The following is a 57671-nucleotide window of genomic DNA, read 5'->3' as shown; positions in this document are numbered from 1 at the left end:
CACTACCCGTCCAACCGAAAGACCAATCTAGAGAATCGTCACCAATGTCTGTTAGCACTACATTGCTTACGCTAACCGTACCACCGAAAAATTCGATACCGTCATCAAGATTTTGGTGAACTTGAATGTGATTAACTGTTGTTTCAGAACCGATACCAGCAAATGAAATACCGTTTAGTTCATCACCAGACGCCAAGGCTTTACCAGCATGCTTAACAACAACATATTCTAGTGTACCAGAATCATCTTCTGCGTCGTTTCCGCCGTACAAGCCAGCATCACCTTCCGCAGACACACCACAAGACGCTAGTTCGTCGTCAGACGTTTGGTCATCGTCACCTGTGTTACAAAGGTTAGTGGGTGCATTACCTAGTAATACCACACCACCCCATTGACCAATTGATGTTTCTTCACCAGTAACGTCTTGAATAGATGTCATTACAATTGGCGCTGAAGATGAACCAGACGCTTCAATTTGTGAACCACGGCGTACTACTAAGAAGTCGTCACCGTCTTCACCGATAACGGTTGTACCTTCTTCAATGGTAAGTACTGTTGAATCTGCGTTGTCGTTACCAACTGCCGTACGCCCCTTAATGATCCAGTGCGCATCATTGGTTAACGTCATGTCTTGCGTTAACACTAAATCGTCATCTAAGCGATAAACAGGCTTATCAGTAATTGTAGAGAATTCGCTTGATGCATCAGTCGCCAAGCCTAATGAAAATGGCGTATCAACATCAGGGGTAGTTGGCGTAGTTGGGGTAGTCGGCGTGGTAGGAGTCGTTGGCGTTGCAACAACTTCGTCACCTTCATTAATATTTATATCGCCACCGCAACCTGCAAGAACAAGTGCAGTCGTGATTGCACTGATCTTAAAAACATTACGAATTTCCATTAAATTCTCCAGTTAGATCTTAGTTTGAATTTCAAAGTCCGGTAGAGATTAAATGAGAAGGGTGACATTTTTGTTACAAATGTGGATTCACACTGAAATTTTTGGAACTTTTATAAAATCAGTTAACACCTTAAATTTTGTCTTGTTTTTTATATTGTTAGTGAGAGATTGAAGGGGCGAACCGGGTGGTTATATTGACAAAGGGACTAATTTTTATCTCGAAACCACTTAGTTATGACGTTTTTATTACCAGCTGTTACAGGCTCAGCATAATGAAGCGTATTGAAGTTAGGCTCCCCTGTGTTCGTCAGATTATTCCATAGGAGTGCTGTGCCTCGATGGGGTTTTACCGATACACCCATTTTTGTAAAATGAGTATGGCCTCCTTCCATGCCATCATCTAAGTAAACCATGCAAGTCCATGTTCGTTGACCTCGCCGCTTTGCGTGTTCTAAATATTGCGGCGTACCTGGGGGAAAGAAATCAAAATGCGGTTTAAAGTATTGACCCTGCTCATAATGCTGAGCTTGTATAACTTCTTTTTCTCCTATGCCCAAGCCTAAAAAATTGACGATGCGGCTATCTATTGAGGTAACTAGTGCGCTGTCCATAAAGGCGAGTTCGCAAGTTGACGATGTTCTGATCCCTTTTGCAGAGGGCGCCCCTGTCAGTTTTGAGGGCGAAAGCTTGCTAGAAGAAAGGTCGATTACAGCATGGCACTCTTCTGCCGATAAAAAGTCATCTACACGATAAAGCTGAACTTCCTTTTCATCGCACAAACAGGTCACATTATTAATTGAAGGCTGATGTAAAAATGCGGGCGTTGCGAGCTTGCGATAAAACTCTACATCTCGGTCGAAAACATAGTTTGAAGGTAAATTACGGCCTAAAAGCCGACGAACTGTATCTGCATCAAACCCATTTAGCGTTAACTGCTCTGTAATCACGGGAAGTGCTGTGCCTGCGAGAAGGTTTTTAACTACCCAATTTTTCCAGCGTGATGAAACATGCTCCACGGTTATTCACCTGTTTGATACAAATTAATCGACCAACCTACGCTGCCTTAAGAGCATATCTTCACGAATTGGAAAGTACCCATCACGCGCGACTTGTTCTTGCCCTTGTTCAGATAGAATATAACGCAAAAACTCTCTTTCAAGGGTAGGCAGTGGCTCACCAGGTTTTTTGTTTATCACCAAATACAAGAAGCGCGAGAACGGATAAGACTCACTACGAACGTTATCTATGGTAAGTGGCACTAACGAATCTTTCGTTTCACCTAACGGCAGCGCCCGCACCCCTGCGGTTTTGTAACCATAGGCCGCATAACCCATAGCGCCTTTACCTGAGGCGACAGAAAGTACCACTGAAGCCGACCCAGGCTGCTCGTTTACCGTATTTCTAAAATCACCGTCACACATGGCTATGATTTTAAATAATCCATAGGTTCCTGATACCGAGTTTCGCCCGTACAAGCGAATTGGGGCGCGATAGCCATTAGCATCAATGCCTAACTCTGACCATTTATTGATTGGCCCATCCCCACCGCAAAATTGTGTTTGAGAAAAGATAGAATCGACTTGCTTCAGGGTAAGGCCTTGTAGCGGGTTTCTGCGTTCCACAAAAATAGCGATAGCATCCATCGCAACCTTAAGGACTAAAGGCGGGTAACCGTGCTTGCGGGTAAAATCGCGAATTTCACTAGGCTTTAATTCTCGGCTCATGGGGCCGATAGTGGCTGTACCTTCAATAAGCGCAGGGGGCGCAGTAGAAGACCCCGAGGCTTGAATTTGGAAACCCACCTGCGGATAGAGGGCTTTGAACTCTTGCGACCAAAAGGTCATTAAATTCGCGAGTGTGTCTGAACCTACCGAGGTGATCTTTCCTGCCACCCCAGGTTGGCGTTCATACTCTAGCTCATGGGTAGTTTCAGCCCCCAACGAGCCTGATACAAGAAGCAAAACGGCCACATTGCACGAGGCGATGAATTGCTTTATTCGCATTCAAATTTGCTCCGCAATTAACTCTTTATCAAGCACAAAGGAAAACTGACTGCCCTCACCTAAGGTACTGGCAATGTCTAAACGGGAATTGTGATGGCTAAGTACGTGCTTTACTATCGACAAGCCTAATCCTGAGCCACCAGTCTTGCGAGACCGTGCTTTATCGACACGGTAAAAACGCTCGGTAAGTCGATTAAGGTGATTAGACTCAATACCATCGCCATTATCATGAACGGCAAATTTAGCCCCTTCCTCGTCACCATGCCAATATACATGAATTTCTCCACCAGGTGGAGTGTAGTGCACGGCATTGAATACCAAGTTAGAACAAGCACTTCGCAATTCGGTTTCAACCCCAAATACTTTTAGTTCGGTATCAATATGAAATTCAATATGGTGCTGTTTTTCTTTATTAAGCGCCTGCGCTTCTCGCTCTATCTGAGACAGTACCGTAGGAATATTCACTACGTTTTCATAAATGCGTTCAGAGCTGGCCTCAATGCGAGACAACACTAATAAATCTTCAATCAAATTTTGCATACGATGAGTTTGCGCGGTCATTTCCTTCATGGCTTTTTGCATAAAAGGATCGGCCGACTCATCCACCGGCAAAATTTCTAAATACCCATTAATTACCGTAAGCGGCGTTCTTAATTCATGTGACACATTGGCGACAAAATCTTTACGCATGGCCTCTAACTGAGAAACACGGGTAATATCACGCGCAATTAATAAAAGGTGTTCGTCACCATAAGGCATAACCCGATATTCAAAGGTTTTATGCGGGTTAGTGGGTGATGGTACTTCAATAGGATATTTGAAATTTCCAGCATGGAAGTACTGAATAAACTCTGGGTGGCGTAGTAAATTATCGAGCCTTCTGCCCGCATCCTGTGGCCACTTCAAGCCCAAATCCAGCCGGGCTAAGCGGTTACACCAAATAATACATGCTTTTGAATCCACCACTACCGCGGCATCGGGTAAGGCTTCAGAGCCCTCACGAAATCGCTTCACGAGTTCACCTAGCTCTTTACGCTTATTTCTGTTTCTGCGCTGCAGGTAATAAATGCCTTCGTAAATATGTTCCCACACACCACGCACGGTGGGTGGTGACATTTTACGACTATGCCACAACCAGCGGTTAAGCTTGTATAAATGCCAATAGTTGAAGATAAGCAGCAAGGTGGCGCCAATGGCTACAGCAAATAACATGTCATTCATATACCAACCGATTAGCGCGAATACCAAAAGGTATAGCACTAGTCGAAGGGTACTTCTCAGCCATGAGAACGGGTAGTACATAGTGAATGCGCCCTGAAACAGTGAAACGCGGAGAGCGAAGAGACGCTATCGGCGTCTCTTATCCGCTGGGAATTTAGAGTTTGGTAGAGAAACGGTAACCGGCTCCACGCACGGTTTGAATCATAGCATCATGCCCATGACGAGAGATAGCTTTGCGTAAACGTCTGATATGCACATCAACGGTTCTATCTTCCACATATACATTCGTCCCCCAGACATTGTCGAGTAATAGCTCACGGCTATAAACGCGCTCTGGATGGGTCATGAAGAAGTGAAGAAGTTTAAACTCGGTTGGACCCATGTCTAACGGATCTTCATTGGCCATAACGCGATGAGACACAGGCTCAAGTTTCAAGCCGTTAAATTCAATAGGCTCTTCATTTGATGTAGGCGTTACTCGTCGCATCACCGCTTTTATTCGAGCAATAAGCTCTTTAGGTGAGAACGGTTTGGTGACGTAATCGTCAGCACCCGCATCAAGACCGCGAATTTTATCTTCTTCTTCGCCTCTTGCGGTAAGCATGATCACTGGGATATCACGAGTGAACTCATGTTGCTTTAAACTCTTGGCCAATTGAACGCCGCTTCCACCAGGTAGCATCCAATCGAGTAAGATTAAATCTGGGTAAGGTTCACATATTTTTTCTTGCGCTATATCGTAATCTTCGGCTTCAATAATATTAAAACCAGATTGCTCTAACACAAACTTAAGCATTTCACGGATGGGCGCTTCGTCCTCAACCACCAAAACTGTACGAGACATTATTATTTTCCTGCTCATCACAAAACGCCGCTATTATTAATGTGCACTGTGACACTTTTATTAAAACGATTACATTAATGTGTCAAGTTTTCTACAAAGATGGGTCGTATTTTCTTCATAGCGCTTGCTTGTTTATTCATACATTTACGCATATTCTTGGCAATGAAGGTAAAGTAAATTATAGACAGAGGAATGTTGTTCAATGGCGGCGGTAAAAACTGGGTTATCAAGAAAACTGCTGACACGAGTGCTCTCTGTATACTTCATTCTTACGCTTATTGTTACCGTTGGACAGATTTTTACCGAGTATCTAAGTACCAAAGATCATGTCGAAGACGAATTACAAACTTTAAAAAATACCTTCTCAACCAGCTTAACCCGTGCCCTGTGGGAATTGAACAGCGAACAAGCTAGCTCAATAGCAGAGGGGTTATTAGAACTTCCTATTGTTGAAGGTGTACAAGTTAGGGATGAAAATGGCAATCAAATTGCCGACTACGGTTTAAGCATTCAGCGTCCCCGCTCTCCTATCGAAGAAGAACTTATTGAAGACCACCCGGGTGGGATTTTCAGTTATAGCTTTCCATTAATATTTAAATTTTCAGGACGAGAATCGACCGTAGGCGATGTAACGCTCTACTCAAGTTTCGATACTATTTTTGGCCGTATCGAAATTGGCATCTTTTTTCTTATTGGAAATGCGTTAATAAAAACCACCTTTTTGGTGTTTCTTTTTATGACCGCGTTTCGCACCATGTTGTCCGAACCCTTGGCTGAAATAATTCATCAAATGGAAGGATTTGATCCGCTTCATCCCGATGAAAGCAAGCTTTCAGTCAAAATAAGTGACGATAATGAGTTATTGCAATTAAAAGAATCGTACAACAATGTTATCGACGATTTAATCGTATCTAATGGTAAGTTGACCAATGCTCAAAGCCAGCTATCGCATGCCAATAAAAAGCTAGACGATCAGAATCTTATTTTAGAGCAAGAAGTCGCTAAGAAAACCTCTTCGCTTTCTCAAATTATGCTTAGCCTTGAACAACAAAAAGACGAGCTTATCGCAAATCAAAGAGAGCTTCGTCAAGAGAATGAAAATAGGCAGTATATAGAAGATGAGCTTCGCAAAAAAAATTCGGAGTTAGCGAATTCAATGGGAAATTTACAACTCGCCAAAGACCAATTGGTCGAATCTGAGCGCATGGCCTCTCTTGGCGGTTTGGTAGCTGGGATTACCCATGACGTAAATACACCACTTGGCGTTGGCGTAACTGCCGCCAGCTTTTTGCAAGAGCGACTTAATAACTTAAAAACGAGTTTTGAAGAAAAAAGCCTGACTACAAAAAACATGGAAAACTTCATTAATGAAGCAGAACAAACGGCTAATCTCCTGTTAACTAACTTAAACAGAGCATCTGAGCTTATCGCCAGCTTCAAACAAGTGGCGGTGGATCAAACCAGCGAAACTGAACGAGAGATAAACCTTAACGATTACATTCGTGACATCATTAAATCACTTAAGCCAAGCTTCAAGCATAATAATCATGAAATAGTGGTTAGTTGCCCTGAAGATCTTTATATTCGCTGTGCACCAGGGGCCATTGCCCAAATTGTGACGAACATGATTGTGAACTCTTTAGTGCATGGTTTTGAAGACACTAACGATGGCAAAATAACGTTAGATGTGAGTACGGATAACAACACCATAGAAATGCGTTACCGTGACAACGGGAAAGGCTTGTCTAATGATGATTTAGATAAGTTGTTTGACGCCTTCTTTACGACTAAGCGAGGAGAAGGCGGCAGCGGGCTTGGCACACACATTATGTACAACCTTGTTACTCAGTCTTTATCTGGCCACATTGAAGCGCAAAGCAAACCTGGCGATGGCCTCCAATATACCATTCGCTTTCCCATGAAGGGCAAACCGGCTTAACAAAAAATCTCTATAGCTCCCGTACTATATCCGTTGCACCGCATTCGCTAGCTTGGTACGCTTGCCCACCATTTTTAAAAGAGATAGCCTCAAATGTGGTTTAAAAATATAAAAGCCTACCAAATTACACAGCCACTTTCCCTTGACGATGACGACCTAGAGCGCGTGCTAAGCGAGCAAGCCTTCCGTCCTTGTAAGAGTCAAGACTTGGCCACTATGGGCTTTGCCTCCCCTTTCTCCCAAGCCGGCAAACAAGGCACTATGTTTCAGCGTGTTGGGCAACGTTACTGGCTTACCGTTAAGAAGCAAGAAAAGCTACTTCCCGCCGCGGTAATTAATGCCGAACTGGACGACATGGTTGCCAAAATTGAAATGGAAACCGGTTCGCCTGTCGGTAAAAAGGCTAAAGCCGATCTTAAGCAGGAAATTCAAACTCGCTTGTTGCCTCAAGCGTTTACTAAAAACACTTACACCCATGGGTTTATTTCGTTAGAAGATAACCTTGTGGCTGTTGATGCCTCTGCCGATGGCAAAGCTGAAGCCTTTTTGGCCCTAGTTCGAAAAGCCATTGGCTCACTACCGGTTGTGCCTTTAGCCCGCCACAGTTTGCAGTCTGAACTGACTCACTGGCTGACTGACTCAGCGCCAGATGGCATAGCACTACTTGAAGAAGCCGAGTTCAAATCTACAGATGATGCTGGCAGTATTATTCGCTGTAAAAACCAGCCGCTTGATAGTGATGAAATCACGATTCATTTGGATGCAGGTAAGCTGGTACAAAAAGTGGCGTTTGAATATCAAGATACCCTAACGGCAGTTATTGCTGAAGATGGCTCGTTAAAGCGTATTAAGTTTACCGATAGATTAAAAGAAGAGACTGAAGACATTCCTAAAGACCAAATTGAAGCACGCCTAGATGCTGAATTTGCGTTAATGTCTGCAGAGCTTTGTACTTTGCTAAACTTCTTGCGTGAAACGCTCAACTTGAATGACGCTAACACCTAAACCGTGTTTAACTAGCGTGAAATTAATACGTGTTGAGCAGTGCCCCATGGGTATTGCTCAACATTTTGTTTATCTTTGCCACCCGTTAGTTACCCGCTTCACCTCTAATCACTTGCCTGCCAGCTGCCTTTACAGCACCGGGTAGTGGATAATATTAATAAACTGGGTTTCCCCACTTTCATCTTTATAGCCATGCGCTTGATCGGCATCTATTAAATACTGCTCGCCGGCTTTGATGGTTTTACACTCATTACCTTGCCACAAGGTTAACCTGCCTCCAATGCAATGAATATGTTCAGTAACCCCACTTTGATGGGCCGTAGAGCGTTGCTCATGAAAATGCGTTAAGGTAATTTCAAACACCTCAAAACCTTTGTTTACATCAAACGGAAAAAGGGTTTTCACTTGCATGTTTGGGTCGTGAATAAAGCCGTGATTAACATCGAATTCAGATTGTGCGTTTGCCGCAATAAAGGAGGAAAACGAAGCATTCAACCCAGTCGCAATTTTCCACAAGGTAGCGATAGTAGGGCTTGACTCTTGCCGCTCTATTTGGCCTAACATGGCTTTAGACACACCGGTTAACGTGGCGGCTTTATCAAGAGACAAGCCCATATCACCACGCAACTGCTTTAAACGCGCAGAAATACTTAACGAAAAGTCTCCCGCCTGTAGTGCATCGCTATTGGTCTTCATCATTTACTGCTTCTTGTCACATTCTTACAAATAGAGTCGATTTAGCATTTTAATGCAAAACGCCTTGTGCGCTATAACGCACAAGTGTAGAGTTAACTTATTGTGTACGTTATAACGCACACAGTATGAAGTAGTTTAGGTTTAGGTTCAAATGGTTGGGGCAAAGATGAAATCAGAATGGCAGATTAGCCACATTTCTTCAGGATTAACGGCAGTCACCGTTGGCTATAGCAGTGCTGTTGTTATTGTTATTGATGTTGCCCGTAAAGCGGGGGCAAGCCCTGATATGGTCATTAGTTGGCTTCTCGCCTTAGGCCTAGGCATGGGCATTTCCTGTATTTTCTATTCTTGGCTAATGAAAATGCCTGTCGTCACCGCCTGGTCGACCCCTGGTGCGGCCTTTTTATTAGGTAGCGTGGAGCAGTACACCCTTCCTGAGAGTATTGGCGCCTTTATTATCTGCGCAGTGCTTTCGCTGGTTACCGCGCAAAGTCGCAGTTTGCTCAATCAAATAAGCCGCATTCCGGCTAGTATCTCATCGGCGCTACTGGCAGGTATTCTATTGCCTATCTGTATATCGATATTCACTGATGTAGAACAACACCCCTATATTGTTGCCAGTTTTCTGGCTATCTATCTTGTTGGAAGCCGATTTTTCCCTCGCTACCTTATGTTGTGTTTACTGGCTGTTTCTATTGTCACTAGTAGCTTCTTAAACGGTGAAATCCCGTTAACTCTCTCACTACCCACTCCCGTGTGGGTCAGCCCTGAGTTTTCAGTTACCGCCGCCATTGGGCTTGCCGTTCCTTTGTACATTATTACTACCCTTTCTCAGAATTTACCCGGCATTGCGATACACCATTCCCATGGTTACCACCCCGACCATAAAACAGTGCTAAGTGGCATTGCCATATTGCAGGGGGTGCTAGCGCCATTTGGCGGGTTCACGTTCAATCTTGCGGCAATAACCGCGGCCTTGTGCATGGGGGAAGAAGCAGATAAAGATAAAAGTCAGCGTTATAAAGCGGCCATCGCCGCAGGTATTGGTTACCTATTTATGGGGCTACTTGCGTCTGTTGTGGTGGTTTTGTTCGTTTCAATGCCCCCGATTGTAGTGCATTTACTGGCAGGTCTTGCGCTGCTGTCTACCTTGCAAGCCGCCTTGGTCAAAACCGTAGAGAGCGACAAATACCGTCACGCTGCCTTGGTCACTTTTTTATGTACGGCATCAGGCTTTAGTCTTCTATCCATCACGTCAGCGGTGTGGGGCCTTTTACTTGGCTTATTGTTAATGTTGGTTGAAAGCAACAAACAAAAAAGCCGAACATAAGTTCGGCTTCAGATAATCCTGCTTTACTAACATTATGCTAGTAAGGTGTTAGGCAAATATTTGTTTCGCCGCACCGGCAAGATCGGCAAATTCATCTGAGTGAAGTATCGCCACATCATCAATAACATCACGCTGTATGGCTAAGTTCAAAACCGCGTCTTTTTGACTGTCCATTGCGCCAGAAACGGCAGCGCCAACACGAACGAAATCTATGTAGGTAACCTGTTCAGGTATATAGCTCAAATCTTTCCAGCATTTGGCTACACTCACAAACTCTTCACCAAAGCCCCATTCTCGCATGATGCTAGCGCCAATTCGGCCCGCTAGCTTGTCGATGGCCACTTCTAAAAAGGTTGGATTCGCAAACACTTCAGGATGTCTTTCTGCTTCGGTCAGGATAGGCAATACGCCAATGTTATGGGTTAACGCTGTTAGCGTCATAATATCCATACTCATTTCACGCTTTTTCGTGCGCGCGATATAAAGCTGCATTACCGCCATTGAATTAGCCACGATATTAACGGTATTCGCCCACTCTTTTTGTAGATAGGCACTCACTACATCATTTTTAGAAACGAACAGCTGTTCCATGGCAAGCGCGGTTGAAATATTTTTGATTTGGCGTAACCCAATACGAGTTACCGCTTGGCTGATAGAATTTACTTTTATACTCCGGCCCATGTAAGCGCTGTTCGCAATTTTAATCATTCTTGCGCTTAGCGAGGGGTCTTGTCCGATAACATCACCCATAGCACTTAGGTTGATATTAGGATCATCCGCTGACTTTCTCACTTTTAAAGCAATAGCCGGTAACGTAGGAAGTACGAGTGTGTCGTTTGTTATTTTTTCAACAAGAATTGTTGAGAGCGCATTTTGTGTAGACATATACCTACCCTTAGATATGTTTCAAATAGCCACTAAAAGGCAATGAATTTAAGATACCCGCGGTTACACTGTAATCCTTGTTTGCGAGTAAATGACCAAGTTGCAGTTGCTCAGAGACTTACTATTCCACTATACGCTACACATATGAAAAGCATAGCTTTATGATAGCAGGAAATCATATTCCCCTTATGTTATAACCTTTATTAAGCTTAAGTTATATTGAACCTTTTACTAACTCAACATTGAATATGCATTATTACGCGTTGTGAATAGTGTAGTACATATGCCTTTACATGAAACCTTGATACACATCAAAACGCTGCTCGCTAACGTGTTAGTTTATTGTATATTCTTATCCTGCCAATAAATCTAAAACAGAAACCTTTATGATGAAATTATCACCTAAACATTACTCTACTCTTGCCGTGGCAGTTGCCACAAGTTTATTTATGAGCGCCTGCTCCAAGGCACCAGAAGAAGGCATATCAAAAGCAAACCCTTCCGTAGAGGCTTCGCATACCACATCATCAGATAGCACGCTTCTTGTGAATGAGTCTAGGCTATCTATTTATCATCCCGTTGAATTGACCAGTGATTTATCCCATTTAAGCGACAATCAACAAAAGATGATAGGTTTGCTCATAGATGCGTCTAAAATAATGGACGACTTATTTTGGAAACAGGCCTTCTTCGGCGATAAAAATGCGTTTTTAAATAGTATTGAAAACGACGACGTTAAACACTTTGCTTCAATCAACTATGGGCCATGGGACAGATTGAACGGCGATAATGCGTTTCTTTCAGGCTATGAAGAGAAAGCCCTAGGTGCTGAATTTTATCCTCACAACATGACAAAGGCTGACTTCGCGACCGCCACGTTCGATGACAAACAAGGCTTATACTCGTTGGTGAAGCAAGATGAAGCTGGCAACCTTTACTCTGTGCCCTACTCTGAGGCGTACAAAAGTGAACTCACCGCTGCATCAAAGATTCTTAAAGAGGCTGCTGAACTTGCCGAAGATCCAAGCTTTAAAGCCTACTTAACCCTGCGCGCACAAGCATTACTTACCGACGATTACTTAGCCTCGGACATGGCGTGGATGGACATGAAGACAAACCCTGTAGAGTTGGTAATTGGCCCAATCGAAAGCTATGAAGACCAACTATTTGGTTATCGCGCCGCCTTTGAAGCCTACGTTTTGGTAAAAGATTTAGCGTGGAGTGAAAAACTCGCAAAATACGCTGCTTTTCTTCCAGAGCTACAAAAAGGTTTGCCTGTACCTGCCCAGTACAAAGCGGAAGTACCTGGCTCCGACGCCGACTTAAACGCCTATGACGTTGTGTATTACGCGGGGCATTCAAATGCTGGCAGTAAAACCATTGCGATCAACTTACCTAATGATGAGCGTGTACAGCTTGAAAAAGGCACCCGTCGTTTGCAACTTAAAAACGCGATGCGTGCCAAGTTCGACAATATTCTTATTCCTATTGCGGATATGTTAATTGCACCTGAGCAACGTGATCATATTACGTTTGATGCGTTTTTTGCTAACACCATGTTTCATGAAGTGGCGCATGGCTTAGGTATAAAAAACACCCTTGATGGTAGCGATACGGTAAGAGGCTCACTTAAAGAACACGCCTCGGCATTAGAAGAAGGTAAAGCTGACATTTTGGGTCTTTACATGATTCAAAGCTTGCTTGAAAAAGGCGAAATTTCAGAGGGTACACTTGAAGATTACTATGTCACTTTTATGGCCGGCATTTTCCGCTCAGTACGTTTTGGGGCCTCTAGTGCGCACGGTAAGGCGAATATGATTCGCTTTAATTTCTTTGCACAAGAAGGCGCTTTTGAGCAAACCGAAGAAGGTGTTTATCGCGTTAATGTTGAGAAGATGGGCGCAGCAGTCGCCGCATTATCTGAGCTTATTTTAACCCTGCAAGGTGATGGCGACTACGATGGTGTTGCAGAACTTGTAGCCAATATGGGCGTGATTAAACCACAGCTAGCAGCAGATTTAGCGCGCTTAGAAGCGGCAAACATCCCTGTCGATATTCACTTCGAACAAGGTAAAAAGGTACTTGGTTTGAACTAACCACTATCTATCGATAAGCGGTTCATTAAACACTAAGCCAGTTAGTTGCCTGTGTTAAGCAACTGACTGGCTATTTAACTCACCATTCTACGTTGAGTGGTGAGTTAAAACGTTTTTCATTCTAAGGGCTTTTACGCTAAACCCTATCTATTCCAAACGCTTTGCGGTATCAGTATATGGCGGCCAGCCCATGATTTTACCGGCTAGCACATGTAAGTGTATGTGGTACACCGTTTGCCCACCAAACTCATTACAGTTCATTACCGTGCGGTAACCCTGCTCATCTACGCCTAATTCACCCGCGACCTTTGCAGCCACATAAGATAGGTGCCCTACGACTTCCCTGTCTTCTTTAGTGATGTCGTTAATGGTAGGAATAGCCTTTTTCGGGATCACTAAAAAATGCACCGGCGCTTGCGGATTTATATCCCTAAACGCCAACGAGATATCATCTTCATAAAGGATATCTGCTGGTATTTCTTTATTGATAATCTTCGTAAAAATAGTGTCTAACATTGCGTACTCCCTGCATCAATTATTGTAACCATACTACATTGTTTATGCTTTAAAAGAGGCGCTTTCCCTAGACAGGAATTCGCCTTATTGTATTACACCAACACAGTCATTTGCGACCCAGTCTTCTTTGCTCTTGAGTTTATAGGAACAACTTATGCAAAAACGAACCAAAGCAAAATGACGCCTAACAGTAAGCGGTAAATCACAAATGGCAGCATACCAATTCGCGATATCCAGCTAAGGAAGAGGTAAATACATAAGTAAGCACTCACAAATGAGAACGCAGCGCCATAGAGCAACGCAGACCAATCAACGGCTTCGTTAGCTTGTAATAAATCAAGAGTGGCAAGTAAACCGGCGCCCAAAATAACGGGAATAGACAGTAAAAACGAAAAGCGCGCACAGCTCTCTCTATTTAAGCCCAGCATCAAACCTGCTGTCATGGTAATACCCGAGCGAGAAGTACCGGGAATCAGCGCCAGTACTTGCGCTAGACCAATTAACAATGCTTGTTTCCAGTTAAGCGATGTTAATTCTTGAGTGCGTTTCGCGGTGGCGTCGGCATACCATAGGGCAAGACCAAAAATAATAGTGGTTGCGGCGATAACAAGGGCTGTTCTGGCATTAAGTTCTATCCAGTCTTTCATTACAAAACCAATAATCACAGCAGGTATAGTTGCGATAATCACATACCAGGCTAACTTACTGTCAGTGTTTTGCTCTTTTGTGAATCCCTTGGTAACCCAAGCCACTGTCATTTGTGCGATTTCTTGGCGAAAGTAAATCATTACCGCCAGTAAACTTCCCACGTGAACAGCAACGTCAAACGCTAACCCCTGACTTACCCAGCCAAATAGTTCTGCGGGCAGCAAAAGATGCCCAGAACTGCTGATAGGTAAAAATTCGGTAACGCCCTGAATAATGGCCAATATGATTATTTCGAACAGTGTCATTCCGTTGCTTAGCTCCAAGTAAAATTGATGGGCGAGAGTGTTTGTTTTTCTTTATCAAATGCCTGCCAAAGTGCCTCGTAGGTTTTGCCTTCAACAGGGTGGATTTCATTAGGAACCAATTCAGCTAACGGCCATAATACAAAGGCGTTATACAGAATCTCTTCCCGAGGTAGCACAACGGGTTCATGGGTAATTTGGTCATCGTACGTGAGTAAATCTAAGTCCAGTGTACGGGAACAAAATTTCTTTTCCCCGTGTTTACGGCCGTTGTCACTTTCAATCTGACGAAAGGTATCTCGCACTTCAATAATACTCATAGAAGTAACGGCTTTCGCCACTAGGTTATAAAAGGCACTGCCATCGAAGCCGACTGACTCACTCTCATATACCGACGAGTAACTAACGTCATCGAAATGCAGTTTAAGCGCTTTAATACTTTCTCGTATGTAGTGTTCTTTGTCGATATTGGAACCCACACTGATTAAAATGGTATGACGCCCCACTAGGACTTTTCCTGATACATAGCCACTGCCACCGTTTGGGCATTAGGTAGAATATTCGGCTTCACAATTTTAAGGCTGATGGCATGGGCCGGAAACATGGCTAATACCTTGTTCATTACCGCGCCGCCAAATGCTTCTAACAGCATAAAACGACTGTTTTTTCCTACCTCGGTAATACAATCAGCCACGTCGGCATAGTTAATGGTATCGTCGACATTATCTGACTGCATTGCGGCATCTAGGTTAGCGTCGAGTTCAACATCGAGCAACAGCGTGGTTAAACGCTCCCGTTCCCAATCATACACACCGATAAGGGTATCGACAGCCAGCCCTGTTATATATATTTTTCCCATAAACCTTTTCATTCTTATGACCATACTGGTCTTACTACCACGTTAACTTCTTCTCAAAAGGTGGTATATCACTTTTGAATGGAGTAGCTTTACGCTTTACGTTATTCGCCATGGGGCGATGGTGGCACAACTATACCGTTGTACTGCAAGTGGGGGCAACACGCACAATAGCATTCGCCCCATATTATTAGTGTAGATATACGTTTAGTGTACAAAGCAGCAGGTTAAAGTAGCAATAATGATACCGTTGGCCCTTTTAATGATTTGCGTAGCCTATTTGTTTGGCTCTTTATCGAGCGCGGTAGTTATCTGCAAAGCATTTTCTCTTCCCGATCCCCGCACTGCTGGTTCTAAGAACCCCGGCGCCACCAATGTATATCGAATTGGCGGCAGGATTCCGGCATTGCTGGTGCTAGTAATGGATATTTTAAAAGGGACTATTCCGGTTTATTCCAGCTACTTTTTGGGCTTAGACCCCGTGCTTTTAGGCCTAGTCGCTATTGCCGCATGTATAGGTCATATTTTCCCTTTATATTTTGGCTTCAAAGGGGGCAAAGCAGTAGCAACGGCCTTTGGTGCCATGTTACCCATTGGATTAGATTTAGCTGGCTTGCTTATTTTGAGCTGGGTTATAGTGGTGTTTCTTACCGGCTATTCCTCACTTGGCGCCTTGGTAGCAGTAAGCCTTGCCCCGCTTTTTACTTGGTTAATAAAACCCCTTTATACCGTTCCAGTCATCATGCTCTCTTTGCTGATTATCTTGCGTCATCGCGACAATATCAAAAGGTTAGTCAGCCGCTCTGAGGGCAAAATTTGGGACAAAGGCAACACCAAAGAGTGAGCAACCTTTCTTTAGCGTACATGTTTTATTTTCGCTCGGGCGTATGGTAAAGCTGCCCTAGCGTTATTCCTCTTTTAAACCTTCCCGAAGTACCTTAATTTCACCATCGATAGGGGCAAGTAAGGCCAAGCCCATAATTTCAGCAAGCGCTGGGTATATTTCTAGATTACTGAAAGCTGGAAGCATTTTACCTTGTTTAAACGAAGGCCCGGACGCCACAAATAGCCCGCCCATGTCTGGCAACGTATTGAGATAACCATGGCTACCTTTGCTCACATGAGTATCTCCTTCACTTTTAAACCGTGCAGGCGGGGCAGTTTCCATAATAATATCGCCGGTTCGCGCATTGTACTGTGCATGCCTGACATCGCGTTCAACGGAGGTAAGCAAGATGAATCTCCCTTCCGCTAACAACCGGAGGCGATTTTTTTCATCTTCAATTTGCTCATAGGTAACCTCTGGCTTAGCATATAAACGCACTTGCGCACCACTGTTAAGCACAGTGAAATAATCAGGAATATTTAAAGACTCAACCATAATCTGGTGGCTATCTTTGACGTTGGTCATACCGTGATCAGATACCACAACCAAATTAACGTCTATCGAAAGCGCATTTAATCGGTCGTACAATTGACCGATTAGCTTATCTACCTTTGCAACAGCCTCTTTTGTTTTCTCGGACATAGGCCCTTCGTCGTGACCCACAGTGTCAGTCAATGAAAAGTAGCCTGAGACAAAAAGTGGCCTTGCAGCTTCCGGCAGACTTAACCATTGAACAATTTGGTCTATCCGTTGTTGGTAATCTGCATGCTTCGAGTAGTGATAAAGATAAGAAGGCAGCGCTCCTGCTATTCTAGCGTCAGATTCAGGCCAGAAATAGGTTGCAGCTTTATGCCCCTGAAACTCGGCCAAATGCCAAAGCGGCATCGCAGTAATCCAGCTGCTATCGTCTTGCGCCTTCCCCATAGAATATTGTGCGTAGCTACCCTCTTTGCTGGGTCGCAACTTGTCATAAAAACGATTATCGACAATGCCGTGATGTATGGGGAGTAGCCCAGTCACAATAGAAATATGGTTGGGGAAAGTATTGGCGGGATAGACAGGTGTTAACGATGTGCTTCGAACACCAGCCTTAGCAATTCGTGCGAGATTTTTTGCATTGTGCAGCTCGATGTAATCATGTCTAAACCCGTCTAAAGATATAAGAACTACATGATTTTTGCTACTTTCAGCCGACTGGCTCGAGGCCAGATTCTTATGGCTAACCGCATTCTGATTAACGACGGTGTTATTAATTGCATGCTTATTATCTGCATGGGCACTAAAGGCCGCTAGCGACAACCAACTAGCGGTAAGTACCGCGCCAATAAACGGTATTGTGAGCCGAGCGCTATCACGGGAAAACACCACTAGATTTCCTACATGCTAAGTAAATTTATTTGCTACTTAGCATGCATGATAAAACCCTGTGATGACAACATTATTATACTGGCGCTAACGTATCCAGCGGCCAGCGAGGCTTAGCTTGTGAAGAAAGCCCCAATACTTCACCGGCTTTCAAACGCTGCATACCTGCATAAGCTATCATGGCGCCGTTGTCGGTACAGTACGCTAAGTTAGGATAGAAAACCTCACCACGTAAGTCGTCCATCAAGGTTTTCATTTGTGTACGCAACATGGTGTTCGCACTTACGCCACCGGCAATCACTAAGCGCTTCATACCCGTTTGCTTGAGTGCACGCTTACACTTAATAATAAGCGTGTCGATAACCGCTTCTTGAAATGCGTATGCAATATTAGCTTTGGTTTGCTCGTTGTCATCCGCAGCACGGATGGTATTAGCGGCAAAAGTTTTCAAGCCGCTGAAGCTGAAATCTAAACCTGGGCGGTCTGTCATTGGCCTTGGGAATTTGTAATGCCCTGGCTCGCCTTTTTCTGCCAGCTTGGCTAATAAAGGCCCGCCTGGATAATCAAGCCCCAGTAGTTTGGCCGTTTTATCAAAGGCTTCACCGGCTGCGTCATCTATCGACTCACCGAGAACTTCGTAGCTGCCTATGCCTTCTACTTTTACCAACATAGAGTGGCCGCCAGAAACTAGTAATGCAATAAAAGGAAATTCAGGCGCGTTATCTTCTAACATGGGGGCGAGTAAATGCCCTTCCATATGATGTACACCTACTGCGGGTACCCCCCACGCGTAAGCTAGAGAACGCCCCACGGAAGAACCCACTAGTAACGCACCAATAAGGCCTGGGCCTTGGGTGAAGGCTACGCCGTCTAATTCATTAGGTTGGGTGTTAGCATCACTAAGCGCTTTTTCGATAAGCGGGATAATTTTTCTAACATGATCCCGTGACGCAAGTTCAGGCACTACACCACCGTAATCGGCGTGTAATTTCACTTGGCTGTATAATTCGTGTGACAATAATCCCGCAGTGTCGTCATAAACGGCGATACCCGTTTCATCACAAGAAGTTTCTATTCCTAATATACGCATACTATTCCTAATATTTGCATTGAGCCAAACCTTACTTTTACGTCTTTAACAACAATGTTTACGGTATAACAAACACCAATGGCTTGCTTAGTTATCGAACCTGTCGAGCCCAAGCTATAGCCGAATCGCAAGTATTGAGCATAATCAGCATCGTTTACCCTGCAAGAGGATACTTGAGTTACCTCAGCACTTATTGCAACAAAGTTTATTGCAATAGATCAGCACCTGACCTGTTTGATCATCTGCGATCTGTGATATGATCCACTCAACCAATGCGGGATCGCGCTGAATTCTTCTTCTCACGTAGACAGATAAAAGGTATTACCTTGTCTCAGAGGGCGCAGAGTTTACCTTTATTCCGCATATCTTGGAATGGTGCTTCGTTTATTTGCGCAATATTGCCTATTTTTTGGCAATTCAGTCTTTACTTTCTGTTCGGAAATGATTAGAATTTCGCACCATTTTTAACCCGGGTGGCCTTTTTAGCGCTCAATTTCCCGGAATTATACAGCAAAAGTTTTGAGGTGAGTGTTTAAATGCCTATCGTTAAAGTTAGAGAAAACGAGCCGTTTGATGTAGCGCTGCGTCGTTTTAAGCGTTCTTGTGAAAAAGCAGGTGTATTGTCTGAAGTTCGTCGTCGTGAGTTCTTCGAAAAGCCTACTTGGGAACGCAAGCGTAAGAAAGCCGCTGCGAAAAAGCGTCATCTAAAGAAATTAGCTCGTGAAAACGCACGTCGCGTAAAACTCTACTAAAACAGGGTTAAGTTACGAGTCTGAAAGGTGTTGCATTTGCAGCACCTTTCGCGTTTCTGGGGTACAGAAAATTTTTGATTAGCGCTTGTTAGCATTATTTGTTTACGCGAAACGCGCCGGTTATTAACATGCAGTGCGTCGGTGAATATCAAGACCCCCTGATAGACTCCCGATTTTTAATACCCCACTGACTTGCCCGTTATAGATAGTGTATGCCTTTTTATGAGTGTCCCTGCATAGAATGTTTTTTTACTTTTACTGTTTAACTTTTTTCTTTTTATAACTTTTTTCTTTATACCTTTATAATGACTTTCCTTCTTTGTTGAAACTTTACTTAATTTGGGAGCATCATGGCTTTAATAGACGATTTAAAATCTGCACAAAAAGATGCAATGCGCGCTAAAGAGAAATTACGTCTAGGCACCATTCGCATGGCAATAGCAGCCATTAAACAACGTGAAATCGACGAGCAAATCACCCTTACTGATAGCGACATTCTTGCAGTACTAACCAAGATGGTTAAGCAACGTCAAGATGCCGCCTCTCAATTTGATGCCGCTGACCGTGATGACTTGGCCAGTAAAGAGCGTGAAGAGATTGTTGTGTTAGAAGGTTTCCTTCCACAGCCTTTGACCGAAGACGAACTGGCTGCCTTAATTGATGAAGCTATGGTAAGTACCGGTGCTCAAGGCATGCAAGACATGGGTAAAGTAATGGGTAGCCTTAAACCACAAGTACAAGGCCGCACAGATATGGGCGCTCTAAGCGCTAAAATAAAAGCCCGTTTAAATGCCTAACTATCGATAAAAGTCGAGGGGTAGTAATAGCATTAGCTAGGTTTGTGTAATCGCAAACCTGGCATTTTCATTATTTACCTTCCCTGTTACAGTACTTTTTTGTGCTACCCTAATTACCGTTATAAGCATTAGTGTCTCCCCATGGCCGGAAAAATACCTCGCGATTTTATTGATGATCTTCTCTCACGTACCGATGTTGTAGACATTGTTGATAGTAGGGTGAAGTTAAAAAAAGCGGGCAAAAATTATCAAGCTTGCTGCCCTTTTCATAATGAGAAAAGCCCTTCTTTTACCGTAAGCCAAGAAAAGCAGTTTTATCATTGCTTTGGTTGTGGTGCCCACGGCAACGCGATTTCTTTTTTGATGGAATTCGACCGCCTTGAGTTTGTTGAGGCTATTGAAGAACTCGCCAAACTCTACGGATTAGAAGTACCGAGAGAAAAAGGCCACTTGCCTGTTGTTAGCGAAGAGAAAAAGCAGCAGCAGCAAGACGACTACTCACTAATGGAACAAGTTGTTCGCTTTTTCCAACACCAACTTAAACAAAATGAAAATAGCGGCAAAGCCATAGATTATTTAAAAAGTCGTGGGCTTAGTGGCGATATCGTTAAGCAATGGGAAATAGGCTATGCACCAGACAGTTGGGATGCGTTGCTAAAAACGTTTGGCAAAGACCAAGCCCGGGTAAAACAGCTTATCGACTTAAAATTGGTTAATCAGAACGATCAAGGTAGACGCTACGACTTTTTTCGCGACCGAATTATGTTCCCCATTCGGGACAAGCGAGGCCGCGTTGTTGGTTTTGGTGGCCGTGTATTAGAAGACGGCGGCCCAAAATATTTAAACTCCCCTGAAACCCGCATTTTTCATAAAGGCAGCGAGCTATTTGGTTTTTACCAAGCTCGTCAACAGAACCGTCAACTCGACGCAGTCCTTATTGTTGAAGGCTATATGGATGTGGTGGCGTTAAGTCAATTCGGTATTAACCAAGCAACGGCTGCACTTGGCACCGCTACCACAGCTGAACATATGCAAATGTTAGTGCGCGCAACCCCGCATATTGTTTGTTGTTATGATGGCGACCGTGCAGGTCGTGAAGCGGCGTGGCGCGCATTAGAAAATGCCCTGCCCGCGTTAAAAGACGGCGTCAGACTGTCTTTCTTATTCTTACCTGACGGCGAAGACCCAGATACTATGGTAAGAAAAATTGGTAAAGATGCCTTCATGGAAATGCTTGATAATGCTATGCCATTGTCACGCTTCTTCTTCGAAAACCAATTGAAAACACATAAAGTGGGTACACCGGAAGGTAAAATAGCGCTTCGCAAAGCAGCCATGCCATTAATTGAGAGTGTGCAGGGTGACGACCAAAAGCAGATGCTACTAGAAGAGCTCGCTAAACACACCGGTGAATACGACAGATTTAAGTTGCAGCAGGATATATCCAAAGCGAACCATGCCAGTAGCAAGCCTGCATATTCAGCGAATAGAAACCAAGTAGGTAAAGCTCGCTTGTCACCGCTACGCATGCTGATTAGGTTACTGCTAGACTCTCCCTCGTTAGCCACACGTTGTGATGACGTGCAACCTTCGGTATTTGAAGGGAGTGACGCAACCGGGATGGACCTGTTATTGGATATTCATCGCTATTGTGCCCAATATCCCCAAGCAACCACTGCTCAGCTAGTTGAAAACTTCCGCAATCATCCCCATTCTTCTACTATCGCGAAATTATTGTTACAAGAACATCTTGTTAAAGACGAGGATGCTGAGCGTGTTTATAGCGACAGTTTTGCTCGATTACTCGATTGGCATTTCGATAGCCGCATAGAAACTTTAATTTCCCGCTCTCGGGTTCAACCACTCACTCAAGTGGAAAAAGAGGAACTGAACTTGTTAATGAAGGAGCGCCAGAAAAGCTGACCATAAGGTCGAGGCTAATAACTGGCTAAAAAAACAGCCGTCAATCTGGTAAAACCATTAGTAATTCTGCTATACTGGCTAATTCGCTGCACGCACGCTTATAAGCATAAATGTGAACAAATTTGCAGCAATGTCAGTAGCAATTATAAAGCCGAACAAAACGGGCAGAACCAAACCCGGGCAGGTGTGCACCGTTTCATATGACGTGACACCGAGCGGAAGCGGCATTGATACAACAGTAGTACTACAGAGAAATAATGTACATACCTCTTTGGTATGGGTATTTCTATTGCAAACTAATTGAATGTGAGAAGTGTAGGTTATATGGCGCAAAGCAAGCAGTCTCAGATTAAACTCCTGATTGCAAAAGGTAAAGAGCAAGGTTACTTAACCTTTGCAGAAGTTAACGACCACCTGCCGCAAGATATTGTCGATTCTGATCAAATTGAAGATATTATTCGCATGATCAACGACATGGGAATTCAAGTTTCTGAATCTGCTCCAGATTCAGACGAACTTCTCATGCAAGAAGCAACCGCCGATGAAGACGCAGCCGAAGCTGCGGCTCAAGCGCTTGCTACAGTAGAAAGCGAAATTGGGCGCACCACCGACCCTGTGCGTATGTATATGCGTGAAATGGGTACGGTTGAGCTTCTTACTCGTGAAGGCGAAATTGAAATTGCCAAGCGTATAGAAGATGGTATTAACCAGGTTCAGTGCTCTGTTGCTGAATACCCTGAAGCCATCACCTATTTGCTCGATCAATGGGACTTGTACGAAGCAGAAGAAATTCGCATTAGCGACATTATTTCTGGTTTTGTTGACCCGAATGATGATCAAGATCTTGCTCCTACGGCCACGCACATCGGCTCTGAACTTTCAGAAGAAGAACTGGAAGATGAAGATGATGACGATGATGAAGAAGACGAAGATGAAGGCGGTGTAGATCCTGAATTAGCCCGTGCTAAGTTTGGTGCACTTCGTGATCAATACATCAAAGCACGTGACGTTATCGAGAAGAAAGGCCGCTCTCATGCCGCCGCTCGTGAGCAAATCAATGCATTGAGTGAAGTCTTCAAAGAATTCCGTCTAGTGCCTAAGCAATTTGATCGTATGGTTAAAAACATGCGTTCAATGATGGACAAAGTGCGTATCCAAGAACGTCTTGTCATGAAGTTCTGTGTTGTTAACGCTAAAATGCCTAAGAAAGATTTCATCAAGGCATTTGCAGGAAACGAAACGTCTTCTGCTTGGTTAACAAAAGCGATTAAAGCTAACGCAGCTTATTCTGACGCATTAGCCGTTAATAAAGAAGAAATTGAACGCTGTATTAGCAAGATGAACCAGGTTGAACAAGAAACTGGTTTGGTTATTGCTGATATCAAAGACATCAACCGTCGTATGTCAATTGGTGAAGCAAAGGCTCGCCGTGCGAAGAAAGAGATGGTTGAAGCCAACTTACGTTTGGTTATTTCAATTGCTAAGAAATACACCAACCGTGGTTTGCAGTTCCTTGACCTTATTCAGGAAGGTAACATCGGCCTGATGAAGGCGGTAGATAAGTTTGAATATCGCCGTGGTTATAAGTTCTCAACTTATGCTACCTGGTGGATTCGTCAGGCAATTACCCGTTCTATTGCCGACCAAGCGCGTACTATCCGTATTCCTGTGCACATGATTGAAACGATTAACAAACTTAATCGTATCTCTCGTCAAATGCTACAAGAAATGGGTCGTGAGCCAACACCTGAAGAGTTGTCTGAACGCATGCTTATGCCAGAAGACAAAATTCGTAAAGTGTTGAAAATTGCTAAAGAGCCAATCTCAATGGAAACGCCAATTGGCGATGATGAAGATTCGCATCTAGGTGATTTTATCGAGGACAGCACCATTATACAGCCCCTCGATTCTGCGACCGGCGGTAGCCTTAAAGACGCAACACAAGAAGTGTTGGCAGGGCTTACAGCACGTGAAGCGAAGGTACTTCGTATGCGTTTCGGTATCGACATGAATACTGACCATACACTTGAAGAAGTGGGCAAGCAGTTTGACGTTACCCGTGAGCGTATTCGTCAAATTGAAGCGAAGGCATTGCGTAAGCTACGTCATCCTAGCCGCTCTGAGCAGCTACGAAGCTTCTTAGACGAGTAGAATACTCGCAAGTAATAAAACAATATAAAATCCCCTGCTTTGCCAGGGGATTTTTTTTATCTGAATTGGCGCTAAGCTGTGGCACAAAATAGTCACTTGCAACAGCCAACATGGTTACTTACCAAAGTAATTACGTTCCATTTGCGGCGCTAATTATTCAGTAGCTTCGTGATTTTTACTCGCCGATAGCAACTTAATGTCAGATACAAAAACGCCCTCAATGTTGAGGGCGTTTTTTATATTTAGTTAGCGGTTATACGCGGAACTGCTTTGCTATCAGTTCTAAATGCTGTGCTAAATCGGCAAGTTCGTTACACATCACACCTAATTCGCCCGAACGACTAGAGGTTTGCTCTGTACGTTGGTGAATCTCTTCAACATGCCTCACAATGTCTACCGCCACTGTACGCTGATCTTCAGTGTTGTGCGCAATCTGTTCGTTCATTTGATTAATGCGACCAATTGTACTGGTAATCGTTTCTAAACTAACACCGGCTTTATTAGCTGTTTCAACACTATTGGTTGCTTGCTCGGTACCGCGAGACATCACTTCTACAGCCGAATGCGCTGCGCTCTGTAGCTGCTCAATGGTGCTTTGAATTTCTTCAGTCGATTGTTGGGTACGTGATGCTAGTGTACGAACTTCATCAGCAACAACGGCGAAACCACGCCCTTGCTCGCCGGCTCTAGCAGCTTCAATAGCGGCATTAAGTGCCAGTAAGTTAGTTTGTTCAGCAATACCTTTAATCACGTCGAGTACCGAACCAACTTTATTAGAATCTGACTCAAGGCGCCCAATCACATCAGCGGTTTCACGCACGTTTTCGGCTAACTGCTGAATACTAGAAACGGTTTGTTGTACTATTTGACGACCTTCGCCAGCGGCGCTAGTCGCTTCATTAGCATCAGCAGCAGCTTGTGCGGCACTGTGTGCTACTCCGTCTACTGAACCACTCATTGTATCAACCGCTAGTTTGGCGTTTTGTGCAGACTGCTGTTGAATATCAATAGTACGCTGGGTTTCTTCCGTTAGGCCGCGAAGGTTTTGCGCCAAGTTTGATAACGGCAAACTTGCCTCAACCACATCTTTCACAACGCCTTGCAGCTTATCCATGAACTGGTTAAACCAATAAACCAATTCACCAATTTCATCTTCACTTTTCGTTGCGATACGAACGGTCAAATCACCGTTTTCTTGGGCAATATCTTTAAGCGAGCGCACTACATCGTCAATGCTTTGCTTGATACCACGAACAATGGGCACAGCGGTAGCAAACAATAATAAGGTGACGACGATAGTCATTACCACACCGGTACTAATAAGTGAGGTATTAGCGGCGTTGGTTCTTTCAAACGACTCAACAAAAGCGGCCTGTTGCTCGTCTCTAAAATTCGACATAGAGGCAATAACGGCGTCATATGAGCCATTCATCTGCGACGACAATTGACCTAAACGGCTAAAATCAGCAGTGCCATCAACCATAGATTGAGATACACCGAAAGCCACTTCGAAGTAATCATCAAACCCCTGGGAAATCTTAGATATTGCAGGACCGAATTCAGGGCTAATTGCTTTAATCTCATCAAGCCCTGCTTTTGCATCTGAGGCTAACTCACTCGCAGCGCTTAATGTATCTTGATCGCCTGTGGTCACCGCGCTACTCAATGTATCCCTCACCTTTTGCATATCTACCAAAGTAGAGGCAGACAATTGAAGTGCGGGGAACTGAACCTTCTCAACTTTCTCTAGGGTGTCGCCATTGTTCAAAGCAACATAAACCGTAATTAAGAGGTAAATAATAAAGCTTAATGCAGCAATTCCCGGTATCAGGAAAATCTTTGTTGCGATGGGCATTTTTTTTAGAAAATTCATTTTTATCTCACCAATTACGTCACGTTACTTTAGGCACGGCCACAAAACATGGCTTTGTTATTCTATATCTTCACTTTCTCAAAAAACTTTAGAAATATCTTAGCCCTGCGCATTGCTGAACAGGGCTATAAAACATCCAACTGTAATGCTAATTAGAATGTATAGTTTGCGCCAACTCTAAGAAGCGTAGCATCGTTAGCGTCAATTAGGTCATCGCTGTACCAAGTAACGCCAGCTTTAAGTGCAAATCCTGGCTCTACATCATAACGAAGGCCTAAAGTAACAGCAGAAGTGTCCTGTGCTTGGTCGGCAGCAATACCTGTAGCCGCTTGGTAAATTGCAGACCATGTTGCATCCGTTACTGCATCGCCTGTGTCAATCATGCTAGGCAGCCCGGCTACAAGCCCAACTTGATCAGCATTATCAGCTTCTTCTACTTCATAAGTAATATGAGGTGTAAATTTACCAAAGCGCATTCCAGCAGTTACATACCATGCTTCGTTTGACGCGATGATTGCATCATCTACTTCTGTTTTTGTAAACTCAGCGCCAACAAACCAGTCATATTTATCAATAGCCACGGCTACTTCAAAGAATGTACCTGTGTCTTCATTTACGCTGAACCCTTCTGCGGCAGCAGTTGCTGATGGAATGAATGACCCAAATTGTCCCATCCCCGCAACAAACGTATCAAAATCTTCGTTAACTGCCGTGGTTTTACCGCGTGCTAGTAAAGTACGAGCACTGAACCAATCACGTGTCGCTTCAAAAGAAACGGCAACTACGTTTTCTAACTCTAGCTCAGCCGGTGTACCGGAAATAAAAGTATCAGCTTGAACTCGACCCACAGTAAACTGCGCGCCATATTCCCAATCGCCTGAGTATGTGCTGTAGTCAAGACGCACACCATCGATGTTGTTGAAATCGATGCCGTAAACAGAGTCAGGTGGCGTTAACCAGTGGTACGAATAACCCACATCTAATGACGCAGAGTATTTGAACAGTGGTAAACGGATTCTACCCGCACTAATGCTTACGTTGTTATTTACCACGTAAGTCATGTAAGCCCACTCGAAGCTTGCATCGTAGTCATCACTACCACGGCCTACTAACTGCGCCGTAGCAGAAAGCTTGTCGCTTACATCGCCACGTACTTGCAGTCCAAAGACACTTGCTGGATCAAAGGTAAAGTCGCTGTCGTAATCGTATACTGCTTCGTCATCATCTAGTGTCATACCACCGATTAAGTTAGCGAAGCCGTTAATTTGAATTTCTGCAAATGCTGGTGCGGCTAAAAGGCTAGCAGCGGTCAAAAAGGCAAGTTTGGTTTTCATGCTCGTTCCTTAAAAATTCTTAAACTGTGTAATCAAAAAGTGGCAACTACGCGAACGCTTCCGTCTACGGAGCCAGCATCTACATAGCCAATTGCACCTGGGTCTGCAGCAACAGCTGAAACCACCTCGGCGTCGCTACCTAATGCTTTAGGAGGCTGACCTTTCCCAGTAAAAACTAATTTAGACCAAAAAGCGGTAAGCTGAGACGCTGATTTATTCAAAACTTTACCGTTGAATTCATCTGTCGCAGCTTGCCCTTCAGCAAGTGCTAGTGGAACTGCTTTCGTGCCGTTTGGAAAAGCTTTCATTTTGTTAAGGAAGAGGCGGCTGATTGAATCTTTATCTAACGCATCACCATTGGATGGGTGAACTATCACTGCTACATCTGCAAAAGCCATGCTGCTGCATAAACTCGCTGCTAGTATCCACTGTTTCATTACATGTCCTCTAAGTCGTATTTGTTTCGGTAGCGCGATTTAAGAACGTTAATCTTCAATTCGCAACACCGATATGCTTATTTTTTAAGCTTACTCATACAGATATCTTCCTGCTTAAAGATTAAGATAAGTATTAGCAAGGATTGGAAAAACTGCCAACTGAGATACGAAAAAATTTTCGTATAAACTTTCTGTACGTTCAGTCTGGCTTTAAAAAGTAGGCGCAGTTTAGGGAAGAAGGGCGTAGAAACAACTATACTAAAGGATAAGCGTAACGGTAGGGGTCACTGATTCATACGTGAAAATAATTAAGGCTTAGCGGAAAAATAAATAAAACCCAATATAATCAAATGCATACAAGAAGATCAAAAAATTCACTTAGGAGTGTCGAACGATATTAATGTATAAAAACATATACCTTAATATCGTACGACTTTTTGAACTTTTCAATACTTCTTAGTTATTCACTACGTATAGATGAATTGAATAGGCGTTTAATAAACACGCTTTTGCTCATAGTAAAACAGACTTAGTTTTCTTCTCCTTTACGGTAGGGAATTTCAACTTCTAAGCGTTCTATCTCAGTGGTTCTTTGCTGAGGTGAGCCTGTATTTCGGGCCAGCCAACTGTAAGCGGTAGGCACTACGTATAAGGTCATGAATGCTGAAACCAACACGCCTGCAGCGATAACCATACCAATAACCATGCGACTTTCCGCGCCAGGCCCTGAAGCAAACACTAAGGGCAAAGAACTGAATACCGTCGTAAAACCAGTCATAACGATAGGGCGAAGACGCTGAGCAGCTGCCCGTCGCAGAGCATCTTCGAAGTTCATACCTGCATCGCGAAGTTGATTCGCAAACTCCACAATCAAAATACCGTTCTTCGCAGCAAGACCAATCAACATAACCAGCCCTATTTGGCTATAAATATTAAGTGTCATACCGGCAAAATAGAGGCCAATAAAAGCACCTATCAGCGCAAGAGGTACAGTTAACATGATGACTAGCGGGTGTATCCAGCTTTCAAATTGCGCAGCAAGGATCAAGTATGTGACTGCAAGCGCCAGCATGAACACATAGATAAATGAATTTCCTTGTTCTTGATAAAGCTGTGACTCACCTTTGTAGTCGATAGATACGTTGTCGGGTAGCTCTGTGCGTACGATATTCTCGAGGTAAGCTAAGCCTTCCCCTAACGTGTAGTCGCCGGCAAGGTTGGCTGAAATGGTCACAGCACGCATACGGTTATAGCGATTTAAACGAGAGGACGTTGCCTGCTCTTCGAAAGTAAGCAAGTTGTCCATGGGAATAAGCTCGCCGCTTCTGGAAGAGCGAACATAAAGATTATCGATACTATTTGGGCTTCTGAAATCAGCCTCTATACCCTCGATAATAACATCGTACTCTTCGCCTCTATCTAAAAATGTGGATACCGTACGTTGCCCTAACATCACTTCTAAGGTACGGCCAATATCACTTATAGACACACCTAAATCAGCTGCCCTGTCTCTGTCTATATTGACCAACAACTGAGGTGATGTTTCTTTATAGTCAGAGTCGATTCGAACTAATTTTCGATTTTCTGACGCTTTTTCGATTAGGATGTCACGCCACTCAACTAAGTTCTCGTACGTGTCACCTTGCAACACGAATTGCACAGGGCGGCCGAAACCTGCGCCTGAAATACCACTTCGCATGATGGCAAATGCTCTTACATCTGGCACGACATCAAGCTTCGCACTGATTTCATCCATTAATGTGAAGGTGCTAAAATCACGTTCATCCCAATCGGCAGAGCCAATAATAGCCATACCTGCATTATTCCCAAACCCAGGTGTACGTACTAGTAATCTGCCTATTTCACCACTTTCACGGTAAGGCATTAGAATGTCTTCGATAAGTTTTAAATTAGCGGCATTGCTTTCGAAACTAGCCCCTTCTTGCGAATTCATTAAAATATAAAAGTTACCGCGATCTTCTTTTGGCACAAATTCGCTAGGTAACTTTTCTGATATTTGCACTAATGCCACCACTGAAACAATCAGCAATAACACCATGATAAACGGCTGGTGAATAGTACTTCCTAGGCTTTTGAAATAGCGATTTTCTAGGGCATGAAAACGCTTATCCATCCACGCACCGAATCCTGCTGAACGGGTACGCTTTTTCAGAATTTTCGAGGCCATCATGGGCGATAGGGTTAATGCAGTGAAACTAGAAAACGCCACAGCAGCAGCAATAGCTAAGGCAAACTCAGTAAACAAACGCCCTACATTACCTTCTAAAAACACCAAGGGCACAAATACAGAAATCAATACCAGGGTAGTAGCAATAACTGCAAAACCCACCTCTCTAGCGCCTCGATAAGCGGCTAATATAGGGGGCTCGCCCATTTCTATACGACGGGAAATATTCTCAAGTACCACAATAGCGTCATCTACCACCAGCCCAATCGCCAACACCATGGCCAGTAAGGTAAGTAGGTTGATAGAGAAGCCTAATGCATACATCACAATAAATGCTGCGACTAGAGACACGGGTACGGTGACCGCGGGAATAAGTGTGGCGCGTACATTGCCCAAGAAAAGGTAAATAACAATCACCACCATAAGCATGGCTATAGCGAGGGTTTCATAAACTTCGTTAATCGATGCTTCAATAAACACCGAGGAGTCATAACTGGGCACAATGAAAATATTGTCCGGCAAGGTTTCTTCAATTTTTCTGATTTGCGCTTTTGCTGAGCGTGCAACATCTAAGGTATTAGCTTTTGACTGCTTTATAATGCCCAAACCAATCATGTTAACGCCGTCGCCTCTGAACTCGGTTTCGTCGTCTTCAGCCGCCAATTCCACATTCGCAATTTCACCTAAGCGAACAAGGTATCCATCGTCTCCTACTGCAACCGTTAGGGCGGCAAAGTCTTCTGGCGATAAAAAAGTACGCGCTACACGCACTTCAAAGTTTCTATCTAGCGACTCAACTTCACCGGCAGGAAGTTCGACATTTTCAGAACTAATAACACTTTCAACATCGGTTACGGTAATTCCCCGAGCTGCCATGGCGTTTCTATCAAGAAATACTTTCATGGCATAGCGACGACCACCACCAATTTGAACCCGGGCGACCCCATCGGCTACCGATAAGCGGTCTACCAAGAAGCGTTCTGCGTAGTCGGTAAGCTCCATGGTGTTAAGATTCGTACTGCGTAAGTTGTACCAAACAATAGCGCTTTGATCGGAATCGGCCTTTGACACTTCTGGGGGATCGGCCTGATCAGGCAGGTTATTTAACGCCCTACTCACTCGCTCTCGCACATCGTTGGCGGCAGCGTCGATATCTCGAGATAGTTTAAATTCTATGGTGATATCAGAACGGCCATTAGTGGACGCTGAGGTAATATTTTTAATCCCCTCAATACCCGAAATTCTATCTTCGAGTAATTGAGTAATGCGAGTTTCAACAATATTGGCCGATGCGCCCGTGTATTTGGTTGAAACCGATACAATAGGCGGGTCAATGTCTGGGTATTCACGAAGGGCCAGCATGGAAATGGCGACCACACCAAATATAATCAGCAGCAGGTTGATAACCGTTGCAAATACTGGCCTTTTTACTGAAATGTCAGATAACAACATGGCTTAACCCTCGTTGTTACGGTTAAGAACGTTAACAGCAGACTGGTCGCGCACTCTAAGCGTGCCTTCTGTTATCACTTCGTCACCAGCTTTAAGGCCTGACACAATTTGAACAATACCAGGTCGGCGCTCGCCAATCACCACTTCACGCTGATGGGCAACGTCGTCTTCTACCACATACACATATTGAATATCTTGCACTGGCACCAAGGCTTTCTCAGGAAGAATAAGCGTATCAAGCACACGCTTTTCAACCACGATGGTAAGTAACATGCCTGGGCGCAATCGTTGGTCTTTGTTGTCAATAATTGCGCGTACGCTAATAGCGCGGCTGATGGGATCTAATCGGGTATCAATATGAGTGATTTTTCCGCTAAACACTTCATCAGGATAGGCCACCGATGTAGCAGAAACCTTTTGACCTTTCGCTACACTCGCCAATTGATTTTCGGCAATACTGAAATCAACTTTGACTACGCTAATATCATCAAGGGTAGTTATAACGCCAGCGGGCTGCACCAATGAGCCAATGCTGACTTGTCGTGCGCCCAGCACACCTGAAAATGGCGCGCGAATTTGCAAATCATCAACCTGTGCTTCAGCGATGTCTAATTGCGCTTCTAATCCTTTTACCCGTGCTTGTTGTTCATCAAGCAGTTGCTCAGATGCGGCGCTAGATTCACGTAAGTTAAAAATACGGGTGTATTGGCGCTTTGCTTCATCAATATTGGCGCGTAATTCAGCAACCCGAGCCAACTCTTCATTGTTGTTTAGCTGAATAAGCACTTGGCCAGCTTTCACACTATCGCCATCTTCGAAGTTAACTGAGCGTACGGTTTCGGTAACTTGTGCAGTGACCGCTATCGATTCATTCGCTCTGGCAGTGCCAAGGGCTTCAATAGTAATCGCCATTGCGCCTTGCTCTACCAATATGGTTTTCACTGTTGTGGCTAAAGGACCGCCTTTTTTCACCTCTTTTTCTGCGGGCAAGTTTAAATAGACAACCACAGCCGCTAACAATAAAGCCCCTATTAGTAATGGAGATAGTAATTTGCGTGAAGACATAACCTTTCCTATTGGTAAATAGGCACCACGTGATAAAGTAACCAAGTTGGTGCATTAACGAGATTCAGGGTCGCGTTCAAACTAAAACCTTTATCTACGTTTTTATTATTATTAATTTTTTCTGAATAGTATTTTACCCAAACTAATGAGTATCAATTTTCGCTTATCATCCATTTTGGTAGTTTTAACGCTTTTTGGATGTACAAAGACGGTGCCTGAAGCGCCTTTTTGCCGAAGCACGAATAACGATGAGCATACTCAAAGTGCCGCAGCATGCATCATTAAGGTGCAAAACAAAGCGCTTTTGATTAAACATCGCCTTTCAAATCGTCTAGATTTTCCCGGTGGTGGAAAAAAAGATGGCGAATCATTAGTTTGCGCAGCCCACAGAGAAACATGGGAAGAAACAGGTTTCAATGTCGAGGTCGGTGAAAAACTGGCCGTTACACAAAACGGTCTTGCGCTATTTGAGTGTACATTAAACGCTGGGGTAGAACACTTGCCAGATGTGTTTGATGCGCCGCCATGGGCAAAACTAGAAGTGATTGAATTAGTACAAGCCGATCCCTTTTTACTTACTCATATCGAACTTCGCTTTCCTGATGACCTTATTGCGTTTCGCGATAGCTTTAATAAAATTAAAGTGAGCCAGTCCCAGCAAGAATAATGTGTGAGTAGTTGTGCCAATGCCCTTGCTTTGGTAATTTGACTACCCGCTGATATCAGAAGGCATTAAGCCATCATTATCTTCATGTTTAGCCTACGATATTTAGGAGACAGGCCGTGTATTCATTAGCTCCTCTTAGCCTTAAAGGCAAAGTGTCTGAAATAGAATGGCAAACCCGCGTCGATTTAGCTGCATGCTATCGACTGGTTGCTGATATGCGTTGGGGCGACCTTATCTATACGCATATTTCGGCTAAAGTCCCCGGTACCGACCATTACTTAGTTAACGCCTTTGGTTTAGGGTTTGACGAAGTGACAGCGTCGAACCTTGTCAAAGTAGACCTTGAAGGTAACATTCTTGATGATTCACCTTATCAAATAAACCCAGCTGGATTTACTATCCATAGTGCCATTCACGAAGTTCGTCACGATGCACTATGCGTTATTCATTTGCATACACTCGCCACCATTTCAGTGGCATCGGTAAAAGGTGGGTTAAAGCCTTGGAGCCAGTATTCTTTATTTTCACTTCCCTCGTTGTCGTACCATAGTTACGAAGGCTTAGCAGTAAACGACAGTGAAAAGAAAAGACTACAAAATGATTTGGGCGATACCAATCATATGCTACTGCCTAATCATGGAGGGCTAACAGTAGGCCCCACCGTAGGTGATGCATTCATGCGCTTTTATGATTTACAAAGAGCCTGTGAAATTCAGCTGGCACTCATGCAGTCGAATGAAGAGGTTATTGATATACCCCAGCCTATTATCGACGGTATTTATCAGCAAGCCAGCGTGGTTCACAGTGGTGAAACCGGCGGCCAGAAGGCCTGGCCCGCCATGCTAAGAAAAGCCTATAAGCTTGACCCTGGCTTTTGTGAATAAACCCTTTTAAGCGTCGTTGCCAGTGCCGCTAGCAGCGACTACAAACAGACAATAGAGAAGTAATAATGAAAGTAACCAAAGTAGAAATATTCGATATTGAGTGCCCTAAGCGCCCAGCGTGGAATCCTGTTTTTGTGCGAGTATACACGGATGAAGGCATTGTCGGTGTGGGTGAAGCGGGCTTAGCTTACGATTGGGGACATAGTGCGGCAGCGCACATGATAAAGGAAATTGCTGAAGCCATGCTTATTGGCTTCAACCCATTTCACACTGAGCTATTGTGGTCGCGTATGCTACGTGAAGGCTTTTGGGGCTTAGGTGGCGGACCTGTTATTTATGCAGCAATGAGTGCCATTGATACTGCACTTTGGGACATTAAAGGCAGAGCTCTAGGCTTGCCCGTTTACGAACTGCTGGGTGGAAAAACCAACGGTAAACTGCGCAGTTATGCTAGCCAATTGCAATTCGACTGGGATAAAGAAGTCACCAAGCTTAACGATCCTGCAGACTATGCACGCGCTACCGAAAAAGCATTAAAAGACGGCTACGATGCGGTAAAAGTAGACCCTATTGTTTACGATAAAGATGGCGTGACACATTTCGATCGCACTAAACTTTTCTCTAAGCCAGAATTAAAATTATTTAAAGCTCGCTTACAAGCTATACGCGACACCATGGGTGAAGACGGCGATATTATTTTTGAATGCCACAGCTTGTTAGGGGCATCTACCGCCATACAGCTTGGCGACATTGTTGAAGAAATTGGCTGCTTGTATTACGAAGAGCCCGTAAATTACTTAAATTCAAAACTACACGATAAAGTGGCTAAAAATGTAAACGTACCGATTGCTGGTGGTGAACGCTTGTATCATCGCTGGGACGTGCGCCCTTATTTAGAAGACCAATCTATTGATGTACTGCAGCCTGACGTAGGCTTGTGTGGCGGGTTTACTGAAGCGAAAAAAGTATGTGATTACGCCGACATCTATGACGTGCGCATTCAAGCCCATGTATGTGGCGGACCTGTAGCGACCGCAGCCAGTTTGCACTTAGAAACCGCAATACCTAACTTCTTAATTCACGAACATCACACTTACGCCATTAAAGACTGGAACCGTGAGCTTTGTTTACAAGACCCACAACCTGTAAATGGCTTTATTGAAGCGCCAGACACTCCTGGATTAGGTATCGACTTAAATGACGAGATTGTTTACCGCTCGCCTCATATGACTGTAACAGAACTTAAATAACGAAACGCTTAGATTGGGGCAATGATTTTTGCCCCGCCTGTTTTCAAGGATAAGAAGAAGTATGTCAGCCTCGGCTTCCCCATCGGCTTTGTTGTGCTCGCCGCCCGTCTCTATTGTTACGTATACGCCTATCGCGTTAACCCGTAAATTCAGTGCGCTTACGCCGTCTTTAACCAGCAAAGTTGAAGAAGTCATGCACAGCCAAGATTGGGTACTTAATCAAGAAAGTAAACTGGACATGGGCTATGTATCTACCGATTCTGACTTATTAAGCCCCATGTTTACCCCATTGGTAAAACTTGAAGTCGATCATGAAAGTCCAGCTTTTCAACATGCATTTTCAACCCTAGAAGAAATAGGCCTTAAGCTTCAAGGTTTAAATTTACGCTTATATCAAACAGGCATTGCTACCTTACAAGCTACATTGGCACCCTCATCTCAGGAACAACTCACTCTATGTTGGCAAAAGATTGAAAACAGAGATATTGAACAAAGCCTGTCTTTAATTTTACAAGCGGCAGGCGGTGTCATGATTAACTTGCTAAACACCACCTTCGATACGCTGAGTAAACGCTGTAAATTATTGACCTCTGAACTCACCGACAGTGACGCGGTATTGTGGACCGGACGTTGTTATATTACTCGCGTTCCAGAATCTGCCGAAGAAGCCACACAGGTGTTCTCAATTATTCATGAATGTCCGCCTAGCAACTACGAGAACAATGAGGCTTTCTTTCGTTCGGGAAATTGCCTATTTTTAAACAATGATATTGCACTGTCGTTGGATAACCGGCGGGTTCTGTTTTTGCTTCAGCATTACAATGCGATGTTGTATGCCTATCAACAATCGATGAGCAACGCCTACCATCAGCTGCAATCGCTTAAAGCACTGTCGTCGGGGCGGCGCAGAAAAGCCCTTGAAAAATTGATCCAGCGCATGGTTTCAATTAGAACCCTAGCGTATATTCGATTGGAGTTTTGTGATTCGCTTCGAGGCCTGCAAGGAAGTCGAAAGCCACTCGCGAACGCACTCATAGATGCATGGGAAATTAATGCCGTAGAAGAGAGTTTGCTTGATAGGGCAGCTTATATTAATAACGCCATATCAAGTTACGAAAACCAACTTAATCGTGCTATAAATAAATCGATTGAAGTGATACTCATGCTAATTGGGGGTATTTCTTTGGTAGATATTACCAACAACTTTGTCGCCGCATCACAATCTGTGAAGCATGATTCAACGTGGGGTATCTACGATATATTCTCGCTAATGTCATCTGAAAATACAGTTAACCTAGCCTTAATAGCGGTGCTGTTAATGGCCTTACTATTTGCGAAGAACAAATGAATAAGCGCACAAAATTTACCATTATATTGACACCAGGCACACACGCTTACGAACCAGTGAAAGAAGCGTTAAACGAATATTTATCGACCTATTATGGTGGATGCACGCACATTGATTGTGAAGGGTCTTGGCGTGAAGACGCGTGCGAATTCAAACCTCGTTACGACGCCAATTTAATTACCGAGAAGTCACTGTGTGTGTGGTGCGCGGTAATGCCAGATAAAGCAGAGCGCTTTGTGGATGAGCTTCGTGCCTTCCTCACTATATTGAAAAAGCAGCAAAGCGCAGAATTTAGCTTTATTCATATTGAAAGCCAGACAGTGGCCGCCCACCATCAACTTATCGACTAAAAAGCGGCTTAAGGGTGCCCGCTCTTGGGTGTAAGCCCTTGGCTGCAAGCTAGCGGCGTAGCACTATCGCTTGAAATAATGGCTGACATTAGTCGTTTATATATTTAGGCCATACCAACGGGCGGTATTGTTTGCCAACAGGCTGCATTTTTCTTCAAGGGTAAACTGCGCCAGCATTTTTTCATATTGCAGCCAAAGCGCTTGATAACTGTGGCGCCAGTTAGATAGTGGAAAATTACTTGCTAACATTACTCGCGACACGCCAAATATAGCTACCGTTTCCACGACAATACTTTGCGCACTGCGCCAATGCCAGTCTCTGCATTGCATTTCCCACCCTGAGAGTTTTACTGCCACCCGAGAACACTGAGCGAGTGCTTTCATATTAATTCGCCACTGCTTAAGGTAGGTAGCCGTAACGTCAGAGCCTAACAGCGCTGAACCTGCGTGATTAATAATGACTGAAAGTGCGGGCAATGCCTCTAATAACTTTAATAACGCTCTTACCGCCTTGCCGTCACCCACATCCAGTTGGGCATCGAATGAAAATCCATATTCGCTACTACGCTTAAGGGCATGTTTTGTTTTAGGGTGGGTTAATATAAAGCCAGCTTGTTCATCTAATATATGGCGAAGCCCCGCTACTGAAGAAAACCCTGCCAATGTTTGAATATCAGATAAGGTCCGCTCACTACACAAATCGATACTGGCAACGCTTTTAAACGGCAGTTGGGCTCGTTGTTCTAAATACCGGATCTCACGCCAAGGACGTTCATTGTCGAACCCTGCTTCAACATGCACGTAGCCTGCAAGAGTGTGACCGCTAGAAAGTGTTAAGCTTCTTTCATCACATGACGATGCAATGGCTTGCTTGTCGCGCCAATACGGCGGACTTTGCGGCTTAAGCCAGTGGTAATCACCCGCCTCAAGGGCAAAAAAATGTAGATGACCATCGACGATATTCACTTGGCGGTATAACCGCCGTCGACAGCGTGTAAGCTTCCGGTAATGAAGGTCGCTTTTTCACTGCAAAGAAAATACACCAGTTCAGACACATCTTCGGGCTGGCCAATACGACCAATTGGTTGCTCAGCGGCCTCTTGGGCTACAACTGCGGTTTTATCGGCCCCTGATGCTGCCACATATTTATCTATGGCGTGGTGAAATAAGGGCGTTTCAATCGTACCCGGGCATACCGCGTTAGCTCTAATATTAAAAGGGGCATAATCCAGTGCCGTGGTTTTAGCCATAGACGCTAAGGCAGACTTTGTTAAACCATAGGCAAAAGAGTTCTGCTTACCGACAAAACACTGATCGGATCCCATCACCACAATAGCCCCACTTTTTTGAACTTTCATGATAGGCAGTGACGCTTTAATTGCCCCATACGCGCCTTTAATGTTTAGGCTCATTATCTTATCGAGTAGTGCTTCATCGGTGTCTTCAATGGTTGCCGACACGTGCATACCTGCATTACACACCAACGCATCTATACGACCATATTTTACGGCAATATTATCGATAGCATGTCGCACTTGTTCCACGTTGCTAACATCACAAGCCACCCATTCAGCGTTAGTTGGTGTGTCGTCAAAATCTCTTACATCCAGGTTTATCACTCGGTAGTCATTTTCACTAAAGGTATTACAAACCGCTAACCCTATTCCTAAACTTCCGCCGGTAACGACACAAACTGATTGCCCGTGGTTCATGAGTACTCTACTTCTTAATGCATGGAATTAACTATAGTTATAGGATGCCAGCGAGCTATTGAAAAGCAAGCTTTGCCACAGATTATGATGCCCCTGTGGTTTAAATTTAAAGGCATTGAACAGTTGTTGTGCAAATACAGCCATATTATTTTTCATTAACTTTCCCTTAACGGGCTACTCTGTCTATGCTTTTTGTGTCTATAATGTGGCAAAATTAAAACACTTGTTTGAAAAGGGAGTCTTCTATGCCTCTGTACCACGCCCCTACTACCGATTTTCAGTTCTTACTTAAGGACTGGTTAGGCCTAGATGCCCACTATGAAAAATTGGGTATCAGCGATTTTGATAGCGAACTGGCCAACGAAATTATTGCGCAAGGCGCTAAATTCGCCATTGATGTTGTAGCACCATTAAACCGTGAAGGTGATGAAGAAGGCTGTAAGCTGGAAGACGGGAAAGTCACCACACCGAAAGGCTTCGCCGACGCTTATCAAGAGTACGTAGCAAATGGCTGGAACGCCATGTTGGGTACGGCAGAATATGATGGACAGGAACTTCCCTACACCATGGCGGTGCCTGTACATGAAATGCTAAATGCCGCAAACCTAAGCTGGCGTTTAACAACTATGCTGACAGAAAGTGCCACTTTGGCGGTCACTAAACATGCTAGCAAGGAATTGAAAGATAAGTATCTCGCTAAACTCATCAGCGGTGAGTGGACAGGTACAATGAACTTAACCGAACCTCATGCGGGTACCGACCTTAGCTTACTGAGCACTAAGGCTGAACCGCAAGGTGACGGAAGCTATAAAGTAACAGGTAATAAAATCTTTATTACTGCTGGCGATCAAGACTGGAGCAGCAATGTTATTCACTTGGTACTTGCACGCCTACCCGATGCGCCTAAGGGCGTAAAAGGCATTAGCTTGTTTTTAGTGCCTAAGCTAATGCTTGATGAAAATAACGAGCCAAGCACTGCAAACTCTTTATCTGTGGGCAGCATTGAACACAAGATGGGTATTAAAGCGAGCCCAACCTGTGTGATGAACTTTGACGACGCGACAGGCTGGTTAGTGGGTGAAGAAAACCAAGGCTTAGCCTGCATGTTCACCATGATGAATGACGCACGTTTCCAAGTCGGTTTACAAGGTTTAGGCGCTGCTGAAGCTTCTTACCAAGGTGCGCTAACATATGCCCGTGAGCGTGTTCAATCTCGTGCGCCTCAAGGTGTTCAAAATCCTGATGGCAAAGCCGATCCTATTGTATTTCAGCCTGATGTAGCCCGTATGCTACTTACGCAAAAATCACAAATTGAAGGTAGCCGCGCGCTGTCTTTGCTATACGCAAAGTTCATGGATATCGAAAAATTAGGCACTGACGAAGAAAAAGAAAATGCAGATAAAGTGCTGCAGTTTCTTACGCCAATCTGCAAAGCCTACATGACAGATATGGGCCTTGAAACTACCAGCATTGGGGTGCAAGTTTTTGGTGGCCATGGATTTATCCGTGAATGGGGCATGGAGCAATTGATGCGTGATGTTCGTATCGCCATGTTGTATGAAGGCACCAACGGTATTCAGGCATTAGATTTAATTGGCCGTAAATTAACCCGTGATGGCGGGCAAATGATGGAAGCCACTTACCAAGCGTTTGCTGAGCTAGTTGCTGATATTAGTGATGCTGAAAACAAAGGGCTGGCGCAAGGCTTACTTGACGATTGGCGCGCATCATCGGCTGACTGCCTAGGTATGGATAGCACCACAGCAGCGGCGGCGGCGGCAGATTACTTAGCCTATTCTGCCTACTCGCTAATTGGTGTGCTTTGGTACAGCATGGCAGATAAAGCGGCGAGTACAGATAATGCTGTGCTAGCTTCTTCTAAGCAGAAAACCCGTGATTTCTACATGCAACGTATATTGCCTCGTCGCAATGCGCACAAACAAGCGTATTCAGCAGGCTATGAAAGCACGTTAGCCGTATCCGGCAGTGAGTTTGATTACATTTAATCAAGCAGGTAAAGCTAAAAAACCGCCCAAGAAGAGTATACAGTAAAAACCATGTCTATTTGCATGTGAGTGAGTGACAACCCTTTACTGACGATGCTTATTGTTGATATTTAAAGCGTACATACTATGTATATTAGTGTGTACGCTTTTTTTATCCCTGAAGGCTTAGCAAGGCGATGGCATCACTGCGTGAAACCATCACCCTGCCAAAAGGGTACTTAAGGGAAATGATGGTAAAGTAAAATAATAAAGCCACTCCTGACGCTCGCACAGCTCACTACTCGCTAGGCGTTTATGATTTTTCTTGACCATCGAATTATTAAAAAAGCATGTTAAAGAGCTTCTTATACGGTTGTAATTCACTTAATTGGAACTTCTCTTTTCCATACAAAGCCGTTATCGTTCTTTGGCTTATTCTGCTCTTCATAATTGATAGAAAAAGAAAGGTAAATAATAGAGTTTCTAACAAGCTCAGCTAGTGTCATTAACTGAGTAGTAAAGTCTTTTTCAGTCATCATAAGAGTATGCTGCGAGCGTTTTGTTTTTTCATATAACTGACTATCTATATTGGTGATTTCCTCTTCTAACTCATTTTTCTGATCAACCAACTCTTGATACCTCTCTGTAGCCTTGTATTGTTTAATCAATGGAATTAATGCCTTGCATTCGTTTCTGTATTGTTCTTTTTCTTCTTTTAAGTGTTGAATCTGCATTTGCTCGACACTGGTTGCTGACACGAGGTCAGCGTAAAGCTCATCAATTATCTTAAATGAACGATGTTCAATGAAGTTTCTAATCTCACAGATTTTAGTGAGTTCAGGGTTGAGCCAATCCGAAACAGATTCTTGATCGTTTATGTCTCGTAAGTCTTTCAATATGTAAAACAGAGCGTGTAAAAACTGGTTCTTACTTTCTGCGAGTTTCGGGTGTGGTTGCCATTGCTTATTTGAACCAAGTTTTTTGAACAAGCTTTCAAAGCTAATTTTCCTATCTTTTTCGAGCGCATTTAAGTCGTAAAAGTGATTGATGAAATAAGCGATTTTGTCGAATAGAGAATATAGAATCTTGAACGCTGATTTTAAGTTTTGAGCTTTGATATTATCGATACAATAAGTCATATCATCGATCTTTTGGAACGTACTATTGAAAAAACTTTGTTCATCATTATCAGTATCCAACGCTGTAAAGATCAAATGCCTTGCGTAGCAAAAATCGTTCTTTATCTCATCAAAGTTAGCGTGATAAACCAATTCCTCACTATGTGACAAAGTAAGGTTGAGCTTCGATGATATCGGGGGTAAGGATAAAGAATCGGGGTGCCTAGCATACCTCAATTCACTTACCTCCAATTCATCAATGAACAATTGATTATCACTGCACCATGCTAAATAGTCGATCTCTTTCTCGTTCAGTTCGCGCTTATCATAAGGTTCATAGAACCGTTCAAATTCACTCTCATCAAAATTTTTTTCAAACCAACTTTTAAAAGTTTCTGTCCATTCATTACTAAAAATCAAACAACTATCGTTAAATTTAATTGGATCATTAGGTAGCTTTAGGCGACTTTTTAAGCTTTGGTATGCTAAATAATAGTGATAATGTGCTTTTGGTATGTCGTGTTGTGAATAGTGAGCAATATATCGCTCACTTTGATACATAGCAGTATGAGCAATGGGCTGATTATTCAATAGAATGCCACGTTGCCAAAATTTTTTGGCGCACATAAAGCGACCTTGTTGTGAAAGATAATTACCTAAATTTGTCGATATTTGAGACTCAAGAGTAATTTGATAAATATCATCAATGTTGCGCTTTTTGAGCAAACTAAGCGCTTTTTTGAAATGAATAATGACTTTGTTTAGTTCAGGACTGAACCACTCTTTTTGCTGTGGCACATTGAGCAAAGAGTAAGCATTGCCAAGCATATAGTTAAACTCGGCTTCTCTAAAATCGTCTTCAAATACTGGCGTGAACATATCAAACGTTGATATGAAATTTTGCATTCCCTCAACATCGTTATCGTCTGTCAGTTCATCCACACGCAAGTTGAAAAGGTCGAGTGCAGAATCATCGATGAGCACATTCTCAGTAAGTTCCATAATAACCTCTTATTAATATCGATCACGTATTATATATTTATTCGCTTATTAAATTGGAACATATAGAAAGTTAACAATGGGCATAATAAGCTTGAAATACCTAGCGCAAAAGCTCTCTCAGATAGCTATTCCGCTTATGAGATTGACTAGGTGCCTCGGTGATCTGCTTCATATCATCGCGACTACCAACGATATGGATTTCACTTTCAGCTCTCGTGATTGCCGTATAGAGCCATGCTCTATCTACTATTCTTCCGTCTTGCAGAGCGATGATGATGCGTGGAAACTGTGACCCTTGAGCCTTGTGCAAAGTGATCGCATAACCCAACTCCATGCAATCTAGAACGGATTGCGTCACCTCGACCTTATCACCCGTATCAAGTGTGACCTCTCCGTAACTATCACCAGAAGGTTTGACGCTGGTTAGTGTGCCAAGTGAGCCGTTCTGAATGCCTTTGTCGTAATGATTCTGCGTAAATAACACCGCATCATTAAGGCGGAGTGGCAGAAAGAACTTGTCACCATTAATTTCAAATTCAAGACTATCACTGTTTAGGTTGACCGCTTGCTGGGTGAGCTTATTGATTTCTGATACAAGTGCTTTGGTGGGAGCCATGACGCGACTGTTTTCAGGACACTGTTGGTAAAGCTCATAACAGACTTTGGCAATGTCTGTTTTACTAGTTTCGTGAAAGTGTATTGCTCCCGTACTTAATCGATCAGGCATCACACCTTGATTGATGAGCTTTGAGTATTCGGGGATACCCGTTGACCCTTCCTGTCTCTTGACGATATCTAGCATCGTATTAGCCACCGTTTTTGCTTCAACGATGTCTGCCAACACCTTGCCGCAGCCGATTGGTGGAAGTTGGTCGGGGTCGCCAGTGAATATCAATCGTACAGAGGGGTGAATGTGATTCACAAGACGATACATGGTTGGCAAGTCAATCATGCTTGCCTCATCAATCACCAGTAGGTGATTTGTTTTCTCGACACTGGGTTCTATGGGGTCTTCACGGAGCAATTTGGCAATGGTTGAGGTAACAAAACCGATGGATTCATGCAGTCTCATTGCAGCACGGCCACTGAGCGCAACGGCGTGTATTTCAAATCCAAGTTGATGGTATGCCCTGAGAGCCGTTCTGAGTACCGTTGTCTTGCCTGTTCCTGCGCCGCCCGTAATACAGCTTACCGAATTATCCAGACACGTTGTGACGGCTTCGATTTGTTTAGGCGTTAATTCGTAGGGAAGCTCCGCAACCGCAGAGCAATACGCAGCATTGGCGTTTTCATCAAACAAGTCATTTCGCTTAATCAGTGTATTTAACCGTTTGGCAACGACACTTTCCATCAGAAGTTGCGCCGTTGGGTGGTAAGCTCCTGTATCGGGATTTAAAATGTACTGGGCTTTATCATGACCTGATTGAAACGCCTGAGTGACCAGTGTTTTGTCTTTCAATAGTTTGTTGAGGTAAGGGCGCACATTGGCATGAGTGGTATAGGTGTGACCTTTTTCAATCTCCTTGCGGATCGCCATTTCCAGAGCCGCGCTGAGCCTTCTTGGGTCATCCTGCGCAACATCGCTCTTAAAATCCGTTCCCTTGATAATGTCTTCAATGACACTGAACGAAAGACCAAAGCCCATCAAAGCATAAGGATTATCCTTAATTACCTCTATGGAGGCTTCACCGTGATGCTTGAGCAGCCGTTGCTGCACACTGGCGGGGATGCTGTGCTCGCTCATCCAGTTGCAATGTGCCAGATTTTTATATTTGGCGTACCCCTTAAAGAGCGCTTTCACTGAATCTTCACTCAAAATCGATGTCAGACGCTTTCTGGACTCCGGGGTGTCATTTCTCAGTGTGGCATGAAAGTCTTTACCCAAGAGCCTCCAGAGCGCCCTAGCTTTGCTTTCGCCAATACCCTTGAAGTCACTTTCTCTGACGATAAAGCGTATCAGTTGCTCACCTGTTTCGGGTAAAGTGCATTCAATATGCTTGGGTGATTCATACGTGTGCTGCTGCATCACATAATCACCCATCTCCATATTTTCTATCTGGCGAGCGCCTTTGACTGACCAATGCTGACCCAGCGTTGGAAGCACAGGGATGCTATCGGGGTCGGCTTTGATGGTGACGTAATACTTCCCACTATTGGTTTTGTAAGAGTCTTTCGCCAGCGGTACACCGCTGAATATCACCATCTTGGTCGAGCGGTAAGGGATACTGGTTACACGCATTTGGTCTTCATGCGAAGCGGTTTTCATCGTGGCATCAACCCCATTTCGGATAAGGTTTCAGATAGCTCACCAAAGCGCTCAAGTCGCTTTTCAAGCTCCCTGACCTTAGCTTTCAATTCAATGTTCTCAGCTTCTAATGACGACACCCGTTTTGAATCGAGAAGCTTTCGATTTGCTGTGTTGTCGTAGGCTTGAGGTTTGCCTTCATTCTTCTTGGCAGCGTCAGTCAACGGTGGCAGGACACCTTTACTACGCAGTTCATCTTCTAAGGCTTTGAGTGCTTTCTTGAGGGCAGGGTTTTGGTTTAAAGCCGATTTTCCACAACCAATACCCTTTGCCACCTCGATACGATTAAGCTGGCCTCTGAACACGATTTGTTTAAGTTCATCGTCCGTCTGTGTGGCTTTCCAGACTTCAAATGCCTCAAGGTTTTGTTGCGCTTTCTGCTGCCCACTTGCCATTAGTTATCTACCTCACCCAATAGCTTGCGAAGCCCTGTGACAAAGCCTCTAGGGAAGACTTCGCTATTGTATTCCATGTCTTTTACCTGACCCGCCTGAGTAGTTTGCCAGTCGTTTTTTTCCATACATTCATCAGAAATGGCATACGCTAAGGCTTTTTTCTCTGATTCGGTGAGTACGCCTGATAGGGATGGCAGCACTTCCACGCTTGGCTCTGCGGTGGTGTCAAACTGGCGCACTGGGCGTTTGTCGATGGTAATATTGGCGTGTTGCTTGAGTAAATTCACCTCTTTGCGGTAGCGGTTACGCTCGGCAATGATTTGACCAAACAAGGCGCGTACCGCAGGGTCTGGGATACGCTCTAACAGCTTATTATCCGCAGGAATGGATTTAGACCGTGAGGTGTTGGATAGCGGTTTTTTGGTATTGGTATTGTACTTTGCCGCCCATGCTTCGATGAGTGTTCGGTAGTGCTTGTTACGGGTAGCACGCAAAGCCTCATACGCTAATCCACCATTTTCGGCAGACACGCGCCCAATTTGCGTGATGGAGAAATCACGCTGCCCTGATTCCGCATAGGCTTTCAGCGTGTCGTTTAGCTTATCGAGATTTTGCTGAGTGCGAGGCACTTTGCCTTCTTTTAAGTCAGCCAGAATGACATCAATATCCAATTCCATTAGTCCTCCAATAAGTTCGGTAGTGCGATACCATTTAGATTAATGGCTTTGTCAGTCAATGCACTGACACCCTCCGCGAACAGCTTGTTGTCAGTCAGGTATTCACCCGCTTCGATGTAGCTCGCCACCTTGCGGTAGCCTTCAAGTTTGTCGTCAGGGTCGGCGATTTTTGCCATTTGGCGCAGCATGGCATTGGCGGCGATGAGCTGTTGTTTGTCGTCCATTTCCATGAAAATCGGCTCGAAGCCTTTTTTCATCAGTACACGACTGAGCTTGCGTGAACGCTTTTCTATGGCAGGGGTTTTTCGAAGTTCGTCCTGCAAATCAGGGTAGAACTCCGCATCATCACAAATAAGAGATAGGTGTAACAATTCAGAGTCGGTTTCGATAAACTTCAAGGCATGGCTGACATCTTGCTCAGAGCCAACCGCAATCAGCTTATCTTTGGTGTCATCTTCATTTCTGGTTTCTTCGACACGAATGATTTTATTGATAAGCCCAAAACACGCTATCCAGTCTTTGGCGTATTCATCGGCTTCGACTTGTTGTTTTTCATAGCGGCGCTGTAGGGCTTGCAGTTCATCGTGCTTGATAAATGGTTTGCCTTGCTCTTCACAGAAGAACCGGTCGTCTTTTAGGGCTTCCAGTTCCCCTTCAATTTCCACAGAGAGATTAGCCGCTTGATTCGCCTTGTAACTCAGTTGGTTGAAGTGGGCATTGAGTGGCTTAAGATAATAAGCTTCGGTAATAAACCAGCGGCAACGAATACAGTTTTCGGGGCCGTGGGGTACGCTGCCGTAAGTACGATTGGTAGCGGCTTTTGCATCTCTAATCAACTCACCACCGTTCCAGCAACCACCAAGGGTACTGACTTCATCCGATTTCACGGTGTTGCCACCGACCAAACACAAGCCACACGAGCGTTCTTCCCAACCGATTGGATTCCGGTTAATCAGTGCCGCCTGAATGCTATCATCACTGTGATACACCATCTTGCACTGAATTTGCTCCATCGAGGCATCTTTGAGGAAGTTGCGCACCGATTGTTTGGATTTGGCATCCAACTCACCATGTGCCTCATCCATCTTCTCTGCCATCACTGACGGGGTGATTTTGTTGTAGTAGATGGTCATCAACAGGCGCGTATGCCCTGCCAATAGCTTAGAAATCACAGGCAATGGCAATTGTGTATCCATTGTGTAAGCCGTGATGAGTGAGACTCGCAAACTGTGTAAAGGAAAGAGTGTAGAAACTTTGTTTAATATTGGTGTTCCTTCTGTGTAGTCCACAACCAGTTTTAATCGTTCCCCATTATCGAGACTATCACCTTGCACTAAAAGCTGGCTTTCTAATGCGAGAAGAAGATGATACCAAAAGGGTGCGATATTGCGGGAAATGACAGGCTTGCTCTTGTCCTCTCCTTTCGCTGATGCATCACGAAACAAAAAGGCAACCTCCCCCATGCTTTCTAACTGCTTGGGTGATTTTTTGTGTTTAGTGTGTTTTGTGCCTAGTGTGCTGCAATCAGTGGGTTTATCAATAGGGTTATATTTCTCCTGCCAGTTCCTTAGTTTTTCTAGCCAATACAGCACTTCTTTGTTTTCCCACGGGATAAGGTAACCACGCTCAAGCTCATCTTTGTTTTGATCTGCGGTCTTATTGGTATTGATATACAGCCCTGTCGAATGCTGGCCTGTCATAGTGTCGTGAATGCGACGGAAAATACCTTTCCCAAATGGGCGTTTTTCATTACCAAGCGCAAAGTCATGCTTATCATTGAGTATCCATTGCCCTTGTTCATAACGCCACGTATCGGCCTCTCCGCTATCTAGCATACAGACTTGATAAGTTCTTAATGGTAAGTGCAATTTCATGAAAATAACCATTGCCCTGACAGGTGACCACATTTGGTAAACATTACACTTTTTACCTTTTCGAGTAACTTCATTCACTCGCCATATGCAATCAGGATCGGACTCATCAATTATTTCTGATTCCACTTCAAACCAGTCACAATTCGCGTTGAATTGTTCGGTACACTGATACGCCCATGACCAATGTTTAAAGTGGCGATAATGATAAGGTGGAAGGAAGGAGGAATCCTGCTTAAGGTTTTTCTTAATAACCATTAATTCAGATTTATCTGGCATTGGGCATAGGATTTGCCTCAAATTTTGGATATACCGATAAGGTAAGGGGGTTCTGACAGTCTCCACTCTGGAACTTTGTATTTTGATTCTGCTCAGTGGGTTTTGGACTATAGGTGTAGGATTTCCGTTGTCATCTTCCTCTGAAAAGTAATTATCAATAACAAAGTCAATGAAGTTACAAACGTGATTGACATACTTTTGCACTTTATCAGGAGAGTTAACATCATTCCGGGTTCTGGCTTCAAGGTCTTCGCTAGAACAAACATGTCCATCACAGCCCTTAAAAAACAATGATAAATCATATGCGTAGGGTGCCTGCTCTTGTAGGTAAAGATCAAAAAATCGAGAAAGAGCAGTTAGTTTTGTATCGATTCCAGAAGTCTGAACCCCCATCCAATCTGAAGCAAACTCTTGCCATTGTTGCCATTCAGCTCCTAACGTCGTTAACATCCAATTAAAAGATAAATCTTTTGAACGTCCATCTTGTTTTCTTCCTTTTACTGCCATTACTTACCTCTCAATTTTGGACGTTTTCCCGTGAAGTAACCCTGTGGGTCGATGTCATCAAAGCCATGCTCAACCAGTGCTTTCCAGTCGAGTGCTTTGACTTTGGATTCAGGGTTTGCCAGTTGCAGTGTCGCTTGGGTCAGTTCATCAGAGATTTCCTGCTGACCTTTGCCTGTGTAGGGGATTTGTGAATCTAGGGACTTATGGTGCATACAGCGGCGAATCACCAAGGGGTTAACTCCTGAGCGCTCTATTCGTCTACCATAATTATGACGATGCCCGTGAGGGTCTTTACCTTCAGCTTTGCTTGGTTCTAAACCTATGCGCTTCAAGCCATTGGCGTAGTTGTCATGGAAAGCGTTGATGGTGTAAGGGTTGCCAAAGGCACTGTGATGAAAAGAAATAAACGCATAAGGGTGGTGACAGTCGATGCTGGCGCGGTACTTCTGGTAGGTCTTCCAAAGTGACATAAACACTTTGCCGTAGTCGGTTGGGAACCACTGAACCTGTATGTAGTTATCTTTATGGTCAACCACACGGTTTTTCCAACCAAGATGTGCTGTGCCTTTCATGCGCTGGCGAGGGATACGCGCATACTTTTCTTTTAAGTACGTTTCTCTATTCTGATTTTTAGAACGAACTTCAGGGTCACTAGGCGCTTTACCGTCAATTTCGTTATAAATTCGAACGATAGCACTATCAGGGTTATAGGGATCTTCAAATACGTCTGTCACCCAAAGCGTTAAAGCTTCACTTTCGCGTAACCCGCCACCGTGCATGAGAAGGAGTATTAACTTATCCCTGAGTGCCACTCGTGGGTCGCTTGCGCCACCGATGCCATTTATATAAAAATCTTCCCAATACTTTTCAGGAAAGGCGATGGCGTCATCTTCGGTTTTGGTGAGTGGTGTGCGCCCCTTAATAGTTCGCGCCTTACGGATGGTTTTATTGACGGTCTTATCTTCAATATGACCAAGGAAATCGTTTTGGTTTTTGCGATACCATGCTGCGTAATTCAATCGCTGCTCATGCGGGGTAGCATCACGCAAGGGATTCATGGACGCAGTGCCGTGCTTGTTTGCCAACCAATCTGTGAATGCCGTCAATCGATGAATATGCTTATTCACGTTACTGGTTGAACTTGGCACCCAATACAAACCTGATGGGTCAAGTCCATCCTCACCAATCGTTCCTGTATACAACCGCTTAGAAAAGGTCTGAAAGAGCAACTTCGGATCGTCAAACAATCCTCTATTGGCTTCCATGTAATCCAGCAACAAGGACACAGCTTGAAGAAATCCATTCATGACGGAGTTACTCACACCGTCCAGCTCTAGCTTGAGTAGATAGTCCGTGACCGTACTTAACTCTCCTTGCTCAGTTAGCAAGATAGGCAGTTGGCTTTTGATGCCCGTATTGTCCTCTACAATCGTTGCTCTAACTTTTACTGATGACAAACTATGCTTTCCTTATACACTTATACACTTATACACCTTGTACACACCATTGACTATATACCTATAGCGTTAGTTGTGCAATAAAAAGGCAGGTTTCTCTGCCTTAATACACAATATACACCCTTTAAATTACTATATATAATGTTTAGGCGGTTTTTTTATTCATATTGGTATAGCAAATAACAGCTGGTCGCTAAACGTAACTACTTATTAGCAACAAGGCTTTCTGCAAACGTATCGTTAAACCAATCTTCAATCATGTTCTTTTCGTAAACCAGATTATCGCTGGGTAACCTACGATTAACGGTATTCATGAACATCATATCTTTGATCTTAACCTCTTCGCTTTTAAGCACTGTGCTGTCACCGCCTGTAAGTACATATGAGAATGACATTCTAGGAATATCTATTTCTTTAATGATCCTGACATCCGTAGCAGACTGCCCCATACCAACAAAAGATGCTGGCCACACCTGACCGGCTAAATCTAAGTCAGTGACGGTAATTGACAGTTTTTGATCGTCAGGAAGCTTTTCTGCCAGTTCAGTAAAAAACTCATCGAGCTCTTTAAAAGTGCGTTCTCTAAAGCGAGTTCGAGATTCATTCGAAGGCTTAACATCTCGGTAAGACTTTGGTTCTTCCCAGGTTACTTCAACCTGTGCCGCTTGCAGTACACCAGACATACCCACACTGGCGAGCAAGAGCGCAGATACACTCGTTAACTTAGCTATTTTCATGTAACCCCCTACCTCGTTTCTAAAAACCCGGTATTAGTCAGCGACAAAAAACTGAGTAAGCGGGTAACGGCGCTTAGTGAAGCATGACTTCAACTTATAGCAATGTTACTACTTTTATCACAACTATATGCTCAATAATAGCACAGGTAGCTGAACGTAAAGTGAATGGCTTTATCTATATACACGGTAACAGAGTGGAAGGATTAGAAGGCACAACGGAAGAAACAATACCTTTAACGCCAATTATTTATCGGGTTCCAGTAATTATTTATCGGGCTCCAGTAGCTATTTATCGGGCTCCAGTAGCTTAGATTGCTCTATCATTGCGCACAATTGCTGGCGCTTGCCGCGGCTAAAATTAGGGTTTATATCGGTGGTTTCGCAATATGCGATATGAAAGCGCATGACCGTTGAACGACTTGCCAGAATTCTTCGAAGGTAGTTTGCTTCGAATTCTTTTAAAGGCGCAAGCTGCGCCGCCGCCTGATCTCTTAACGCATCCAGCTCTCTTTGTTCAGGTAACTCAGAAATAGAAACAAACCAACCTGAGACGGTACTTTGTATATCTGAAAAAAAGTATTGAACAAAAGGCGAACGTAGCACAATCACCAATAATACAATTTCGGCACAGATTACAAAGAAACGAAGCATTTAAAATTATTCCACTACTATACTTAATTCAAACAACGCAGCTATCGTTAGTTATTTTCAACAAACATTTTCGTCAAAAAAATCAAAAGGATAATTACTTGTATAATTTTCATTCGGTATTAAAAACTATTATCGTCATAGTAGTCAACTAGCATTAAGTAAAGATAGATTGATAAAATATAATTTCTGAACTTTCAGTATTGACTGAAAGATAAATAAAGATGATCATTAGCTCTATCATTGATCTATGTTAAACACGCTGAATTTTCACCTGTTATAATGCGCCGCGCAATACAAGAAGTTGGCTAAGGTTTTGAAAAAATGAACGAACAAATTCCGGTTAAAAACGTTACTCCAGTAAAGGTGCACAAACCCGCATCAACCACTGAAGGGAAGCGATACGACTCGCGTAGTCGTATTTATGTTCGTGCGGTTAAAGGCCCTCTTGAAACATTCAGACGTTTTTTCGGTTTGTTTTTTCTCGCCATCTTCGCCGCTATTCCTTGGATAAGATTTAATGGCCAGCAGGCAGTGCTACTCGATATTGTAGAGCAGCGCTTTTCTATCTTTGGGTTAACGTTATGGCCGCAAGATTTAACCTTGCTTGCCTACATTTTTATTGTAGGCGCATTCGCGCTGTTCTTCGTGACGACCTTTGCAGGCAGGGTCTGGTGCGGCTTCATGTGCCCTCAAACTACCTGGGTATATATCTACACTTGGTTTGAAGAGAAGATAGAAGGCCCTAGAAATAAACGCATTAAGCTAGACGCGCGAAACATGGATGCGGATAAATTTATTCGCAAAACCCTCAAACATACGGCTTGGGTGGCGGTTGCTTTACTTACCGCACTCACCTTTGTGGGATATTTCACCCCAATCGGCGCGCTCTTTATTGATTTTTTCACCTTTAATACAGGTTTCTGGGCCGCGTTTTCAGTGATCTTTTTTGCAGTGTGCACATATGCCAATGCGGGTTACATGCGAGAAATCATGTGTACCCATATTTGCCCTTATGCCCGTTTTCAATCGGCCATGTTCGACAAAGACACCTTTACCGTCTCTTACGATGCCAAACGAGGCGAACAGCGAGGCCCTCGCCCTCGTAAACTAAGCCATGAACAGGTACATGAAAAAGGCTTGGGCGACTGTATTGACTGTAACCTCTGTGTGCAGGTTTGCCCCACCGGCATCGATATTCGAAACGGTTTGCAGTATGAATGCATTAACTGCGGTGCGTGCGTAGATGCCTGTAACGGCGTAATGGATAAAATGGGTTACCCCAAAGGGCTTATAAGCTTTACGTCGGAAGAAGAGCTTGCGGGGGGTAAAACACATATCGTACGGCCTAAGCTGATTGGCTACCTTATCGTGCTTATTGTCATGACAGGGTTATTGGTTGCTGACATTGTGACCCGAGTACCCCTTGAAATTGATATTATTCGCGACCGTAACTCGTTATACCGTGAAACGAATGAAGGGTTAATTGAGAACGTTTATACCGTTAAAGTATTGAACAAATCTCAGCAAACTCATACCTATACCATTTCGGTACAAGGACTGCCTGAATACACCTTTATTGGCAATAAAGAAGTGACAGTGCAAGGTGGTGAGGTTTATAGCACACCGATTTCGGTTGCAACTGACCCGTATAATCTGGAAGATGTGGTAACAGACATTCAATTCACCGTTACCACTACCACCGATTCAGGTGAAAACGTTACGGTTAATGAGCCAACCAAATTCCTTTATCGATGAAAGACTTTTCGTTTTCTGGATTAGATCCAGACACTATATTAGATGCCCTGGAGACTCAGGGCATTTTTCTTCAAAGCGGCTTACTTGCTCTCAATAGTTATGAGAACCGGGTTTACCAGTTTCAAGCCGATGACAACAAACGTTATGTGGTTAAGTTTTATCGGCCTGCCCGTTGGACAGACGCGCAAATTTTGGAAGAACACAGCTTTGCCCAAGAACTTGCTGAAAGCGAAATTCCGATTGTTGCGCCTTTAGCGCTAAACGGAAAAACCCTTCACCACCATGGCGATTATCGCTTTACCGTTTTCCCTTCGGTAGGTGGGCGCCAGTTTGAGAACGATAATTTAGACCAGCTGGAATGGATGGGCCGCTTTATTGGCCGTATTCACCGCGTGTCTCAAGCGAAAACCTTTAAACAACGCCCTGATATCGATACGCAAAGCTATTTAGATGAACCTAGACAGGTTTTAGAAAATAGTACCTTGTTGCCCAATCATCTTAAAACAGCATTTTTTGCTATTTTGAACCCCGTGATAACCGCAGCCTCTTCGGCTTATAAAGCCACCGACGTCATTCGATTGCACGGCGACTGCCACCCCGGAAATATTCTATGGCGTGATGGCCCTACCTTTGTTGATTTAGATGACTGTCGGATGGGCCCTGCTATCCAAGATTTATGGATGATGTTAAGTGGCGACAGACAGCAACAACTATTGCAACTTGATACGTTGATTGAAGCCTATGAAGAATTTCAGCCATTTAATACTAATCAGCTTGTGTTAATAGAACCCCTTCGCGCCATGCGAATGGTGCACTATATGGCATGGCTGTCTCGCCGCTGGGAAGATCCAGCCTTCCCTCGCGCCTTTCCATGGTTTGCCGACGATAAATACTGGGAAGGTCAAATTCTTGCGTTAAAGGAACAGCTTTCAGCCATGCAGGAACCGCCTCTAAAACTCGGGTATTAGCTGGCAAAACCTGAACACACTCGCTATTTATTAGGCACTTAAGCTATACTCCTTCGCGCTTAGGTGCCCATCTATGGGTTAAACGGGAAATCAGTGAAATCTGATGCTGCCCCCGCAACGGTAAACTCAGTGTGAACACACACATTCTCCTTAATACGCCACTGTGTCATCGATATTTATGTCGCGACATGGGAAGGCAGAGAAACCATACACAGTATTGGTGAGTGAGCCCGGATACCGGCCTAGCTTCACGGCAGTTATTCTGCTTACATTCACCCTTGTACTCGGGCGGAGTACATAGCGAGAAATACAATGAAATTTCAAACACACTTTACCTGCACTGCAGTTTACGCTGCCGTGGCTACACTGCTGTCAGCACCTGTTTTAGCGCAAACTCCTGATACCATAGAAACACTCACCGTTACTGGCACCCGTTTGCCTGTACAAATAGCTAAGCTGCCTGCATCGGTAAGCGTATTAACCGAGCAAGATATTCAAGCCTCAGGCGCTGTACAACTTACCGATTTAATTCGCGGTTTACCTGGCGTAAGCCTTTCCCAATCAGGTAGCCCAGGCGGCCTTACCGAACTTCGTGTTCGAGGCAGCGAAAGTAATCACTTGCTTGTGCTTATTGATGGCGTAGTGTCTAACGATATTGGCCAAGGAAGCTTGATAGACTTGGCCCACTTAACCTCGGCGAACGTGGTACGTATAGAACTACTACGTGGCCCGCAAAGTGCCTTATGGGGCAGTGGCGCAATTGGTGGCGTATTAAGTATCACCACCAAAGCAGGTGAAGGAGCCAGTGCAAAACCTAGCATTAATTTAAGTGCGGGAATAGGCACACAAGGTACTTACCAAGGCAGCATTAATGCCGCCACGCAAAATGGCGATGTGGCTGTGCGCACCTACGCCAATTACCTAAAAACAGATGGCGATAACATTTCCCGCGTGGGTAATGAAGATGACGGTTATGACAACATGACCGCAGGCATCAACGTTGATTACGCATTGGCTGATGCACACACATTAAGTGCGAAATTTCGCAGCACCCAATACGAAAATGATTACGATGGTACCGACTATGTCACCACCGGATTACCTGCTGATGCCGACAATGTGACTGATGGTAGCCAACTTAGTACTAAACTAGCTTGGCGCTACGCGCCAGATGCATCTGCCTATGCGTCTACTGTGTCTTTCGATTACCGAAAAGACGACAATGACAACACCACATCAGGTGTCGATGCAGGTGGCACCACGGGGGAGCGCTTAGCCCTAAATTGGACAAGTTTTTACAACTTTGATAACTGGCAAGTAGCGGGTGGTGCTGAATACTTACAACGTTTGTTTGAACAACGTGGCCCTGTTGTATTTGGCGATCCAAATCAAAAGCAGCACGACAATACGACCAGCTTATTTGGTGAAGCCACTGGTGACCTCGTTGATAATGTTTTTGCGACCTTAAGCGCAAGGTTCGACAACAACAGTGAATTTGATGACGCCGTTAGTTATCGCGCGGGCCTAACGTGGCAAGTATCAAAAACCTATGCACTATTTTCAAGCTACGGTAAGGCGATTAAAACCCCAACCTTTACTGAACGATTTGGCTATTTCCCAGATAGCTTTATTGGTAACCCTGACTTAACGCCCGAAGAGAGCGAAGAGTGGGAAGTGGGCGTAAAAGCAGATTGGAATTCGGTTACCGCACAGATGAGTGCTTATAGTGCCCAACTTGAAGACGAAATTAATGGCTTCGTTTATGACGCCACCCAAGGCGTGTACACCGCTGCCAATGTAGATGGTGAAAGTAGCCGTGACGGCGTAGACGTTGAAGTAACTTGGCTTAGCGATTTAGCGAAAGTGTCGGCATCTTATAGCTATTTAGACGCTGATCAAACCAGTTTTGGCATTGCCAGCACAGAGCTTCGCCGTGCACGTCATCAAGGCGCATTATCGGTATTGTCTGATTTAGGTACCGAGAAATTTAGCCTTTATGCAAAACTGGCCTATACGGGCACCCATTACGATACTTACTTCCCTCCCTACCCTGCTAATGCAGAAACCTTAGGGTTGTCAGCTTATACCCTAGCGTCAGTTAACCTTGGCTACCAAGTTTCTGAAAAGTGGGCGTTATCATTAAAAGTGAATAACCTTTTTGATACTGACTACGAGGATATCGTGGGCTATGCAGGACAAGAACGACGTGCATTGCTATCGGTGAGCTACAATCACCAGTAACACCTATTCCGTCACTTTTTAAACTAAAATAGTGACACTTTATTCGCTTCTTCTTTACGAAGAAGCGAAACTTCCCCCTCAGATATCATCCATTCGTTGCATTTTTCCGCTCGCTTGTCGCGTAAACTAGTGCCCAATAAAAGCCTGTGGTAACCTCAGCATTGATAGATAGATTTGAAATCAAAGGATTCAATTACATGAAGAAGTTTGCAGTGTTGTTTGTAATGGCAATGCTTTTGCCATTAACCGCATGTGCCCAAGAAGGTACAGCTAAATGGAAAGAAGGTACCCATTACACGGTATTAGATGAAGAAGCGACTAAAAAGCCAGTTATCACAGAATACTTCTCGTTCTGGTGCCCACATTGCTTCCAATTTGAGCCAATCGTAAAACAAATTAAAGAGAAGAAAGGCGAGAACACTAAGTTTGAAAAAGTGCATGTTAACTTTATGCGCTTTACCGGCCCTGACGTTCAAGATGCCGCCACCCATGCCATGTTAATTGCCCGTGCAATGAAACAAGAAGATGCAATGAACACAGCTATCTTCAACTACATTCATAAGCAACGCGCAACCATTACCAACCTTAAAGATTTGCGTAACATCTTTGTGGTAAACGGTGTTGATGGCGCTGAGTTTGATAAGTTAGCCACCAGCTTTGGTGTAAACAATATGATTCGTAAGAACCAGCAGCTTATCGATAAGAACCGAGACTACCTTACAGGCGTACCAAGCTTTGTTATTAATGGTAAATATCAGCCTAAGTTTACTGCTGAAATGACCTTTGATGATATTGCTGATTTGATTGTTTGGTTATCTGAGCAAAAGTAATTTTTAAAATTATTGAAATAGGCTGCAACATGCCTATTTCAATGCAGAATTAAATGGGCCGTAGCGGTTATCGCTAAGGCCCATTTTCATTTTTAATACGTAAAAAAGCAGGAGCGATTCATGTCGTTTT

The 57671-nt window shown here is 44.0% G+C and carries 48 protein-coding genes and 1 riboswitch (2 of these 49 cut by a window edge); of the genes, 20 read left to right on the top strand and 28 right to left on the bottom strand.

Going from position 1 to position 57671, the window contains the following annotated elements; translation table 11 throughout:
• The 5 genes from AAC006_RS03620 to phoB form a co-directional block, all read right to left on the bottom strand.
• Positions 1 to 898 carry the start of a hypothetical protein gene (locus AAC006_RS03620; protein WP_129736549.1) on the bottom strand. 3176 nt of this gene lie to the left of the window's left edge, so the window shows 898 of its 4074 coding nt (coding positions 1-898); its start codon is at positions 896 to 898; its stop codon lies off the left edge, out of view.
• A 206-nt stretch (positions 899 to 1104) separates the two neighbouring features.
• On the bottom strand, positions 1105 to 1914 hold the full coding sequence (locus tag AAC006_RS03615) for a 2OG-Fe(II) oxygenase (protein ID WP_013785418.1): 810 nt from the start codon (positions 1912 to 1914) through the stop codon (positions 1105 to 1107).
• 24 nt (positions 1915 to 1938) lie between these two features.
• Positions 1939 to 2901, bottom strand: coding sequence for a phosphate ABC transporter substrate-binding protein (locus AAC006_RS03610; RefSeq protein ID WP_126872467.1), 963 nt, complete (start codon positions 2899 to 2901; stop codon positions 1939 to 1941).
• Positions 2902 to 4203, bottom strand: a complete 1302-nt coding sequence (phoR, locus tag AAC006_RS03605; protein WP_013785420.1) for a phosphate regulon sensor histidine kinase PhoR — start codon at positions 4201 to 4203, stop codon at positions 2902 to 2904.
• Positions 4204 to 4276: 73 nt separating this feature from the next.
• Complete coding sequence (gene phoB, locus AAC006_RS03600; protein WP_013785421.1) at positions 4277 to 4966, bottom strand: phosphate regulon transcriptional regulator PhoB; 690 nt, start codon at positions 4964 to 4966, stop codon at positions 4277 to 4279.
• 202 nt (positions 4967 to 5168) lie between these two features.
• Here phoB and AAC006_RS03595 point away from each other — a divergent pair, with 202 nt between their 5' ends.
• The gene (locus AAC006_RS03595; RefSeq protein WP_126872466.1) at positions 5169 to 6905 is read left to right on the top strand and encodes an ATP-binding protein; all 1737 of its coding nucleotides are present in this window, start codon (positions 5169 to 5171) and stop codon (positions 6903 to 6905) included.
• 93 nt (positions 6906 to 6998) lie between these two features.
• On the top strand, positions 6999 to 7910 hold the full coding sequence (gene rdgC / locus AAC006_RS03590; RefSeq protein WP_126872465.1) for a recombination-associated protein RdgC: 912 nt from the start codon (positions 6999 to 7001) through the stop codon (positions 7908 to 7910).
• A 129-nt stretch (positions 7911 to 8039) separates the two neighbouring features.
• Here rdgC and AAC006_RS03585 read toward each other — a convergent pair whose 3' ends face one another.
• On the bottom strand, positions 8040 to 8609 hold the full coding sequence (locus AAC006_RS03585) for an XRE family transcriptional regulator (RefSeq protein ID WP_126872464.1): 570 nt from the start codon (positions 8607 to 8609) through the stop codon (positions 8040 to 8042).
• Positions 8610 to 8772: 163 nt separating this feature from the next.
• Here AAC006_RS03585 and AAC006_RS03580 point away from each other — a divergent pair, with 163 nt between their 5' ends.
• Complete coding sequence (locus AAC006_RS03580; RefSeq protein ID WP_126872463.1) at positions 8773 to 9936, top strand: benzoate/H(+) symporter BenE family transporter; 1164 nt, start codon at positions 8773 to 8775, stop codon at positions 9934 to 9936.
• Between the two features lie 48 nt (positions 9937 to 9984).
• On the opposite strand, the gene AAC006_RS03575 is transcribed toward AAC006_RS03580, so the two are convergent.
• Entirely contained in the window at positions 9985 to 10821 is an 837-nt protein-coding gene (locus AAC006_RS03575; protein ID WP_126872462.1) for an HDOD domain-containing protein, read from the bottom strand.
• Positions 10822 to 11210: 389 nt separating this feature from the next.
• Between AAC006_RS03575 and AAC006_RS03570 the strand changes: the two genes are divergently transcribed.
• Positions 11211 to 12917: a Zn-dependent hydrolase gene (locus AAC006_RS03570; protein ID WP_126872527.1), complete on the top strand. Its 1707-nt coding sequence runs from the start codon at positions 11211 to 11213 to the stop codon at positions 12915 to 12917.
• A gap of 147 nt (positions 12918 to 13064) precedes the next feature.
• On the opposite strand, the gene AAC006_RS03565 is transcribed toward AAC006_RS03570, so the two are convergent.
• The 4 genes from AAC006_RS03565 to folB all read right to left on the bottom strand — a co-directional run bounded on the left by AAC006_RS03565 (position 13065) and on the right by folB (position 15242).
• On the bottom strand, positions 13065 to 13433 hold the full coding sequence (locus AAC006_RS03565) for a histidine triad nucleotide-binding protein (RefSeq protein WP_126872461.1): 369 nt from the start codon (positions 13431 to 13433) through the stop codon (positions 13065 to 13067).
• Positions 13434 to 13585: 152 nt separating this feature from the next.
• Positions 13586 to 14386, bottom strand: coding sequence for an undecaprenyl-diphosphate phosphatase (locus AAC006_RS03560; RefSeq protein ID WP_057793864.1), 801 nt, complete (start codon positions 14384 to 14386; stop codon positions 13586 to 13588).
• A gap of 8 nt (positions 14387 to 14394) precedes the next feature.
• Positions 14395 to 14889, bottom strand: coding sequence for a 2-amino-4-hydroxy-6-hydroxymethyldihydropteridine diphosphokinase (folK, locus tag AAC006_RS03555; protein ID WP_013785430.1), 495 nt, complete (start codon positions 14887 to 14889; stop codon positions 14395 to 14397).
• Positions 14889 to 15242, bottom strand: a complete 354-nt coding sequence (folB, locus tag AAC006_RS03550; RefSeq protein WP_013785431.1) for a dihydroneopterin aldolase — start codon at positions 15240 to 15242, stop codon at positions 14889 to 14891. The genes folK and folB overlap by 1 nt, the downstream gene beginning before the upstream one ends.
• Before the next feature lie 238 nt (positions 15243 to 15480).
• Between folB and plsY the strand changes: the two genes are divergently transcribed.
• The gene (gene plsY / locus AAC006_RS03545) at positions 15481 to 16083 is read left to right on the top strand and encodes a glycerol-3-phosphate 1-O-acyltransferase PlsY (protein WP_126872460.1); all 603 of its coding nucleotides are present in this window, start codon (positions 15481 to 15483) and stop codon (positions 16081 to 16083) included.
• Positions 16084 to 16146: 63 nt separating this feature from the next.
• Here the strand turns inward: plsY and AAC006_RS03540 are convergent, their stop codons facing one another.
• Both AAC006_RS03540 and tsaD read right to left on the bottom strand, forming a co-directional pair.
• Positions 16147 to 17493, bottom strand: a complete 1347-nt coding sequence (locus AAC006_RS03540; protein WP_339890689.1) for an ectonucleotide pyrophosphatase/phosphodiesterase — start codon at positions 17491 to 17493, stop codon at positions 16147 to 16149.
• Between the two features lie 73 nt (positions 17494 to 17566).
• Positions 17567 to 18580, bottom strand: coding sequence for a tRNA (adenosine(37)-N6)-threonylcarbamoyltransferase complex transferase subunit TsaD (gene tsaD / locus AAC006_RS03535; RefSeq protein WP_013785434.1), 1014 nt, complete (start codon positions 18578 to 18580; stop codon positions 17567 to 17569).
• A 536-nt stretch (positions 18581 to 19116) separates the two neighbouring features.
• On the opposite strand from tsaD, the gene rpsU reads away from it, so the two are divergent.
• The 4 genes from rpsU (at position 19117) to rpoD (ending at position 24203) form a co-directional block, all read left to right on the top strand.
• Positions 19117 to 19332, top strand: coding sequence for a 30S ribosomal protein S21 (gene rpsU, locus AAC006_RS03530; protein WP_012517258.1), 216 nt, complete (start codon positions 19117 to 19119; stop codon positions 19330 to 19332).
• A gap of 350 nt (positions 19333 to 19682) precedes the next feature.
• On the top strand, positions 19683 to 20129 hold the full coding sequence (locus AAC006_RS03525; RefSeq protein ID WP_013785435.1) for a GatB/YqeY domain-containing protein: 447 nt from the start codon (positions 19683 to 19685) through the stop codon (positions 20127 to 20129).
• Positions 20130 to 20270: 141 nt separating this feature from the next.
• Positions 20271 to 22052: a DNA primase gene (dnaG, locus tag AAC006_RS03520; RefSeq protein WP_013785436.1), complete on the top strand. Its 1782-nt coding sequence runs from the start codon at positions 20271 to 20273 to the stop codon at positions 22050 to 22052.
• A gap of 324 nt (positions 22053 to 22376) precedes the next feature.
• Positions 22377 to 24203: an RNA polymerase sigma factor RpoD gene (rpoD, locus tag AAC006_RS03515; protein WP_013785437.1), complete on the top strand. Its 1827-nt coding sequence runs from the start codon at positions 22377 to 22379 to the stop codon at positions 24201 to 24203.
• A 253-nt stretch (positions 24204 to 24456) separates the two neighbouring features.
• Here the strand turns inward: rpoD and AAC006_RS03510 are convergent, their stop codons facing one another.
• From AAC006_RS03510 to AAC006_RS03490, 5 genes are all read right to left on the bottom strand, one after another.
• Positions 24457 to 26076, bottom strand: coding sequence for a methyl-accepting chemotaxis protein (locus AAC006_RS03510; RefSeq protein WP_126872459.1), 1620 nt, complete (start codon positions 26074 to 26076; stop codon positions 24457 to 24459).
• A 152-nt stretch (positions 26077 to 26228) separates the two neighbouring features.
• On the bottom strand, positions 26229 to 27410 hold the full coding sequence (locus AAC006_RS03505; protein WP_126872458.1) for a topoisomerase IV: 1182 nt from the start codon (positions 27408 to 27410) through the stop codon (positions 26229 to 26231).
• A 32-nt stretch (positions 27411 to 27442) separates the two neighbouring features.
• Positions 27443 to 27847, bottom strand: coding sequence for a phosphate ABC transporter substrate-binding protein (locus tag AAC006_RS03500; protein WP_126872457.1), 405 nt, complete (start codon positions 27845 to 27847; stop codon positions 27443 to 27445).
• A 529-nt stretch (positions 27848 to 28376) separates the two neighbouring features.
• Complete coding sequence (locus tag AAC006_RS03495) at positions 28377 to 31487, bottom strand: efflux RND transporter permease subunit (RefSeq protein ID WP_339890685.1); 3111 nt, start codon at positions 31485 to 31487, stop codon at positions 28377 to 28379.
• Positions 31488 to 31490: 3 nt separating this feature from the next.
• Positions 31491 to 32552 (bottom strand): efflux RND transporter periplasmic adaptor subunit, encoded by a 1062-nt coding sequence (locus tag AAC006_RS03490; protein ID WP_126872455.1) that lies wholly within the window; start codon positions 32550 to 32552, stop codon positions 31491 to 31493.
• Positions 32553 to 32697: 145 nt separating this feature from the next.
• On the opposite strand from AAC006_RS03490, the gene AAC006_RS03485 reads away from it, so the two are divergent.
• From AAC006_RS03485 to AAC006_RS03465, 5 genes are all read left to right on the top strand, one after another.
• Complete coding sequence (locus AAC006_RS03485) at positions 32698 to 33219, top strand: NUDIX hydrolase (protein ID WP_126872454.1); 522 nt, start codon at positions 32698 to 32700, stop codon at positions 33217 to 33219.
• Between the two features lie 116 nt (positions 33220 to 33335).
• Positions 33336 to 34103, top strand: a complete 768-nt coding sequence (locus AAC006_RS03480) for a class II aldolase/adducin family protein (protein WP_126872453.1) — start codon at positions 33336 to 33338, stop codon at positions 34101 to 34103.
• Between the two features lie 65 nt (positions 34104 to 34168).
• The gene (locus AAC006_RS03475; protein ID WP_057793892.1) at positions 34169 to 35353 is read left to right on the top strand and encodes a mandelate racemase/muconate lactonizing enzyme family protein; all 1185 of its coding nucleotides are present in this window, start codon (positions 34169 to 34171) and stop codon (positions 35351 to 35353) included.
• 61 nt (positions 35354 to 35414) lie between these two features.
• Positions 35415 to 36701, top strand: a complete 1287-nt coding sequence (locus AAC006_RS03470; protein ID WP_126872452.1) for a hypothetical protein — start codon at positions 35415 to 35417, stop codon at positions 36699 to 36701.
• Entirely contained in the window at positions 36698 to 37051 is a 354-nt protein-coding gene (locus AAC006_RS03465) for a hypothetical protein (RefSeq protein ID WP_126872451.1), read from the top strand. The genes AAC006_RS03470 and AAC006_RS03465 overlap by 4 nt, the downstream gene beginning before the upstream one ends.
• Positions 37052 to 37147: 96 nt before the next feature.
• Here the strand turns inward: AAC006_RS03465 and AAC006_RS03460 are convergent, their stop codons facing one another.
• Both AAC006_RS03460 and AAC006_RS03455 read right to left on the bottom strand, forming a co-directional pair.
• On the bottom strand, positions 37148 to 38017 hold the full coding sequence (locus tag AAC006_RS03460) for an amidohydrolase family protein (protein ID WP_126872450.1): 870 nt from the start codon (positions 38015 to 38017) through the stop codon (positions 37148 to 37150).
• The gene (locus AAC006_RS03455; protein ID WP_126872449.1) at positions 38014 to 38763 is read right to left on the bottom strand and encodes an SDR family oxidoreductase; all 750 of its coding nucleotides are present in this window, start codon (positions 38761 to 38763) and stop codon (positions 38014 to 38016) included. Before AAC006_RS03455 ends, AAC006_RS03460 begins: the two co-directional genes overlap by 4 nt.
• Before the next feature lie 245 nt (positions 38764 to 39008).
• Here AAC006_RS03455 and AAC006_RS03450 point away from each other — a divergent pair, with 245 nt between their 5' ends.
• Complete coding sequence (locus AAC006_RS03450; RefSeq protein WP_126872448.1) at positions 39009 to 40769, top strand: acyl-CoA dehydrogenase family protein; 1761 nt, start codon at positions 39009 to 39011, stop codon at positions 40767 to 40769.
• A gap of 359 nt (positions 40770 to 41128) precedes the next feature.
• Here AAC006_RS03450 and AAC006_RS03445 read toward each other — a convergent pair whose 3' ends face one another.
• The 8 genes from AAC006_RS03445 to AAC006_RS03410 all read right to left on the bottom strand — a co-directional run bounded on the left by AAC006_RS03445 (position 41129) and on the right by AAC006_RS03410 (position 51747).
• The gene (locus AAC006_RS03445; protein WP_339890679.1) at positions 41129 to 42868 is read right to left on the bottom strand and encodes an LA2681 family HEPN domain-containing protein; all 1740 of its coding nucleotides are present in this window, start codon (positions 42866 to 42868) and stop codon (positions 41129 to 41131) included.
• Positions 42869 to 42968: 100 nt separating this feature from the next.
• Complete coding sequence (locus AAC006_RS03440; RefSeq protein WP_339890678.1) at positions 42969 to 45134, bottom strand: AAA family ATPase; 2166 nt, start codon at positions 45132 to 45134, stop codon at positions 42969 to 42971.
• A complete protein-coding gene (locus AAC006_RS03435) occupies positions 45131 to 45568 on the bottom strand; it encodes a VPA1267 family protein (RefSeq protein ID WP_339890676.1) in 438 nt (145 codons plus the stop codon). Before AAC006_RS03435 ends, AAC006_RS03440 begins: the two co-directional genes overlap by 4 nt.
• Entirely contained in the window at positions 45568 to 46245 is a 678-nt protein-coding gene (gmtX, locus tag AAC006_RS03430) for a gamma-mobile-trio protein GmtX (RefSeq protein ID WP_339890675.1), read from the bottom strand. Before gmtX ends, AAC006_RS03435 begins: the two co-directional genes overlap by 1 nt.
• Positions 46245 to 48902: an integrase family protein gene (locus AAC006_RS03425; RefSeq protein ID WP_339890674.1), complete on the bottom strand. Its 2658-nt coding sequence runs from the start codon at positions 48900 to 48902 to the stop codon at positions 46245 to 46247. Before AAC006_RS03425 ends, gmtX begins: the two co-directional genes overlap by 1 nt.
• Positions 48902 to 50359 (bottom strand): gamma-mobile-trio recombinase GmtY, encoded by a 1458-nt coding sequence (gene gmtY, locus AAC006_RS03420; RefSeq protein WP_339890673.1) that lies wholly within the window; start codon positions 50357 to 50359, stop codon positions 48902 to 48904. The genes AAC006_RS03425 and gmtY overlap by 1 nt, the downstream gene beginning before the upstream one ends.
• Positions 50360 to 50562: 203 nt before the next feature.
• The gene (locus AAC006_RS03415) at positions 50563 to 51096 is read right to left on the bottom strand and encodes a DUF3016 domain-containing protein (RefSeq protein ID WP_126872447.1); all 534 of its coding nucleotides are present in this window, start codon (positions 51094 to 51096) and stop codon (positions 50563 to 50565) included.
• 285 nt (positions 51097 to 51381) lie between these two features.
• Complete coding sequence (locus AAC006_RS03410) at positions 51382 to 51747, bottom strand: hypothetical protein (RefSeq protein WP_126872446.1); 366 nt, start codon at positions 51745 to 51747, stop codon at positions 51382 to 51384.
• A gap of 321 nt (positions 51748 to 52068) precedes the next feature.
• Between AAC006_RS03410 and ccoG the strand changes: the two genes are divergently transcribed.
• From ccoG to AAC006_RS03385, 5 genes are all read left to right on the top strand, one after another.
• Positions 52069 to 53502 (top strand): cytochrome c oxidase accessory protein CcoG, encoded by a 1434-nt coding sequence (ccoG, locus tag AAC006_RS03405; protein WP_126872445.1) that lies wholly within the window; start codon positions 52069 to 52071, stop codon positions 53500 to 53502.
• Entirely contained in the window at positions 53499 to 54470 is a 972-nt protein-coding gene (locus AAC006_RS03400; protein WP_126872444.1) for a serine/threonine protein kinase, read from the top strand. Before ccoG ends, AAC006_RS03400 begins: the two co-directional genes overlap by 4 nt.
• Positions 54471 to 54514: 44 nt before the next feature.
• Positions 54515 to 54731, top strand: a riboswitch (cobalamin riboswitch).
• A gap of 51 nt (positions 54732 to 54782) precedes the next feature.
• Positions 54783 to 56711 (top strand): TonB-dependent receptor, encoded by a 1929-nt coding sequence (locus AAC006_RS03395; protein ID WP_126872443.1) that lies wholly within the window; start codon positions 54783 to 54785, stop codon positions 56709 to 56711.
• A gap of 197 nt (positions 56712 to 56908) precedes the next feature.
• Positions 56909 to 57541, top strand: coding sequence for a thiol:disulfide interchange protein DsbA/DsbL (locus AAC006_RS03390; RefSeq protein WP_126872442.1), 633 nt, complete (start codon positions 56909 to 56911; stop codon positions 57539 to 57541).
• Positions 57542 to 57661: 120 nt separating this feature from the next.
• On the top strand, positions 57662 to 57671 hold the beginning of the coding sequence (locus AAC006_RS03385; protein ID WP_126872441.1) for an HD domain-containing protein. Its footprint extends 593 nt past the window's final position; the window shows 10 of its 603 coding nt (coding positions 1-10); the start codon lies at positions 57662 to 57664; its stop codon lies off the right edge, out of view.

Origin of the sequence: uncultured Alteromonas sp. (assembly GCF_963976965.1) — a bacterium.
Classification (GTDB): Bacteria; Pseudomonadota; Gammaproteobacteria; order Enterobacterales; family Alteromonadaceae; genus Alteromonas; species Alteromonas naphthalenivorans.
This window is presented reverse-complemented; position numbering and strand designations above follow the sequence as displayed.

Bases quoted from the DNA above. Each gene is read 5' to 3' on its own strand.
- AAC006_RS03610 (WP_126872467.1), bottom strand. From the start codon at position 2,901: ATGCGAATAAAGCAATTCATCGCCTCGTGCAATGTGGCCGTTTTGCTT.
- phoR (WP_013785420.1), bottom strand. From the start codon at position 4,203: ATGTACTACCCGTTCTCATGGCTGAGAAGTACCCTTCGACTAGTGCTA.
- phoB (WP_013785421.1), bottom strand. From the start codon at position 4,966: ATGTCTCGTACAGTTTTGGTGGTTGAGGACGAAGCGCCCATCCGTGAA.
- AAC006_RS03595 (WP_126872466.1), top strand. From the start codon at position 5,169: ATGGCGGCGGTAAAAACTGGGTTATCAAGAAAACTGCTGACACGAGTG.
- rdgC (WP_126872465.1), top strand. From the start codon at position 6,999: ATGTGGTTTAAAAATATAAAAGCCTACCAAATTACACAGCCACTTTCC.
- AAC006_RS03585 (WP_126872464.1), bottom strand. From the start codon at position 8,609: ATGATGAAGACCAATAGCGATGCACTACAGGCGGGAGACTTTTCGTTA.
- AAC006_RS03580 (WP_126872463.1), top strand. From the start codon at position 8,773: ATGAAATCAGAATGGCAGATTAGCCACATTTCTTCAGGATTAACGGCA.
- AAC006_RS03575 (WP_126872462.1), bottom strand. From the start codon at position 10,821: ATGTCTACACAAAATGCGCTCTCAACAATTCTTGTTGAAAAAATAACA.
- AAC006_RS03570 (WP_126872527.1), top strand. From the start codon at position 11,211: ATGAAATTATCACCTAAACATTACTCTACTCTTGCCGTGGCAGTTGCC.
- AAC006_RS03565 (WP_126872461.1), bottom strand. From the start codon at position 13,433: ATGTTAGACACTATTTTTACGAAGATTATCAATAAAGAAATACCAGCA.
- AAC006_RS03560 (WP_057793864.1), bottom strand. From the start codon at position 14,386: ATGACACTGTTCGAAATAATCATATTGGCCATTATTCAGGGCGTTACC.
- folB (WP_013785431.1), bottom strand. From the start codon at position 15,242: ATGGGAAAAATATATATAACAGGGCTGGCTGTCGATACCCTTATCGGT.
- plsY (WP_126872460.1), top strand. From the start codon at position 15,481: ATGATACCGTTGGCCCTTTTAATGATTTGCGTAGCCTATTTGTTTGGC.
- tsaD (WP_013785434.1), bottom strand. From the start codon at position 18,580: ATGCGTATATTAGGAATAGAAACTTCTTGTGATGAAACGGGTATCGCC.
- rpsU (WP_012517258.1), top strand. From the start codon at position 19,117: ATGCCTATCGTTAAAGTTAGAGAAAACGAGCCGTTTGATGTAGCGCTG.
- AAC006_RS03525 (WP_013785435.1), top strand. From the start codon at position 19,683: ATGGCTTTAATAGACGATTTAAAATCTGCACAAAAAGATGCAATGCGC.
- dnaG (WP_013785436.1), top strand. From the start codon at position 20,271: ATGGCCGGAAAAATACCTCGCGATTTTATTGATGATCTTCTCTCACGT.
- rpoD (WP_013785437.1), top strand. From the start codon at position 22,377: ATGGCGCAAAGCAAGCAGTCTCAGATTAAACTCCTGATTGCAAAAGGT.
- AAC006_RS03510 (WP_126872459.1), bottom strand. From the start codon at position 26,076: ATGAATTTTCTAAAAAAAATGCCCATCGCAACAAAGATTTTCCTGATA.
- AAC006_RS03505 (WP_126872458.1), bottom strand. From the start codon at position 27,410: ATGAAAACCAAACTTGCCTTTTTGACCGCTGCTAGCCTTTTAGCCGCA.
- AAC006_RS03500 (WP_126872457.1), bottom strand. From the start codon at position 27,847: ATGAAACAGTGGATACTAGCAGCGAGTTTATGCAGCAGCATGGCTTTT.
- AAC006_RS03495 (WP_339890685.1), bottom strand. From the start codon at position 31,487: ATGTTGTTATCTGACATTTCAGTAAAAAGGCCAGTATTTGCAACGGTT.
- AAC006_RS03490 (WP_126872455.1), bottom strand. From the start codon at position 32,552: ATGTCTTCACGCAAATTACTATCTCCATTACTAATAGGGGCTTTATTG.
- AAC006_RS03485 (WP_126872454.1), top strand. From the start codon at position 32,698: ATGAGTATCAATTTTCGCTTATCATCCATTTTGGTAGTTTTAACGCTT.
- AAC006_RS03475 (WP_057793892.1), top strand. From the start codon at position 34,169: ATGAAAGTAACCAAAGTAGAAATATTCGATATTGAGTGCCCTAAGCGC.
- AAC006_RS03470 (WP_126872452.1), top strand. From the start codon at position 35,415: ATGTCAGCCTCGGCTTCCCCATCGGCTTTGTTGTGCTCGCCGCCCGTC.
- AAC006_RS03465 (WP_126872451.1), top strand. From the start codon at position 36,698: ATGAATAAGCGCACAAAATTTACCATTATATTGACACCAGGCACACAC.
- AAC006_RS03455 (WP_126872449.1), bottom strand. From the start codon at position 38,763: ATGAACCACGGGCAATCAGTTTGTGTCGTTACCGGCGGAAGTTTAGGA.
- AAC006_RS03450 (WP_126872448.1), top strand. From the start codon at position 39,009: ATGCCTCTGTACCACGCCCCTACTACCGATTTTCAGTTCTTACTTAAG.
- AAC006_RS03445 (WP_339890679.1), bottom strand. From the start codon at position 42,868: ATGGAACTTACTGAGAATGTGCTCATCGATGATTCTGCACTCGACCTT.
- AAC006_RS03440 (WP_339890678.1), bottom strand. From the start codon at position 45,134: ATGAAAACCGCTTCGCATGAAGACCAAATGCGTGTAACCAGTATCCCT.
- AAC006_RS03435 (WP_339890676.1), bottom strand. From the start codon at position 45,568: ATGGCAAGTGGGCAGCAGAAAGCGCAACAAAACCTTGAGGCATTTGAA.
- gmtX (WP_339890675.1), bottom strand. From the start codon at position 46,245: ATGGAATTGGATATTGATGTCATTCTGGCTGACTTAAAAGAAGGCAAA.
- AAC006_RS03425 (WP_339890674.1), bottom strand. From the start codon at position 48,902: ATGGCAGTAAAAGGAAGAAAACAAGATGGACGTTCAAAAGATTTATCT.
- AAC006_RS03415 (WP_126872447.1), bottom strand. From the start codon at position 51,096: ATGAAAATAGCTAAGTTAACGAGTGTATCTGCGCTCTTGCTCGCCAGT.
- AAC006_RS03410 (WP_126872446.1), bottom strand. From the start codon at position 51,747: ATGCTTCGTTTCTTTGTAATCTGTGCCGAAATTGTATTATTGGTGATT.
- ccoG (WP_126872445.1), top strand. From the start codon at position 52,069: ATGAACGAACAAATTCCGGTTAAAAACGTTACTCCAGTAAAGGTGCAC.
- AAC006_RS03400 (WP_126872444.1), top strand. From the start codon at position 53,499: ATGAAAGACTTTTCGTTTTCTGGATTAGATCCAGACACTATATTAGAT.
- AAC006_RS03395 (WP_126872443.1), top strand. From the start codon at position 54,783: ATGAAATTTCAAACACACTTTACCTGCACTGCAGTTTACGCTGCCGTG.
- AAC006_RS03390 (WP_126872442.1), top strand. From the start codon at position 56,909: ATGAAGAAGTTTGCAGTGTTGTTTGTAATGGCAATGCTTTTGCCATTA.